This window comes from Kitasatospora sp. NPDC001603 (assembly GCF_040298365.1).
Taxonomy (GTDB): domain Bacteria; phylum Actinomycetota; class Actinomycetes; order Streptomycetales; family Streptomycetaceae; genus Kitasatospora.
On the sequence record NZ_JBEPAA010000001.1, the window covers coordinates 225,893 to 282,666 of the forward strand.

Below are 56,774 nucleotides of genomic sequence, written 5' to 3' on the forward strand. Positions count from 1 at the left end.
GCCGTCCGTCCAGTCGAGCAGCCGCAGGCCGGGGGCGCCGGTGGCCCGTTCGGCGTCGGGCCGCTCCAACGTGGGGACGATCAGGGCGGGCTCGCGGCCGTGGGTGAGGAGCAGCGCGGTCAGCCGTTCGGTGATCGCGGTCGGCTGGTAGCCGCAGAGGTAGACCAGGTCGGGGCCGGGGGCGACGACCAGGCCGCTGAGTCCGGCGGCGGCCGCGTCGGCGGTGGCCCGGGCCATCCGGGCGGTGTAGTCCTCGGTGGTGAACGGTCGTGGCATGAGGGTTCCTCTCTGCGTCTGTCCCGTACCGGAAGTGCTGCGTCTGCCCCGTACCGGAATTCGGCTTCTGTCCCGTGGGGTCTTCCCCGCTGTCCTTCCCGCTGTCTTCCCCGCCGTCCTTCCCGTTCTGTAACCGGTCCCGGACCGGTGGCCGTCCGGGTCGGGCCGGCCGCCGGGCGCGGGGTGTCGCGGGTACCGAACTCCCTCACGTCCGGGTGGACTCGGCGTAGTGCCGGAGGAACAACGCCTCGACGTGGGCCATGTGTTCGATCTCGCCGGGATCGACGCTCTCGTTGGGCGCGTGGATCAGGCAGCGCGGCTCCTCGACGCCCATCAGGATGATCTCCGCGTCCGGGTAGGTGCGGGCGAACACGTTGCAGAGCGGGATCGAGCCGCCCTGGCCGAGGAAGGAGATCGGCTTGCCGTAGACCTCCCGCATGGCACGGTCGAGCGCCTGGTACGCCGGCCCGCCGGTGGAGGCCTGGAACGGCGAACCGACGCTCTCCGGCTCGACCGTGACCTGCGCGCCCCACGGCACGGCGGCCTTCAGGTGCGCGGTCAGCGCGTCCTGGGCGGCCCGCGCGTCGGTGCCGGGCGGCACCCGCAGGCTGACCCGGGCGCGGGCGGCGGCCGGGACGGCGGCCGCCGAGCCGACCACCGGGGGGCAGTCGATGCCGAGCACGGTGACGGCGGGCCTGGCCCAGAGCCGGTCGGCGACGGTGCCGGAACCGGTCAGCCGGACGCCCTCCCGGACCCCGGCGTCGGTGCGGAACTGCTGCTCGTCGTAGCCGACGCCGCGCCAGGTGCCGGTGGAGTCCAGGCCGTCGATCCGGGTGCCGCCTTCGGCGTCGCGCAGCGAGTCGAGGGCGCGGATCAGCGCGGCCAGGGCGTCCGGGGCGGGACCGCCGAACATGCCGGAGTGCACGTCGCCGGCGAGGGTCGAGACGCCGACCACCACGTTGGTGACCCCGCGCAGCGAGGTGGTGGCGGTCGGCACGCCGACCGCCGCGTTCCCGGTGTCGCAGACCAGCAGGGCGTCGGCGTGCAACTCGCCCGCGTGCGGCGGCACGTAGGCCTCCAGCCCGCCGGTGCCCTGCTCCTCGGAGCCCTCGGCGACGAACTTGATGCCGACCGGGAGGTCGTCGCCGAGGGCCCGCAGGGCGGTGAGGTGCATGACGATGTTGCCCTTGCAGTCGGCGGTGCCGCGTCCGTACCAGCGGCCGTCGCGCTCGGTGAGCTCGAACGGCGGGGAGGTCCAGGCGGCGTCGTCGAGCGGCGGCTGGACGTCGTAGTGGCAGTAGAGCAGGACGGTCGGGGCGCCGGGCGGCGGCGGGCGGTGGCCGATCACGGCGTGGCTGCCGTCCGGCGTCTCCTCCAGGTGGACGTCGCGCAGGCCGGCCCGGGTGAAGGCGGCGGCGACCCACTCGGCGGCCTCGCGGCACTTCTCCGGCGGGTACTGGCGGGGGTCGGCGACGGAGGGGATGGCGACCAGCTCGGCCAGGTCGTCCTTGGCCCGGGGCATCAGGGCGGCGATCCGGCGGGCGAGTTCGTCGGTCATGGGTACGGCTCCTGGGCGATCGGTCGGTTCGGTGGGCTGATCGTCAACTGCGCACGGTGTCACGGAGCTTGAGGTCGTCGATCTTCTGCCGGATGTCGGCGAGCTTGTCCGGGCAGTACACCGAGAGCACGATCGACTCCGCGAACACCACCTCGCGGTCGGAGAGCACCGGCCGCTGCCCGGGACCGCCCGCGCCGTTGGACATCCCGTACTTCCACTGCGCCTGGTTCAGCGCGTCGGCCGGGTTCTCGCAGACCGCGCCGCCGTCCTCGCCCAGGGTGTGCACGATCTGGCTCTGGCTGGGGACCGGGTAGCCGGCCGCCGTCAGCGCGGACGAGAGCTGCTTGGCCTTGTCGTTGGCCTCGTTGGTGCTGTGCAGCTGGGAGTACGTCAGCAGACCGGTGATCAGCATGCCGACCAGCAGGACGATCGCGCCCAGGTAGATCCAGCGGTGGCGGGAGGCCATCATGGTGCCGGTCATGCCGCACCTCCGGTGGTGCCGCGCCGCTCCTCGGCCTCCTGCTCGGCCAGTTCGGCCTGGGCGTCGGGGTTGCGCCAGGAGGGCTTGCGCAGCCTCAGGAACAGGTAGGGGATCACCAGGCCGAGCAGCACCAGGCCACCGCCGACGATCGCGACGTACGACCAGACACTGCCGCTGCCGAACTGCGAGGACGGGACGAACCCGATCGCCATCGCGGCCGCCGAGGCGATCAGGCCGGTCACGCAGACCGGGACCAGCGCCGGGGCGCGGTAGCCGCGGGGGTGGTCCGGCTGGGTGCGGCGCAGCCGGATCGCGGCGGCGAACATCAGCAGGTAGACGATCAGGTAGACCTGCGTGGTGATCACCGAGAAGATCCAGTAGGCGCTGGAGACGTTCGGGATCAGGGCGTAGGCGAGGGCGATGACCGTGGTGACCACACCCTGGGTGACCAGCAGGTTCTGCTGGATCCCCTCCTTGTTCAGCCGCTGCAGGAACGGCGGCAGGTAGCCCTCCTGGCGGGAGATCATCAGCAGGCCCTTGGACGGTCCGGCGAGCCAGGTGAGCATGCCGCCGAGGGAGGCGGCGATCAGCGCCACCGCGATCACCGGGGTGAGCCAGCCGATGTGGAAGTACTGGAAGAAGGAGTCGAAGGCCTGCATCACGCCGGCCGTCAGGCTCAGCTGGCTGGACGGCACCACCCAGCTGATCGCCAGCGCGGGCAGGATGAAGATCAGCAGGACCATCCCGGAGGCGGTGAACATCGACCGCGGGAACTCCCGGGCCGGATCGCGGAGCGAGGAGACGTGCACCGCGTTCATCTCCATGCCGGAGTAGCTGAGGAAGTTGTTGACGATCAGCACCAGGCTGGCCAGGCCGGTCCACTGCGGGAAGAGGTGTGCGGCGTTCATCGGGGCGGCCGAGGTGTTGCCCTGGCCGAGGAAGACGAGGCCGAGCACCACGAGCAGCGTGCCGGGGATCAGGGTGCCGATCACCAGGCCCCAGGAGGAGAGGCCGGCCACGGCCTTCGTCCCGCGCGAGGAGACCCAGACGCCGGTCCAGTACAGCACCATGATCACGACGGCGGTGTAGGGCCCGTTGCTGGCCAGCGCCGGGTTGACCACGTACGCGATCGTCGAGGCCACGTACGCGAGCAGCGACGGGTAGTAGAAGATCGTCATCGCGAACTGGCACCAGACGGCGAGGAAGCCCAGCGGCTTCGACAGGCCCTCCGACACCCACCGGTAGACGCCGCCCTCCCAGCCGGAGGCCAGCTCGGCGGAGACCAGCGCGGTCGGCAGCAGGAAGACGATCGCGGGGACGAGGTAGAGGAAGACGCAGGCCAGGCCGTAGACCGCCATGGTCGGCGCGGCCCGGAGGCTGGCCACGGAGCTGGTCGTCATCAGCGCCAGCGTCAGCCAGGACATCCGTGGTGCGCCGGCCATCCGGGTGGCGACCGCGCCGCCGCTCCTGCGGGCGGCGCTCGGGCCGGGGCTGCCCCGGCCGGGCGAGGGTGCCTCCATCGAACTCATGCGTCCTCCTCGGGTGCGGCCACGTCCACCGGGGGTCCGCTCCGGCGGTGGGGTTCGCCCCGGGAGAGCCCCGGGGGCGGGCCGTACCCGGCCAGTTCACCCGGTTGCCGGGGGTGTCGCATGCGGCGTGCGCCCGCTCGGGTGAGCGACTGTCAGGGATGCGCGGCGGAGGTTTGGCCCGCGGGGGTCCCGGTGCCCGGTCCGCCGTCCCGGTCCGCCATCCGGTCGGCCGTCCCGGTCGGCCGTCCGGTCGGCCGCTCCGGTGCCTCCGGCGGTCAGGACCGCCTGGTCCGTCCGCGCGGGCCGTCCGCACGCCGCGCCGCGGTCTCCGGCGGTCCGATGCGCCCGGGGCCCTGCCCGAAGCCCTGCCCGGGGCCTGTCCGGGGCCTGTCCGGGGCCCTGCCCCGGGCGCCCGAACCCGGAGCCGTGCCGTCCGGGCCCTACCCGTCCGGGTACGGAATGGTAAATGCCGGGCGGAGTGTCAGTACCTTGGTTCAGGATGACTGAATGTCGTACGAACTTCAGGCGCTGATCGGTTCGGCGGAGCTGCTCGCGGTGGCCGCCGCGGAGGTCCCGGCCGCCCGTCTCAGTCCGCTGGCCCAGGGGTTGGCCCTGATACCGGCCACCCCCGCCTTCCTGTCCGCGCTCCAGTTCGGCCGCGGTGAGCCCGGGTTCGGCGGTGAGTCCGGTTTCGACTGGTTCCCGGACGGCCTCGAACGCCGGCTCGCCGCGTGGTCCAAGGCCGGTCCGATCGCCTGCGTGGAGGCCGACTACTTCGGTGGCAGCGGCACCCAGCGCGCCGCCGTCTGGGCCGACGGCCGACTCGACCTGGGCCCGCTCGTCAGCGGCGAGTTCGAACCCAGCCCGCCCGAGGGCACCCCGATCTCCCGCGCCCTGCGGCGCATCGGCGCCCGCGTCGTGGACGCCCAGCACCACGACGAGTTCGAGGCGGTCGGCCTGACCGCCCACCGCCGCACCGACGGCTGGGCCGCTCCCGACGGGGCGTGAACCGTTCGGCGTACCCGCGGTGGCTGGGTCAACTGGCTTGCCCCAACGTGTGAATCAGGCATTTCGCCTGATTCGCATCGAGAGGAAGCATCACCCATGCGTGCCACTTGGATGGCCGCCGCGCTGACCGCAGCCATCGCGCTGACCCCGGTCGCCACGGCGTCCGCCACCGCCGCCGGCAACGAAGCCGCGGCCTTCACCCCCGCCAGCTCGCCCCCCGCGATCCTCGCGGACGTCCCGCTGCCGGTCGGCGTGCCGCCGGTCGCGGCCCCGCCGGTCTCCGCCCCGGCTCCGGCGCTCCCCGCCGCACCCGACCTCGCCGCGGCGCCGGCCGCCGTGCCCGACCCGGCCGCCGCGCTCGGGGCGCTGGGCGGCCTCGGCGACGTCCTCAAGCTGGTCAGCGGCCTGCTCTCGGCCGCCACCCCGCCGACCGGCAGCCCCGACCTCGGCGTCCTCCAGCAGTTGCTCGCCACGCTCGACACGGCGACGAAGGGCCTGCTCGCCCAGCTGCCCGCGGCCCCGGTGGCGGCCCCCGTGCCCGTCCCGGCCCCGCTGGACCAGCAGCCGGCGGCGGAGCCCCCGCGCACCACCACCCCCGCGCTCCCGCCGCTGGCCCTGGAGGACCGGCTCGCCTCGCTCGGGACCAAGGCCAAGGCCCTGGTCGACGCCGCCACGGCCGCCAAGCCGGACCCGGCCGCCGTCCAGCAGGCCGTCACGGCTCTGGCCCCCGACACCGTCGCGACCACCACCGGCACGGTCACCCGCCTCACCGGCCCCTGACCCAACGCCCGACACGACGGCCCCCGGACACCACACGGTGTCCGGGGGCCGTCGCCACTGCGCGTCCCGACGGGACTAGCGGTAGTTCACGTACTGGAGCGCGAAGTCGAGGTCCTTGCCCTTGAGCAGGGCCTGGACGGTCTGCAGGTCGTCGCGGCTCTTCGAGGTCACGCGGAGCTCGTCGCCCTGGACCTGGGCCTTGACGCCCTTCGGGCCCTCGTCACGGATGATCTTCGCGACCTTCTTGGCATCGTCCTGGGAGATGCCCTCCTTCACGTCCGCGAAGATCTTGTACTCCTTGCCGGACAGCTGCGGCTCCTTGGCGTCCAGCGCCTTCAGCGACAGGCCACGCTTGATGAACTTGCTCTGCAGCACGTCCAGAATGGCCTTCACCCGCTCCTCGCCGCTGGCCTTCATCTCGATCGTTTCGCCGGAGCGGCTGATCTCGGCGCCGACGTTCTTGAAGTCGAAGCGGGTGGCGATCTCACGCGAGGTCTGGTTGATCGCGTTGTCGACCTCCTGCCACTCGACCTTCGAGACGATGTCGAAACTGGAGTCGGCCATGGGTGTTGGTCTCCTTGATGCTCTGGCTTCACTGACACGGCCCGCCCCACCGGACGCCCGCAGCCCCAGCCTATCCAGCACCACCCCGCCCCCGCCCCCGACAGCCACGCCACATCCGTTGATCATCACGTGACCAACCAGGTGGCGAACCACCCCCCGGCATCAGGTATCGTTTACGGAGTCGAACGGGGCAAGCCCCGCGAGACACCAAATCCTGGCTGGTTGCCCGAGCGGCCAAAGGGAGCAGACTGTAAATCTGCCGCGTAAGCTACGCAGGTTCGAACCCTGCACCAGCCACTGGATTACCAGACCGGCCCTGAACAGCGGAAACGTTGTTCAGGGCCGGTTTTGTCGTACCCGGGGGCGGGTCTCGGGCGCGGGCGTCCCGGTTCGGCGGTGCCGGGGGGTCAGAAGAGCGTGGGGGCCGGAGGGTCGGGGGTGACGCCGGGGAGGGCGTCCTGCCAGGCGGTGGCCCGGGAGAGCGGGAGGGGTCGCATGCTCGCCTCGCAGAGGAGGAGGGAGCGGCGGTCCCTCTTGTGGTCGTGGATGACGCCGTAGCCGGCCCGGCGGGTGGGCATCAGGGCGACCGGTCGGCCGCAGGCGGGGCACTGGACTCGTGGTGCGCGCATGGGTGAAGCCTGCCCGAGGGGGCCGACATCGGCGGGCGGCCGGTGCGGCTCAGGGGGCGGCCAGGAGGAGGGCGGCCGCCGTGGGGGTGTCGGGGGCGGTGCGGGTGGGGGTGGGGTGGGCCGGGGGGAGCGGCGGAGGCGGGGTGGGGGTGATCCAGATGGAGCGGATGCCGCAGGCGTGGGCGCCCAGCAGGTCGGTGGCGGGGTTGTTGCCGACCATCCAGGTGTCCGGGGTGAGGGTGCGGCCGAGGCGGGCGGCGGCCAGGTGGAAGATCTCGGGGTCGGGCTTGCGGGCGCCGGCCTCCTGGGAGACGCAGACGGCGTCGACGGCGGGGAGCAGGCCGGTCCGGGCGAGTTTGGCGCGCTGGACGTCGGTGTAGCCGTTGGTGACGACGCCGATGGTCCAGCCGGCTCCGCGCAGGGCGGTGAGGGCGGCGGGGACGCCCGGGATCGGGTGGGTGCGGGCGGCCTCGTGGGCGACGTGTTCCTCCCAGAGCGCCTCGCCGGACTGCCGGAGGCCGTAGCGGGCGGCGATCCCGGCGAAGCCGGCCGGGGAGCGGTCGGCGCGCACCAGCGTGACGATGGTGGGTGCGGTGTCCAGGGGGAGGCCGTGGGCGGTGCAGAACGCGGTGGCCCAGGCGTCGGTGCCGCCGTCGCGTTCGACCAGGGTGTGGTCGAGGTCGATGAGGAGGAGCGGGCTCGCCTGCGGAGAGTGGTGATCCATGCGCGGAGCGTAGCCCGCCGGAGGGTTCGGCATTATTGCGCATTACTTGCAATTGCTTCCTGGGGGCAGCAGAGTGTTCTCCGAGGGGTGGGGCCGGGCCGTTCAGCCTCCCCGCCGAGAAGTTCCGGACGTGCCCAGGTGCGCCGGGAGTCCTCCGTCCGAGCTGATCGTCTTCCCAACCGGCGCCCGCCGGGACATCGGCCCGCCCACCCCGCACGGGAACCGCCGACGAGACGTCGGCGAGCGGCGCGGCTCCAGCACACCGACGCGGCGGTCTGCCGGCTGTGGCGGTGGATGCAGCGGCCGGGGCGATGCTCCGGGGGTGGCTCGCGAAGGCGGGACTTGAGAGCCTATGTCGTAAATGTCCTATCCGATCGCCATATCTTGACGATGTCTTAACGGCCCCCCTTAACGCCCCCGAAACGCCTCCGTACCGCTCGGAGCACGCTCCCCATAGCGGCTTCCACCTGCGGGAACACCCCGCCCAAAGGGCGCGTCCGGCGCTCGCGGTACTCCGCTCGGGCCCATGGACGGTCCGTTTTCCGCCCTTACGCTCGCCCATGTGTTCAACCTGCCCCAGGCGCTCAAGCGCCTAGTGATCGGCCGAGCCATGCGCAGCGAGGAGCTGGGCGAGACGCTGCTCCCCAAGCGGCTGGCGCTGCCGATCTTCGCTTCCGACCCGCTCTCCTCGGTCGCCTACGCGACCCAGGAGATCCTGCTGGTGCTCACCGTCGGTGGCACCGCCTTCCTGTACCTGACCCCGTGGGTCGCGGCCGGTGTGGTCGCGCTGATGGCGGTCGTGGTGATGTCCTACCGCCAGGTCGTCCACGCCTACCCGAGCGGCGGCGGCTCGTACGAGGTGGTGTCCCGCAACCTCGGCGCCAACTCGGGCCTGGTGGTGGCGGCTTCGCTGCTGGTCGACTACGTGATGACGGTCGCGGTGTCGGTGGCCTCGGGCGTCGACAACATCATCTCGGCGCTGCCCTCGCTGGCCGACCACCGGGTCGAACTGGCGGTCGCCTTCGTCGTGCTGCTCGCGGCGATGAACCTGCGCGGGGTCCGGGAGTCCGGCAAGGCCTTCGCCGCGCCGACGTACCTGTTCATCGGCGGCATGCTGCTGATGGTGGTCACCGGACTGGTCAAGGCGCTCTTCGGGGACACCCCGGTGGCGGCCAGCGCCTCGTACGGGATCCTGCCGGTGGACGGCAAGGACACCCTGGCGGGCCTCGGTCTGCTGATGCTGGGCCTGCGGGCGTTCGCCTCCGGCTGCACGGCACTGACGGGCGTGGAGGCGATCTCCAACGGCGTACCGGCCTTCCGGGCGCCCAAGTCGAGGAACGCCGCCGCCACGATGGCCGTGATGGGCACCACGGCCGTGGTCATGTTCGTCGGCATCACCGCGCTGGCGCTGATGTCCAAGGTCCACATCGCCGACGACGCCTGCACGTTGACCGGCTTCGCGGGGGACTGCCACACCGCGCCGCAGCAGACCGTGGTCGCCCAGCTGGCGGCCGCGATCTTCGGTGGCGACCGGAGCTTCCTCTTCTACTTCATCCAGGCCGTCACCGCGCTGGTGCTGATCCTGGCGGCCAACACCGCCTTCAACGGCTTCCCGCTGCTGGCCTCGATCCTGGCCGAACACCGCTACCTGCCCCGGCAGATGCACACCCGCGGCGACCGCCTCGCCTTCTCCAACGGCATCATCGCCCTCGCGGTGGTGGCCGGCGGGCTGCTCTGGCTGTACGAGGCGGACGTCACCAGCCTGATCCACCTCTACATCCTGGGCGTCTTCACCTCGTTCACGCTCTCCCAGATCGGCATGGTGAAGCACTGGAACCGGGTGCTGCGCACCGAGACCGAGCCGGGCGTGCGCGGCCCGGCCCAGCGCGCCCGGGTGATCAACGCCTTCGGCGCGGTCACCACCGCGCTGGTGCTGGTCATCGTGCTGCTCACCAAGTTCACCCAGGGCGCCTGGCTGGCCGTGGTCGCGGCGGTGGTGCTCTGGGTGATGATGCGGGGCATCCGCCGGCACTACGACCGCGTCGCCGAGGAACTGGCGGTGGACGACCCCGAGGCCGACTCGGTGCGCCCCTCCCAGGTGCACGGGATCGTGCTGGTCTCCAAGCTGCACAAGCCCACCCTGCGGGCGCTCGGCTACGCCGAGGCGTTCCGGCCGGACTCGCTGGAGGCGCTGACCGTGGCGGTGGAGCGGGAGGCCACCGGCGAACTGGAGCGGCAGTGGGGCGAACTGGACGTCCGGGTGCCGCTGAAGGTGCTGGACTCGCCGTACCGGGAGATCACCAAGCCGGTGGTGGCGTACGTGCGCGAGTACCGCCGGACCAGCCCCCGGGACGCGGTGGCCGTCTTCATCCCCGAGTACGTGGTCGGGCGCTGGTGGGAGCACCTGCTGCACAACCAGTCGGCGCTCTGGCTGAAGAGCAGGCTGCTCTTCACCCCGGGCGTGATGGTGATCAGCGTGCCGTGGCAGCTGACCTCCTCCAGCAAGGCGCACCACCCGTCCCGCCGGGCCCCCGGCGCGGTCCGCCGCGGCGAGCCGGCGACGCGGTCGGAGTACGAGCGGCTGCCGGCGCCCGAGAACGCCTGAGGCGCCGCCGAGAGCCCCGGAGCACGCCGGAGCCCCGGAGCACGCCGAGAGCCCGGTCCCGGCCGGAGCCCCGGAGCACGCCGAGAGCCCGGTCCCGGCCGGAGCCCCGATCCCGCGCCGAGAGCCCCGGACCACGCGGTCCGGGGCTCTCGGCGTATCCGCGCGGCCGTCCCGAGGGACGCCCGGCAGCGCGACGGGCGAGGCGTGAAGGGCAGCGCGGGGAGTCACCGTATGGAGCCCGTCAACAATCGAACGGGCGCCGTATGGAGGACGTCAAGAACGGCGGTAGCGGTCCGTAGGCGCGGTTGGCTGGCGAGGCCGGCCCACCGCCGGTGCCGCGTCGACCGCCCGCAGGGGCCGGGCCGCGGCCACCTCCGAACCACTGTGGTGGAGCCCATGTCCGATCTCATCCACGTCGGTGTCACGGTCGCCGTGTTCGCCGTCATCGCCCTGATCGCGCGGGGGGTGGAGAAGCTGTGAGCGCCGAGAACGTCGCAGGTCTCATCGTGGCCGTCGCCCTCGTCGGCTACCTCGTCGTCGCGCTGATCTACCCGGAGAAGTTCTGACATGGGTTCCGTTCTCGCGGGCTGGTCGCAGGTCGTCGCCCTGGTGGGCGCGCTGGCCCTGTGCTACCGGCCCCTGGGCGACTACGTCGCCCGGATCCTGACCACGTCCAAGCACCTCAGAGCCGAACGCGGCCTGTACAAGGTCGTCGGGGTGGACGGCGACGCCGACCAGCGCTGGCCGGTCTACCTGCGCTCGGTGCTGGCCTTCTCGGCCGTCTCGGTGCTCTTCCTCTACGGCCTGATCCGGCTCCAGGGACACCTGCTGCTGAGCCTCGGGGTCCCGCAGATGTCGGGGCACCAGGCGTGGAACACCGCGATCTCCTTCACCGCCAACACCAACTGGCAGTCCTACAGCGGCGAGTCCGCGATGGGGCACCTGGCGCAGATGGCGGGCCTGGCGGTGCAGAACTTCGTCTCCGCCGCCGTCGGCATCGCCGTGGTGGCCGCGCTGATCCGGGGCTTCACCCGCAACCGGACGGACCGGGTGGGCAACTTCTGGGTCGACCTGACCCGGATCACGCTGCGGCTGCTGCTGCCGGTCTCGATCGTCTTCGCGCTGGTCCTGGTGGCGAACGGGGTGGTGCAGAACTTCCACGGGTTCCACGAGGTGACCACCCTGGCGGGCGACCCGCAGGCGGTCCCGGGCGGGGCGGTGGCCTCGCAGGAGGTCATCAAGCTGCTGGGCACCAACGGCGGCGGCTTCTACAACGCCAACTCGGCGCACCCGTTCGAGAACCCCACCGGGTTCACCAACCTGCTGCAGGTCTTCCTGATCCTGCTGATCCCCTTCGCGCTGCCGCGCGCCTTCGGGAAGATGGTGGGCGACCACCGGCAGGGCTACGCGATCGTCGCGGTGATGGGCCTGTTCTGGGTCGCCTCGGTCGCGCTGATCACCCTCTCCGAGGCCCGGCACTCCGGTACCGCGATGCAGGCGGCCGGCGGCGCGATGGAGGGCAAGGAGCAGCGGTTCGGCATCGCGGCGTCCAGCCTGTTCGCGGCCTCGACGACGCTCACCTCGACCGGCGCGGTGAACTCCTTCCACGACTCGTACTCGCCGTTCGGCGGCGGGCTGACGATGTTCAACATGATGCTGGGCGAGATCGCGCCCGGCGGCACCGGTTCGGGCCTGTACGGGATGCTGGTGCTGGCGGTCGTCGCGGTCTTCGTGGCCGGGCTGATGGTCGGCCGCACCCCGGAGTACCTGGGCAAGAAGCTGGGCGGGCGGGAGATGAAGTTCGCCTCGCTCTACATCCTGACCACGCCGACGCTGGTGCTGGTCGGCACCGGGGTGGCGATGGCGCTGCCCGGTGAGCGGGCCGGGATGCTCAACTCCGGTGCGCACGGCTTCTCCGAGGTGCTGTACGCGTTCACCTCGGGCGCGAACAACAACGGTTCGGCGTTCGCCGGGATCACGGTGAACACCGACTGGTACGACACCGCGATCGGACTGGCGATGGTGTTCGGCCGGTTCCTGCCGATGGTCTTCGTCCTGGCGCTGGCCGGCTCGCTCGCGAGCCAGCAGCCCGTCCCCGCCACCCCGGGCACCCTGCCCACCCACAAGCCGCTGTTCGTGGGCCTGCTGTCGGGCGTCGTCCTGATCGTCGTCGGTCTCACCTACTTCCCGGCCCTGGCTCTCGGGCCGATCGCGGAAGGTCTCTCCTGATGTCCTCCACCCTTACCGACAAGCCGGCCGCGCAGCCGCAGGCGCCCGCGGCGGCGCCGCACAGGGTCTCCGGCGGACTGCTGGACCCGAAGCTGATCGTCTCGTCGCTGCCCGACGCGGTGAAGAAGCTCGACCCCCGGGTGATGGTCAGGAACCCGGTGATGTTCGTGGTCGAGGTCGGCTCGGTCGTGACCACGATCGCCGCGATCGCCGACCCGTCCGTCTTCGCCTGGTCGATCACCGTCTGGCTCTGGCTGACCACCGTCTTCGCCAACCTGGCCGAGGCGGTGGCCGAGGGCCGCGGGAAGGCGCAGGCGGACACCCTGCGCAAGACCAAGACGGACACCATGGCCCGCCGGCTCACCGACTGGCCGGCGAGCCGGGCCGAGGAGGAGGTGCCGGGGACGGCGCTGTGCCTGGGCGACCACGTGGTGGTCGAGGCCGGGCAGATCATCCCCGGCGACGGCGACGTCGTCGAGGGGGTCGCCTCGGTGGACGAGTCGGCGATCACGGGCGAGTCCGCGCCGGTGATCCGCGAGTCGGGCGGTGACCGCAGCGCTGTCACCGGCGGCACCAAGGTGCTGTCCGACCGGATCGTGGTGAAGATCGCCTCCGAGCCCGGCAAGTCGTTCATCGACCGGATGATCGCCCTGGTCGAGGGCGCGGCCCGGCAGAAGACGCCGAACGAGATCGCGCTCAACATCCTGCTGGCCTCGCTGACGATCGTCTTCCTGATCGCGGTCGTCACGCTCCAGCCGATGGCCACCTACGCGGGTGCGCCGCAGTCGATGATCGTGCTGGTGGCGCTGATCGTGGCGCTCATCCCGACCACCATCGGCGCGCTGCTCTCGGCGATCGGCATCGCGGGCATGGACCGGCTGGTCCAGCGCAACGTGCTGGCGATGTCCGGCCGGGCCGTCGAGGCCGCCGGCGACGTCAACACCCTGCTGCTCGACAAGACCGGCACCATCACCCTCGGCAACCGCCAGGCCGCCGAGTTCCTCTCCGCCACGGGCGTCTCCACCGAGCGGCTCGCGGACGCCGCCCAGCTGTCGTCCCTCGCGGACGAGACTCCGGAGGGCCGCTCGATCGTCGTCCTCGCCAAGACCGGCTACGGCCTGCGGGCCCGCGCCCAGGGCGAGTTGACGCACGCCACCTGGGTGCCGTTCACCGCGCAGACCCGGATGTCCGGCGTCGACCTGGACGAGGCCGACGGGGTCCACCAGATCCGCAAGGGCGCGGCCGCCGCGGTCACCCACTGGGTCACCGGCCACGGCGGCACGGTCACCGACGAGGTCTCCGCCCTGGTCGACGGCATCGCCGCGGCCGGCGGCACACCGCTGGTGGTGGCGACGCGCACGGCCCCGGCCCCGGCCCGGGTGCTGGGCGTCATCCACCTCAAGGACGTGGTCAAGGAGGGCATGCGGGAGCGGTTCGACGAGCTGCGCCGGATGGGCATCAAGACCATCATGATCACCGGCGACAACCCGCTGACCGCCAGGGCGATCGCGGAGGAGGCGGGCGTGGACGACTTCCTCGCCGAGGCCACCCCCGAGGACAAGATGGCCCTGATCAAGAAGGAGCAGGCGGGCGGCAAGCTGGTCGCGATGACCGGCGACGGCACCAACGACGCCCCCGCCCTCGCCCAGGCCGATGTCGGTGTCGCGATGAACACCGGGACCATGGCGGCCAAGGAGGCCGGCAACATGGTCGACCTGGACTCCAACCCCACCAAGCTGATCGAGATCGTCGAGATCGGCAAGCAGCTCCTGATCACCCGCGGCGCGCTCACCACCTTCTCGATCGCCAACGACGTCGCGAAGTACTTCGCGATCATCCCGGCGATGTTCGCAGCGGTCTACCCGGGCCTGGACAGGCTCAACATCATGGGCCTGCACAGCCCGCAGTCCGCGATCACCTCGGCGATCGTCTTCAACGCCCTGGTCATCGTCGGCCTGATCCCGCTCGCCCTGCGCGGGGTCAAGTACCGCCCGTCGGACGCGAGTTCCCTACTGCGCCGCAACCTCGGGGTCTACGGCTTCGGCGGTCTGGTCGTCCCCTTCGTCGGGATCAAGCTGATCGACCTCGTCGTCCAGTTCGTCCCCGGCCTGAGCTGAGAGAGGAGAACCCAGATGTCCAAGCCCCTGCCCACCACCGTGCGCACGCACCTCACCGCACTGCGGATGCTGCTGGTGATGACGGTGATCCTCGGCCTCGCCTACCCGCTGCTGGTCACCGGCATCGGCCAGGTCGCCTTCGCCGACAAGGCCGACGGCTCGATCGTGAGGGCCGACGGCAAGGAGGTCGGCTCCAGCCTGCTGGGCCAGACCTTCGACCTGCCCAAGCGGAACCCCGGCGACGAGAACGAGGCGGCCCGGCCGGACCCGAAGTGGTTCCAGCCCCGGCCCTCCGCCGGCGGGTACGACCCGAAGAGCTCCGGCGCCTCCAACCTGGGCCCGAACAGCGAGGACCTCGCCAAGGCGATCGAGGACCGCCGCGCCGCGGTCGCCGCGTTCGACGGCGTCGACCCGGCGAAGGTGCCGGTGGACGCGGTCACCGCCTCCGGCTCGGGCCTCGACCCGCACATCTCGGTCGCCTACGCCGAGGAGCAGGCCGCCCGGGTCGCCGGGGCCCGGAACCTGCCGGTGGAGACGGTGGAGAAGCTGATCGACAGGTACACCGAGGGCCGCTCGCTGGGCTTCCTCGGCCAGCCGGGAGTCAACGTCGTCCTCCTCAACACAGCTCTGGCGCAGCAGAAGTGACGGCCAGGCAGGCAGCACCGTGAGACAGGCCGACCCGGGCCGGGGCACCACCCCGCGCCCGGGTCGGCCGCCGTACGCCCCGACCCCCGTACGAAGACGAAAGCACCACGCCCCGCCCCCCGTACGAAGACGAAAGACGCAATTCCCGACCCCCGTACGAAGACGAAAGAGCAGCGCCCATGGCCCGCGACCTCGCCCCCGGCACCGGCCCCCGCCGCGGCCGGCTGAGGGTGTACCTCGGTTCCGCCCCCGGTGTCGGCAAGACCTACCGGATGCTGGACGAGGCCAGGCGCAGACAGGACCGCGGCGCGGAGGTGGTGGTCGGCTACATCGAGTGCCACGGCCGCCGCCACACCGAGGCCATGCTCGACGGCCTGGACGTCGCTCCCCGGGCCCGACGGTCCTACCGGGACGCCGAGTTCGAGGAGATGGACCTCGACGCGCTGCTCGCCCGCCGCCCCGCCCTGGTGCTGGTGGACGAGCTCGCGCACACCAACGTCCCCGGCGGCCGGCACGCCAAGCGCTGGCAGGACGTCGAGGAGCTGCTGGCCGCCGGGATCGACGTCATCACCACCGTCAACGTCCAGCACCTGGAATCGCTGAACGACGTCGTCCAGAAGATCACCGGCATCCCCCAGCGCGAGACCGTCCCGGACGAGGTGGTCCGCCGGGCCGACCAGATCGAACTCGTCGACATGGCCCCCCAGGCGCTGCGCCGCCGGATGGCCCACGGCAACGTCTACCGGGCGGAGAAAGTGGACGCCGCGCTCTCGAACTACTTCCGGGTCGGCAACCTCACCGCCCTGCGCGAGCTCGCCCTGCTCTGGGTGGCCGGGCGGGTCGACGAGGGGCTGCGCGACTACCGGGCCAGCCACCGCATCGACCGCGTCTGGGAGGCCCGCGAGCGGGTGGTGGTCGCCCTCACCGGCGGCCCCGAGGGCGAGACGCTGATCCGCCGCGCCGCCCGGATCGCCGACCGCACGGCGGGCGGCGACCTGCTCGCCGTGCACGTCACCCGCAGCGACGGCCTGGCCGGGGCGTCCTCGGGGGCGCTCGCCCAGCAGCGGCAGCTGGTGGAGGCGCTGGGCGGCGGCTACCACGTGGTGGTCGGCGACGACATCCCCACCGCGCTGCTGGCCTTCGCCCGCGCCCACGACGCCACCCAGCTCGTCCTCGGCACCAGCCGGCGCGGCCGGATCGCCCGGCTCCTCACCGGCCCCGGCATCGGCGAGACCACCGTGGACGCCTCCGAGGACATCGACGTCCACATGGTCACCCACGCGTTCACCGGCCGCGGCCGGCTGCCCCCGCTCGGCCGCCGCCACTCCAGGCGCCGCACCGTCGCCGGCTACGCCGCCGGACTCGTGCTGCCCTGGCTGCTGACGGCCGGCCTCTCGCAGTCCCACGGCACCGTCAACCTGACCACCGACGCGCTGATCTTCCAGCTGGGCGTGGTCGTCGTCGCCCTGCTCGGCGGCGCCACCTCGGCCCTGCTGGCCTCCCTCGTCGCCTCGCTGCTGCTGAACTACTTCTTCATCCCGCCCCTGCACACCCTGACCATCGGCGAGACCAACAACCTCGTCGCCCTGCTGGTGTTCGCCGCCGTCGCGCTCACCGTCTCCACCGTGGTCGACCACGCGGGCCGGCTCACCACCCGGGCCGCCCGGGCCACCGCCGAGGCCGAGACCCTCTCCACCCTGGCCGGCAGCGTGCTGCGCGGCGCCGACGCCCTGCCCGCCCTGCTGGAGAAGTCCCGGACGGCCTTCGGGATGGACTCCGTCGCCCTGCTGGAACGCACCGGCGGCGCGGTGCTGGCCCGCTGCGACGGCGAGGGCGGGCCCGCCGGGCCCGGCGAGACCACCGAGGTCCCGGTCGGCGCCGACGCCCTGCTGGCGCTCACCGGCCGCCGGCTGCCCGCCGCCGACCAGCGCGTCCTCACCGCGTTCGCCGCCCACGTGGCCGCCGCGCTGGAACGCGACCGGCTCGCCGTGGTGGCCGCCGAGGTCGAACCGATCAGGGCCGCCGACCGGATGCGCACCGCCCTGCTCGCCGCCGTCAGCCACGACCTGCGCACCCCGCTGGCCGCCGCGCTGGCCTCGGTCGGCTCGCTGCGCAGCCCCGACGTCGAGTTCTCCGCCGAGGACCGGGCCGAACTCCTGGCCACCGCCGACGAGTCCCTGGTCAAGCTCACCCGGCTGGTGGACAACCTGCTCGACATGAGCCGCCTCCAGGCCGGGGCCCTCACCCTCCACCTCGCCGAGACCCACCTGGACGAGATCCTGCCCCGGGCCCTGGACACCCTCCCCGACCCGTACGCGCCGGTACGGCCGCTCGACCTCACGTTCGACATCGAGGAGGGCGTCCCGGCCGTCCTGGCCGACCCGCCGCTGCTGGAGCGCGTCCTGGCCAACGTCATCGCCAACGCCCTGCGCCACACCGCCCCCGGCACCCCGGTCCTGGTCGCCGCCAGCCACCTCGGCGACCGGGTCGAGGTCAGGGTGATCGACCGCGGCCCCGGCATCGCCGCCGAGGACCGCGACCGCGTCTTCCTGCCCTTCCAGCGCCTCGGCGACACCGACAACACCACCGGCGTCGGCCTCGGCCTCGCCCTCTCCCGCGGCCTCGCCGAGGCCATGGGCGGCGGCCTGGAGGTCGAGGACACCCCCGGGGGCGGCACCACCATGCTGCTCACCCTGCCCGCCGCCCACCCGGGAGGAGTGCCCGCATGAGCGAGATCCTGATCGTCGACGACGAACCGGCGCTGCTGCGCACCCTGCGGATCAACCTGAGCGCCCGCCGGTACGCCGTCCGGACGGCCGCCAGCGGCGGCGAGGCCCTGGACCGCGCCGCCCGGACCTCGCCCGACGCCGTCCTGCTCGACCTGGGCCTGCCCGACCTGGACGGCCTGGACGTCATCCGGGGCCTGCGCAGCCGCAGCGCCGTACCGATCATCGTGCTCTCCGGCCGCACCGGCGCGGCCGACAAGGTGGGCGCCCTGGACGCCGGCGCCGACGACTACCTCACCAAGCCGTTCCTGATGGAGGAACTGCTGGCCCGGCTGCGCGCCGTCCTGCGCCGTCCACCGGGCGGCCCGGCCCCGGCCGCGCGGGTGATCGGCGCCCACACCGTGGACCTCGCCGCCACCACCGTGACCGGCCCGGACGGCCCGGTCCGGCTCACCCCCACCGAGTGGCGGATCCTGGCGCTGCTGCTCGCCGACCCCGGCCGCCTGGTGCCCGGCCGGCGGATCCTGCGCGAGGTCTGGGGCCCGGCGCAGGAGGGGCGCGGCAACTACCTGCGGGTCTACCTGGCGGGGCTGCGCCGCAAGCTGGAACGCGATCCGGCCCGGCCGCGCCACCTGATCACCGAGCCCGGTCTCGGCTACCGGTACGAGCCCTGACGCCGGGACGGCGGCGGCGCCCCGACGGCCGCGCGTCAACGGAGCGTCAAGGGTGGGCCGCCGGGCGACAGGAGGGCGTCAGGACGGGCCGGACGGGGCGGTCGGCGGGCGTAGCGTCGTCGGTGAGCGAGCGGCCCTGCTCCATGTGGGGGATGCCGGGACCGCTCCGCCGCCTCGGCGGCCGACCGGTGGGGGAGGGGCGCGCGATCAACGACGCGCGCCCCTGTCACCCGCTCGGCCCTGCTCAGCTGCCCCGGTCGGGCCTGCTCAGCTGCCCTGGGCGGGTCGCCGCCGGCCCGCCGCTCAGCCCCCGCCCGCGCTCCCCGACTGCCGCGGCAGCGCCAGCGCCACCGTGTCGGCGAACTCCCGCACGGCACTGGTCCGGCTGACGATCCGCCCGCTGTGCACCACCAGCCGGCTGTGCCCGCCCGCGAGCGCCCCCGCCAGGCTGTCCCCGCGCACCGCCAGCAGCTCCGCCGGGAACCCGGCGTCCACCCGGACCGGCGGCAGCCCGAGCGCCGCCCGGGCCTGGTTGGCCACCGCGTCGTACGCCTCCTCCACGTCCAGCACCCCGCTCGCCGCCAGCAGGTAGGCGGCCTCCAGCGGATCGGCCCGGCCCACCGGGTTGGCCGGGTCCCGCAGCGAGCCGCTGCCGGCCGAGAGCGGTACCCGGGCCTGCGCCAGCTCCCGCGGCAGCCCCGGCCGCATCCCGGCGGCCCGGCCCTCCAGACCGCTGCAGCCGCCGTTCTGCGGCAGGCAGACCACCCGGACGCCGCTGCTGGCCAGCACCGCCGGCCCGCCCGGCGCCAGCGCGCCGCACGGGCCGAGCACCACCCGGGGCCGCAGCGGGGCGAGCGCGCTCGCCAGCCGGGCCAGCTGCGCCGCGTCGGCCCCGGTGGTGTGCAGGTCCACCGGGCAGTCCGCCTCCCGGGCGGCCTCCAGCAGCACCTGGACGTACCCGGCCGGGTCAGGGTCCAGCTCCGGACAGCCGCCGGCCGCGGTGGCGCCGAGCTTGAGCGCGTCGCGCAGCTGGGCCCGGCCGTCCGCGCCGGCCAGACCGGTGAGCAGCCGGGGCATCGCGACCGCCTGCAGCTCCGCCAGGCCGCGCAGCGCCTGCCGGGCGGTGAGCACCGCCTCCAGCCGGCGCAGGCCGTGCACGTCGCCGATCCGGACGTGGGTGCGCTGCGCGGTGGCGCCGTAGCCCAGCGAGGTGAGCGCGGCCTCGGTGACCCGGCGGGTCAGGTCGCCGGAGGTCTCCGGCGGCGGTGCGGGCAGCGCGGCCGAGAAGGCGACGTCGTAGTGGGCGTGCGCCTCGGCGGGGGCCGGCAGCAGCAGATAGCCCTTGAGGTCGATCCGGGCCCCGGTGGTCGTGGTGGGGGCACCGGGCAGGGCCGGCAGCGGGCCGAGGCTGCCGGTGGTGCCGACGGCCTGGATCCGGTCGCCGCTGATCCGTACGTCCACCACCCGGCCGTCGGCGAGCCGGGCGTCGGTGAGCAGCAGGACGGGGCCGTGCCCCAGCGGGTTGGCGGCCGGCCCGGACCCGGGGTGGGGCCCGTCGGAGGGTGCGCTGTCCATCGCCCGGTTCCTCCCTCGCGCCGGCCGGTGCGGATCCCCGGCCCGTCCCGATCAATGAGCGACGAGCCTATGGCGCGGGAGCACGGGGTGCGGGGACGCGGGCAATAGTCGTATCGGGTCGGGCCGCGCCCCACCGGGGCCGATCGAACGCCCTGCCTTCGATCGCTCGCCCGTGCACCTCGCCCACCTGCGGTCTTCGCGCCGGGATACGGATTTCACCTCTGGGCGCGGAACGTGTAATCTCTTCCTCGTTCGCCCCTATAGCTCAGTCGGTAGAGCGTCTCCATGGTAAGGAGAAGGTCTGCGGTTCGATTCCGCATGGGGGCTCTGGTGAGAGGGAGTCAGCTTCGGCTGTGCTCCGGATCACTGTGGCGGTGTAGCTCAGTTGGTAGAGCAAGCGGCTCATAATCGCTGTGTCACCGGTTCAAGTCCGGTCACCGCTACCCCGCGTAGTCGGTCGGGAGATCGCACTCCCGGTCGGCTACTCTTGTTGTGTTCTTATTCAATGTCCAAGGAAGGCACTCCCGTGGCTGCCACCGATGTCCGCCCGAAGATCACGCTGGCCTGCGTGGAGTGCAAGGAGCGGAACTACATCACCAAGAAGAACCGGCGTAACGACCCGGACCGTCTTGAGATGAAGAAGCACTGCCCCCGCTGCAACTCGCACACCGCGCACCGCGAGACCCGCTGACCCTGTCGCGTGTCCGCGGGCCTGTGTGATCACAGGTCTACGACTCCGGGCCGTACCCCTCACAGGGTGCGGCCCGGAGTCTTTTCGTCATTCACCGCGCTCTTGAGGAGCTGCCATGGCACTCGACCCCTCCTTCATCGGGCGGACGTACCCGCCCACCGAGCCGTACGAGGTCGGCCGGGAGAAGATCCGCGAGTTCGCCGTCGCCGTGGGCGACGCCAACCCGGCGTACACCGACCCGGAGGCGGCCAAGGCGTTCGGCCACCCGGACGTCATCGCCCCGCCGACCTTCCCGTTCGTGCTCACCTACCGGGCCGCCGGCCAGGTGGTGGAGGACCCGCAGCTGGGCCTGGACTACAGCCGCGTGGTGCACGGTGACCAGAAGTTCGTCTACACCCGCCCGGTGCGGGCCGGTGACCGGCTCTCCGTCGCGGTGACCATCGACAACATCAAGTCGCTCGCGGGCAACGACGTGCTCACGGTGCGCGGCGAGGTGACGGACGCGACCGGCGAGCACGTGGTGACGTCGGTCATGACCCTGGTGGCCCGGGCCGCCGACGAGGCGGGGGAGTAACACCATGGCGATCAGCTACGACGAGGTCGCGGTCGGCACCGAGCTGCCGGCGCGGTCCTTCCCCGTGACGCGCGCCACGCTGGTGCAGTACGCGGGCGCCTCCGGGGACTTCAACCCGATCCACTGGAACGAGAAGTTCGCGCTGGAGGTCGGCCTGCCCGACGTCATCGCGCACGGCATGTTCACCATGGCCGAGGCGGTCCGGGTGGTCACCGACTGGGTCGGCGACCCGGGCGCGGTGGTCGAGTACGGCGTGCGCTTCACCCGGCCGGTGACGGTGCCCAACGACGGCGTCGGCTCCGTGATCGAGGTGACCGGCAAGGTCGCCAAGCTGCTGGACGACCGGAAGGTGCAGGTCGACCTGCTGGCGACCTTCGGCGGCCTGAAGGTGCTGGGCATGTCCCGCGCCGTCGTCCGGCTGGCCTGAGCGCCCGGAGCCCGCGCATCCGGAGCCCGAGCGCCCGGCGGGGAGGGGCGGACCGGCCCCTCCCCGTACGCTGGGGGCGTGCTGGTAGAACTCGACGCCCCCCTCGCCCCGCTGACCACCCTGCGGCTCGGCGGTCCCGCCCGCCGGCTGGTGACCGCGCAGACCGACGAGGACGTGATCGCCACCGTCCGGGAGGCCGACGCGGCCGGCGAGCCGCTGCTGGTCCTCGGCGGCGGCTCCAACCTGGTGATCGGCGACGCCGGCTTCGCCGGGACGGTGCTGCGGATCGCCACCACCGGCTTCGTGCTGGACGGCACCGCCCTGGAGCTCGCGGCCGGCGAGGTGTGGGCCGACGCGGTGACCAGGACCGTGCTGGAGCACGGCCTGGCCGGGATCGAGTTCCTGGCCGGGATCCCCGGCTCGGCCGGTGCCACCCCGGTCCAGAACGTGGGCGCGTACGGCCAGGAGGTCGCCCAGTCGATCACCGAGGTGGTCGCCTACGACCGCCGGAGCGACCGGGTGGTCACCCTCACCAACGCCGAGTGCGGCTTCTCCTACCGGCACAGCCGCTTCAAGGCCGACCCGGACCGCTACGTCGTGCTCCGGGTCCGCTTCGGCCTGGAGGACGCCGGCGGGCTCTCCACCCCGGTCGCCTACGCCGAGACGGCCCGGCACCTGGGCGTGCTGCCGGGCGAGCGGGTCGACCTCACCACCGCCTGGAACGCCGTGCTGACGCTGCGCGCGGGCAAGGGCATGGTGCTCGACGCGGCCGACCACGACACCTGGTCGGCGGGCTCCTTCTTCACCAACCCGGTGCTGACCGCCGAGCAGTACGCCGCCTTCCTGGCGCTGGCGGCCGCGCGCGAGCTCACCGCCCCCGCCTACCCGGCGCCGGACGGCCGGACCAAGACCTCGGCGGCCTGGCTGATCGACAAGGCCGGCTTCGGCAAGGGGTACGGCAGCGGCCCGGCCACCCTCTCCACCAAGCACACCCTGGCCCTGACCAACCGCGGCGCGGCCACCGCCGAGGACCTGCTGGCGCTGGCCCGCGAGATCCGCGACGGCGTCCGGTCGGCGTTCGGCGTGGAGCTGGTCAACGAGCCGGTGATGGTGGGCGTCGAGCTCTAGCCGGCGGCGCGGCCCGGGTGCCGGTCGGCCGGGAAGCCCCGGGCGGCCGCCACCCCCGGGGTGGTGCCGTCCCCGAGCCAGCCGTCGATGTCCGCCAGCAGCTCCTTGCGGACGCTGTCCGGCGCGCGTGAGCCGCGCACCGACTGGCGGGCCAGCTCGGCGAGTTCGGCGTCGGAGAAGCCGAGCACGTCGCGGGCCAGCTCGTACTGGGCGGCCAGCCGGGTGCCGAACAGCAGCGGGTCGTCGGCGCCCAGCGCCAGTGGGACGCCCGCGTCGAACAGCCGCCGCAGCGGGACGTCCTCGGCCCGCTCGTAGACGCCCAGCGAGACGTTGGAGGACGGGCAGACCTCGCAGGTGACCTGCCGGTCGGCCAGCCGCTGCATCAGCCGGGGGTCCTCGGCGGCCCGGACGCCGTGGCCGATCCGGCCGGCGCCCAGGTCGTCCAGGCAGTCCCGGACCGACTCGGGCCCGGCCAGTTCGCCGCCGTGCGGGGCGGCCAGCAGCCCGCCCTTGCGGGCGATGTCGAAGGCCCGGTCGAAGTCCCGGGCGAGGCCGCGCCGTTCGTCGTTGGAGAGGCCGAAGCCGACCACGCCCCGGTCGGTGTAGCGGACGGCCAGCCGGGCCAGGGTCCGGGCGTCCATCGGGGACTTCATCCGGTTGGCCGCGACCAGCACCCGGATCCCGACGCCGGTCGCCCCGGCGGCCTGCTCCACCGCGTCCAGGATCAGTTCGAGGGCGGGGATCAGACCGCCCAGCCGGGGCGCGTACGAGGTCGGGTCGACCTGGATCTCCAGCCAGCGCGAGCCGTCCCGCCGCTCGTCCTCGGCGGTCTCCAGCACCAGGCGGCGGATGTCGGACTCGTCGCGGAGCACCGAGCGGGCGGTGTCGTAGAGGCGCTGGAAGCGGAACCAGCCGCGTTCGTCGGTGGCCCGCAGCCTGGGCGGCTCGGCGGAGCTGAGCGCCTCCGGCAGCCGGACGCCGTGCTTGTCGGCCAGCTCCAGCAGGGTGGCGGGGCGCATCGAGCCGGTGAAGTGCAGGTGCAGGTGGGCCTTGGGGAGGTCCCTGACGTCTCGCGGATTCAGCAGGCGTTCCATTCGCCGATACTGCCGTATCGGGCCCCGATACGGGAACCGCCCCCTTCCCGTCCCCCGAAGGGGTGAAAAGGGGGCGGTCCGCGGTGGAGCGGGACGGTCGGGACCGTCAGGCGGTGGCCTCGGCGAGCAGCTTCTGCATCCGGCCGACGCCCTCGACCAGGTCGGCGTCGCCGAGCGCGTAGGAGAGCCGCAGGTAGCCCGGGGTGCCGAAGGCCTCGCCGGGGACGACCGCGACCTCGACCTCGTCCAGGATCAGCGCGGCCAGCTCGGCGGAGCTCTGCGGACGGGTGCCGCGGATCTCCTTGCCCAGCAGGCCCTTGACCGACGGGTAGACGTAGAACGCGCCCTCGGGCTCGGGGCAGAGGACGCCCTCGATCTCGTTCAGCATCTTCACGATGGTCCTGCGGCGCCGGTCGAAGGCGGTGCGCATCTCGTGCACGGCGGCGAGGTCACCGCTGACGGCGGCGAGCGCGGCGCGCTGCGCGACGTTGGAGACGTTCGAGGTGGCGTGCGACTGCAGGTTGGTCGCGGCCTTGACGACGTCCTTGGGGGCGATCAGCCAGCCCACCCGCCAGCCGGTCATGGCGTAGGTCTTGGCCACGCCGTTGACCACGATGGTCTTGTCCGCGAGCTCGGGCAGCAGGGCCGGCAGCGAGGTGAACTTCGCGTCGCCGTAGACCAGGTGCTCGTAGATCTCGTCGGTCAGCACCCAGAGGCCGTGCTCCAGGGCCCACTCGCCGATGGCCCGGGCCTCGGCCTCGGTGTAGACCGCGCCGGTCGGGTTGGACGGCGAGACGAAGAGCACCACCTTGGTGTTCTCGGTGCGGGCGGCCTCCAGCTGCTCGACCGAGACCTTGTAGCCGGTGGTCTCGTCGGCCACGACCTCCACCGGCACACCGCCGGCCAGCTGCACCGACTCCGGGTAGGTGGTCCAGTACGGGGCCGGGACGATGACCTCGTCGCCCGGGTCGAGGATCGCGGCGAAGGCCTCGTAGATCGCCTGCTTGCCGCCGTTGGTCACCAGCACCTGGGAGGCGTCCACCTGGTAGCCGGAGTCGCGCAGCGTCTTGGCGGCGATCGCGGCCTTCAGCTCCGGCAGGCCGCCGGCCGGGGTGTAGCGGTGGTTCTTCGGGTCGCGGCAGGCCTCGACGGCGGCTTCGACGATGTAGTCCGGGGTGGGGAAGTCCGGCTCGCCGGCGCCGAAGCCGATGACCGGCCGGCCGGCCGCCTTGAGGGCCTTGGCCTTGGCGTCCACGGCGAGGGTCGCGGACTCGGCGATCGCGCCGATCCGGGCGGAGACCCGGCGGTCGGCGGGGCGGACGGAACTGTCGGGCTGCGGGGTGGAAGCGCTCATGCCTGCATGGTCGCAGAACCGGGACGGACCGGGCATGGGGGTTTCACCATATGTACGGGCTCGTCCGGATGGTGGCCCGGAGCGGGGCCGGTCCGTGGTCGTCAGGTGGCCGGTTCGGTGGTCGGACGTGAAAGAAGAGGTTCGACCAAACGCCTCTCGACCACGTACACTCACTCCTCGACGGCCACCGAGAAGCCACGCTTCCACCGCCTGTGCATGCAGCGGCGGGAGATGCGGTAGGTTGGTGGTCGCTACAGGGGCCGAGAGGCACCGTAGGGCAATAGCTCAATTGGTAGAGCACCGGTCTCCAAAACCGGCGGTTGGGGGTTCAAGTCCCTCTTGCCCTGCTGCTTGATCCGTATTCAGCCCGTTCGCTCCACAGAGCGAGCGGGCTTGATGCGGAGAGGGCTCCGAACAGCACCGCTTTAGCCGGCCGCTCGTGCCCTCTCGGGCACGCAGGTGATGCTCGGCAGGACCCGGATTCAGGTGAGGACGAGTGACGGAGACCACGGGCTCCACCGCAACGCCTGAGAGCGGCAACCCCGAGGGTGCCGACGGCGCTGACGAGACCACGCCTGCCGAGGGCGGGGACGAGGGGCAGTCGCGCCGCGACCGCAAGCGGGCAGGCCGCGCGGACAAGAAGTCCGGCAAGCGTGCCAAGAAGGGCGCCTTCGCCCGGCTCGCGCTGTTCTACCGCCAGATCATCGCGGAGCTGCGCAAGGTCGTCTGGCCCTCCCGCAACGAGCTGGTCAACTACACCACCGTGGTGGTCGTGTTCGTCGTGGTCGTGATGGCGTTCGTCGCCGGCCTCGACTACGGCTTCTCGAAGCTCAGCCTCTGGGTCTTCGGCTGACCGAGCGGTCCCACCTTCGAAACAGCTTCCCGACCCGGGCCGATTCTTCGGCCCGGGTCGAGCTGTCGGCGCCGGACGTACGAGGCCGCTACCGTTGACTCGGTACTGTTGAAGTCTCCGAGTCATCTCCTGGCGCCCGCGTGAAGCAGAGCGGCGCCGGAAAGGTCCCGGAGCGCGCCACCTTCACCATCTCCAGGAAAGAAGCAGCCACCGTGTCTGAGTCCCCCCTGTACGACGCCGACGAGACCGTCCGCGAGGCGGATGTCGCCGCCGAGCTGGACGCGGCCGAGCTGGCTGACGAAGCCGAGGCCGCCGAGCAGATCGTGGACGCCGCGGACAGCGACGAGGACGAGGTCGCGGCGGACGACGAGGCCGAGGCCGGCGAGCCCGCCGAGGAGGCCGCGCTGCACGCGGAGTCCGCCGAGGAGCTCGACGCCGAGGACACCGAGGCCGCCGAGGACCAGGACGAGGACGAGGCGGCGGACGAGGCCGGCGCCGAGGCGGAGGCCGAGGAGGAAGCCGCCGAGGAGGCCGTCGAGGTCGACCCGGTCGCCAAGTTCCGCGAGGACCTGCGCTTCATGCCCGGCGAGTGGTACGTGATCCACACCTACGCCGGCTACGAGAACCGGGTGAAGCAGAACCTGGAGCAGCGCGCGGTCTCCCTCAACGTCGAGGAGTACATCTTCCAGGCCGAGGTGCCGCAGGAGGAGGTCGTCCAGATCAAGAACGGCGACCGCAAGACCATCCGCCAGAACAAGCTCCCCGGCTACGTGCTGGTGCGCATGGACCTCACCCCGGAGTCCTGGGGCGTCGTGCGCAACACCCCCGGTGTCACCGGCTTCGTCGGCAACGCCTACGACCCGTACCCGCTGACGCTGGACGAGGTCGTCAAGATGCTCGCCCCCGACGTCGAGCGCCAGGCGGCCAAGGACGCCGGCAAGCCGTCGCCGGTCAAGCCCAGCGAGATCCAGGTCCTGGACTTCGAGGTCGGCGACTCGGTCACCGTCACCGACGGCCCCTTCGCCACCCTCCAGGCGACGATCAACGAGATCAACCCGGACTCGAAGAAGGTCAAGGGCCTGGTCGAGATCTTCGGCCGGGAGACCCCGGTCGAGCTCTCCTTCGACCAGATCCAGAAGAACTAGTACGGCCGCGGGGACTCGGACGAGTCCCCGGCGTCGGGGCGGGGCTTCGGCCCCGCCCCGAAGTCGTTTTGGTCCAGCGGCGCATCCGCGTTAGCCTGGTCCGATGTGTGTGCTGGCGGCTGGGTGTCGCCCCGGTTCCGCACGCACCAGCAATCACCTCTCGGAAGGACCCGGAGAGAAATGCCTCCCAAGAAGAAGAAGGTCACGGGGCTTATCAAGCTCCAGATCAACGCCGGTGCGGCCAACCCGGCGCCGCCGGTCGGCCCCGCGCTGGGTCAGCACGGCGTCAACATCATGGAGTTCTGCAAGGCCTACAACGCCGCGACCGAGTCGCAGCGCGGCATGATCGTGCCGGTGGAGATCACGGTCTACGACGACCGTTCCTTCACCTTCATCACGAAGACGCCGCCGGCCGCGCGCCTCATCCTGAAGGCCGCGGGCGTGGACAAGGGTTCGGCCGAGCCGCACAAGACCAAGGTCGCCAAGCTCACGGCCGCCCAGGTCCGCGAGATCGCCACGGTCAAGCTCCCCGACCTGAACGCCAACGACCTGGACGCCGCGTCCAAGATCATCGCCGGCACCGCCCGGTCGATGGGCATCACGGTCGAGGGCTGATCACCCTTCTCGTCCTTGTGGTAGGGCCTGCGCGGCCCGTCCATACCACGACTCCATTCCCCATTCAGGAGCAGCAGTGAAGCGCAGCAAGGCTCTGAAGGCCGCGGACGCACAGGTCGACCGCGAGCGCCTTTACGCCCCCCTCGAGGCCATCCGCCTCGCCAAGGCGACCAGCACCACCAAGTTCGACGGCACCGTCGAGGTCGCCATGCGTCTGGGCGTCGACCCGCGCAAGGCCGACCAGATGGTCCGCAGCACCGTGATCCTCCCGCACGGCACCGGTAAGACCGCTCGGGTCCTGGTCTTCGCGACCGGCGAGCGTGCCGAGGCCGCGCGTGCTGCGGGCGCCGACATCGTCGGCTCCGACGAGCTCATCGACGAGGTCGCCAAGGGCCGCCTCGACTTCGACGCCGTCGTCGCCACCCCGGACCTCATGGGCAAGGTCGGCCGCCTGGGCCGCGTGCTCGGTCCCCGTGGCCTGATGCCGAACCCGAAGACCGGCACCGTGACCCCGGACGTGGCCAAGGCCGTGAACGAGATCAAGGGCGGCAAGATCGAGTTCCGCGTCGACAAGCACTCGAACCTGCACTTCATCATCGGTAAGGCCTCCTTCACCGACGAGCAGCTGGTCGAGAACTACGCCGCCGCGCTGGACGAGGTGCTCCGCGCCAAGCCGTCCGCCGCCAAGGGTCGCTACATCAAGAAGACCGCGATCAGCACCACGATCGGCCCCGGCATCCTGGTGGACCCGAACCGCACCCGCAACCTCCTGGTCGAGGAGGACCCGGCCTCCGTCTGAGCCCTGAGCTCCGACCGGTAGCCGCGTCCTGGGCGCAGCAGTAGTCCGCACGGCGGGCCCGTACCCCCTCGGGGGTGCGGGCCCGTCGTCGTGTCCGGATCGAGATCCCGGCGGTGGGGAACTCCCGGTCGGCTCGTCGTACGCTCGGCCGGTCCGATCATCTGATCGATGCCCGACCGAAGCCGACCGCCGGAGTGTGCCGTGCCGCCCGCCCTTCGCCCCGCCGCCTGGGGGGCGGCCCTCCTGGTGCTCGCCAGCGGTCTGACGGCGTGCAGCCTGCTGGCGGTCTCGGGGGACCGCACGCCGCTGGGCACACCCGCGACGGTCCGCCCGCCCAAGCAGGTGCTGCTCTCGGCCACCCAGACGCTGGACGACACCGGCGGCGCGCGGGTGCGGACGGTCGAGGAGGGCCCGGCCGGGCGGCGCACCGCCGCCGGCACCGTGGTCTGGGGCCCCCGGGACGCGGCCGAGCTGACCGTCACCGACGAGCGGGGCACCGGCCGGCTGCGCAGCCAGGACGGCACGGTCGACCTCGGGTACGAGGGGGCGGCGCCGCTGCGGGCCGAGCGTGCCGAGGCCGAGTCGCTCGACCCGCGGGCCGCCCCGGGCGCCGGCGGCTACGCGGGCGGCTGGATGACCGGGCTGATATCCAACCCGGGCGACTCGGCGCACACCATGGCACTGGCCGGCCGGCTCACCTCGCTCGGCGGGGAGGAGCTCGCCGGCACCACCGTGGCGCACTACCAGGGGAGCGCGCCGGTGGCCGAGTACTTCGCCGCGGACCAGGGCCTCACCCCCGAGCGGCTCGCGGTCGTCCTCGGCTACTACCGGGAGCGCGGCGTGACCGCCATCGGGTACGACGTCTGGATCGCGCCCGGCGACCGCCTGCTGCGGCTGCGCGCCACCGCCGTGGGCAGCGCCGGAACCGTGGTCACCACGACGGACGTCTCCGAGCTCGGGACGGGCACCGAGAGCCCGGCCCCCGCGGGCTAGGCGGCGCCACCGCACGCGGTGGGGAAGGCGCCCGGTGATCCATTAGAGTCCGCTGGGTATTTTCTGATGATCAGGTCTTTGGGGGGCTCCTTATGCGCGTTCTGCGCCATGCGTGCGTCACGGTCGCGGCGACCGTCCTGGCCGCCGGGCTGGCGGCCTGCGGCAGCGACGGTACGACCGGCACCAAGGCGGCCGGTGACGCCGTCGCCGGCGCCGCGGCGGGACTCGACCCGCGCGCGGCGCTGGCCGCCTCGGCCGTGGTGATGCAGCGGGCCGGCAACGGCTCGCTCGCGCTGACCGCGGAGGCCGGCCCGATGGCCGGTACCGCCGAATGGCAGCAGCGGACCGTCGTCGACGTCGCGGCCAAGACCGAGTCGGGCACCAGGGCGAGGATCATCGGTGACGAGGTCTACCTCGGCGGCGGCCTGCAGACCACGGCCGTGCTGGGCGGGAAGCACTGGGCCAGGATCGAGCCGAAGGACCCGGTCGTCGGCTCGATGTCGGTGATGTTCCTGACCGTCGCGCAACTGACGAACCCGGTCCTCCAGTTGTCGGCGGCGGCCCAGGGCGGCAAGCTCACCAAGGTCGGCGCGGAGGCGGTCGGCGGGGTCCAGACCACCCACTACCGCGCCGTCGAGGAGGTCGCCAAGCTGGCCGACAGCCTGAGCGCGCTCGGCGGCGACCAGCGCGCGGCCGTCCGCCAGACGCTCGACACCGGCGGCAGCACGCTGACCGTGGACTTCTGGATCAACGACAAGCAGGAGCTCGTCCAGCTCCGGGAGTACGGCGACAAGGGCGGCGAGTCCTCGGCCGTCACCGTCACCTACTCGGGCCTCGGCGCCGCGCCCAAGATCGAGGCACCGGCCGCGGGCGACGTCGGCAAGGGGGCCGACTTCGCCAAGCTCTTCCGCAGCTGACCCCACCGGGCGCCGGCGACACCGCCCGGCGGGCCGAGGGGGTCGCCGCGGGTCGGTCCGGTCCCTGGTGGCAAGGTGGCTGGAACAGCACGGCCGGTCCACGGCGGCCGGGGACGGGGCGGCCCGCAGCGGGACCGCCGCAGTGGTGACCGGACGGAAGGAGAGGGGGCATGGCGGTGCGGCAGCGACTGGCGGCCATCACGGCCGCGGTGCTCCTGGCGAGCGGTCTCACCGCGTGCGGCAGCGGCGGGGGCGCCTCGCCGGTGCCGTCCGGCACCCCGTCGCCGAGCACCGTCGCCGCGACCGGGCCGGCCAAGCCCACCGACCGGTCGCCGCACGGCGTCCTGCTCTCCGCCCAGCTCACCATGCAGACCGCCCGCCGGGCCAAGGTCAGCTACCGGCTGGGGGCGGACGCCGGCTCCGGCCCGCTGTTCTGGCAGCCGAAGACCGCGCTCCAGGTCAAACGTTCCACTTCGGCCGAGGCCGAGCAGCTGATCGTCGTGGACACCGTGGCGTACCAGGGCGGTGACGCGGCCACCGCGGCCCGGCAGGCCGGCCGGCACTGGGAGCGGTTCTCCGTGGCGCCGACCGCGGACGGCCACCGGGAGATCCCCTACGCCGGGCTGATCGACCTGCTGAACCCGGTCGAGGCGCTGGCCGCCGCGACCGCCGACGGGATCGAGGCGCAGTACCTCGGCGAGGAGAGGTTCGAGGACTCGGCGGTCGAGCACTTCCGGGTCACCACCGACGCCGAGCGCTACGCGGCCGCCCAGGTCCAGCTGGGCCAGGCCCGCCGGGACGGCCTGCGGGCCGCGCTGGCCCCCGGCGGCTCGGTCTCGCTGACCCTGGACCTGTGGCTGAACGACAAGGACCAGCTGGTCCGGCTGCAGCGCACGGGCACCGGGGCGAGCGGCCGGGCGGACGACGCGGTGCTCTACAGCGACTTCGCCGGCACCCTCTCGGTGCAGGCCCCGGCCGAGGCGGACACCGTGGACGTGGGCACCCGAAGCATCTCCCCGCTGGCCCGCTGAGGGCCCCGGGTGGGCGATTTGCCCCGGACGGCCGAGTCCGGCTAGTGTTACCGAAGCCAAAGACCGCTGGTTGTCGCCGTGCACTCGCAAGGGGCGCGGGGACCGAAGGATCTGCGATTCGTCGCAGGCAGCCCGCGCAGGATTGTTTGGAGCTTGGACTTCCGGGACCCGCGTGCTCGCACGTGGACCCGTCGAGGTCGAACTGAGCCCCGTGCGCCTGCGCACCGGGGCTCATCTGCTTTTCCGCAGGAGCTTTCCTTCCGTCCGGTGGTCCGAGGTTCGAATGGTCGACTTTCGCGGTCGGCCTGACTTCGACATCACGGAAGGAGGCGTAAGCCTATGGCTAGGCCCGACAAGGCTGCCGCCGTCGCCGAGATCACGGAGCAGTTCCGTGCCTCCAGCGCGGCCGTGCTGACCGAGTACCGCGGTCTGACGGTGAAGCAGGTTAAGACCCTGCGTCGCTCGCTGGGTGACAACGCCCAGTACGCCGTGGTGAAGAACACGCTGACCAAGATTGCGGCCAATGAGGCCGGGATCACGGAGCTCGACGACCTGTTCGCCGGTCCGACGGCTGTCGCCTTCGTCACCGGTGACCCGGTGGAGTCGGCGAAGGCTCTGCGTGACTTCGCCAAGGAGAACCCCGCTCTCATCATCAAGGGCGGTGTCCTTGACGGTAAGGCGCTGACCGCCGATGAGATCAAGAAGCTCGCGGACCTCGAGTCCCGCGAGGTGCTGCTCGCCAAGCTGGCCGGCGCGCTGAAGGGCAAGCAGTCCCAGGCTGCCGCGCTCTTCCAGGCCCTGCCGTCGAAGCTCGTCCGCACGGTGGACGCGCTGCGCGACAAGGTCGAGCAGGGCGGTGCCGGTACGCCGGCTCCCGCCGCCGAGGACGAGGCCGCGGAGTAATTCCGCAGGCTCACGCCTCGCTGCGGGCCCGTACGCCCGCCAACCCGTACATACGGCACCACCTGCCGAATTAGTGGAAGGACGCCAATCATGGCGAAGCTGACCCAGGACGAGCTGCTCGCGCAGTTCGAGGAGCTCACCCTCATCGAGCTCGCCGCCTTCGTGAAGGCGTTCGAGGAGAAGTTCGACGTCACCGCTGCCGCTCCGGTCGCCGTTGCCGCCGCCGGTGGCGCTGCCCCGGTCGAGGCTGTTGAGGAGCAGGACGAGTTCGACGTCATCCTCGACGGTGCCGGCGACAAGAAGATCCAGGTCATCAAGGAGGTGCGCACCCTGACCTCCCTCGGCCTGAAGGAGGCCAAGGACCTCGTTGACACCGCTGGTGCCAAGGTCCTGGAGAAGGTTGCCAAGGACGTTGCCGAGAAGGCCAAGGCTGCCCTCGAGGCCGCTGGCGCCAAGGTCACCGTCAAGTGACTCCTCCCCGGCCCTGAGGGCCGGGAGGCAGCCGCACGCCCTCACTGAGGGCGGAGGATGCCACGGGCCGGGCCGATCACCCTCGCGGGTGGTCGGCCCGGCCTTTTTCGCGTTCCCGGGCCCCGGGAGGGTCCGGACCGGGCGCCGGCGCCGGGGGCCGGGCAGAGGCGTCCGGAGCGGGTCGCGGCTGCCCCGCGGCGGCCCCCGCGGCCCGGCGGCACCGGAGTGGCCGAGAGCGCACTCGGCACCGTCGGTGCGGGCGGGTATGGTGATCGCTGTCATCGAGAGTGGCCCCCACCACGGCTTCTGTAACGCCGGGCGGGTCCAGGGCGATGGACGGGTCGAGGTCCGTGCCGGAGGCGGGCCCTTGACGAACCGGGCGCGGCGCGCGATTCTCGTGGCGCGAGTCCGCCCCGGTTGGTTCGCTGGTGGATGCATAACCAGCGGCTCCGGAGGGAAGTGACTCCACGTGAGTCGAGGCGGCCCGGCGGTGTCCGGGCCAGTGCAGTACCCGGTGGGCGTTCGCGTCCGCCGGCTACCGGGAGGAGTCTCCGATTCGGTTTCCGAATCAGAGCTGGACAGCAGTGTGCCGTTTGGCTACACTGTCCCTTTGCGCTGCCTGTTAGCTGCTCCGTGACTCGTCGCCCGGAGTTTGCGTTGCCCTGAAGGGGTCTGGCACCGCCTCCGCAAAACGGCTCTGACCTCGGGTTTCACGACCCGGCAGAGGCCAGTGGCGAGGGAGGTGGGACCAAGCCTTTCCAGGCCCGGCCGGTACGCGCGCAGTGAGCTCCGAGCCCTCGGAAGGACCCCCCTCTTGGCCGCGCCGCGCAACGCCTCGAACAATTCCGCCGCATCCACCGCCCCGCTCCGCGTTTCGTTCGCGAAGATCAAGGAGCCCCTCGAGGTCCCGAACCTCCTGGCCCTGCAGACCGAGAGCTTTGACTGGCTGCTCGGCAACGCGGCCTGGAAGGCCCGGGTCGAGGCGGCCCTGGAGAGTGGTCAGGACGTCCCCACCAAGTCCGGTCTGGAGGAGATCTTCGAAGAGATCTCGCCGATCGAGGACTTCAGTGGGTCGATGTCGCTGACCTTCCGCGACCACCGTTTCGAGCCGCCGAAGAACTCCATTGACGAGTGCAAGGACCGCGACTTCACGTTCGCGGCCCCGCTCTTCGTCACGGCCGAGTTCACCAACAACGAGACCGGTGAGATCAAGTCTCAGACGGTCTTCATGGGCGACTTCCCGCTCATGACCCACAAGGGCACGTTCGTGATCAACGGCACCGAGCGTGTCGTCGTCTCGCAGCTCGTCCGCTCCCCGGGTGTGTACTTCGACTCCACCCTGGACAAGGTGTCCGACAAGGACATCTACTCCTGCAAGGTCATCCCCTCGCGTGGTGCCTGGCTGGAGATGGAGATCGACAAGCGCGACATGGTCGGCGTCCGCATCGACCGCAAGCGCAAGCAGTCCGTCACCGTGCTGCTCAAGGCCCTCGGCTGGACCAACGAGATGATTCTCGAGGAGTTCGGCGAGTACGAGTCGATGCGCGCCACCCTGGAGAAGGACCACACCCAGGGCCAGGACGACGCGCTGCTCGACATCTACCGCAAGCTGCGCCCGGGCGAGCCGCCCACCCGCGAGGCCGCGCAGACGCTTCTGGAGAACCTCTACTTCAACCCGAAGCGCTACGACCTCGCCAAGGTCGGCCGTTACAAGGTCAACCGCAAGCTGGGCAACGCCGAGTCGCTGGACTCCGGCGTGCTCACCGAGCCCGACATCATCGGTGCGATCAAGTACCTGGTGAAGCTGCACGCGGGCGAGACCGAGTGGCGTGACACCGAGGGCCGCGACATCGTGGTCGAGGTCGACGACATCGACCACTTCGGCAACCGTCGTCTGCGCAACGTCGGCGAGCTCATCCAGAACCAGGTCCGTACGGGTCTCGCCCGTATGGAGCGCGTCGTGCGCGAGCGCATGACCACCCAGGACGTCGAGGCGATCACGCCGCAGACCCTGATCAACATCCGGCCGGTCGTCGCCTCCATCAAGGAGTTCTTCGGCACCAGCCAGCTGTCGCAGTTCATGGACCAGACGAACCCGCTGTCGGGCCTGACCCACAAGCGCCGTCTGTCCGCCCTCGGCCCCGGTGGTCTCTCCCGTGAGCGCGCCGGCTTCGAGGTCCGTGACGTGCACCCCTCGCACTACGGGCGCATGTGTCCGATCGAGACCCCGGAAGGCCCGAACATCGGTCTGATCGGGTCGCTGGCCTCGTACGGCCGGGTCAACGCGTTCGGCTTCATCGAGACCCCGTACCGCAAGGTCATCGAGGGTGTCGTCACCGAGCAGGTCGACTACCTCACGGCCGACGAGGAGGACCGCTACGTCATCGCGCAGGCCAACGCCCCGCTGACGGCGGAGCTGACCTTCGCCGAGCCGCGTGTCCTGGTCCGCCGCCGTGGCGGCGAGATCGACTACATCCCGGGCACCGAGATCGACTACATGGACGTCTCGCCGCGCCAGATGGTGTCGGTCGCGACCGCCATGATCCCGTTCCTCGAGCACGACGACGCCAACCGCGCGCTCATGGGCTCGAACATGATGCGCCAGGCGGTGCCGCTGCTGAAGAGCGAGGCTCCGCTGGTCGGCACCGGCATGGAGTACCGCTGCGCCGTCGACGCCGCGGACGTCATCACCGCCGAGAAGGCCGGTGTCGTCCAGGAGGTCTCGGCCGACTACGTCACCGTGGCCAACGACGACGGCACGTACACCACGTACCGCGCCGCCAAGTTCACCCGCTCCAACCAGGGCACCGCCTTCAACCAGAAGGTGCTCGTGGACGAGGGCGCCCGGGTCGAGGTCAACCAGGTGCTGGCCGACGGCCCGTGCACCGACGAGGGCGAGATGGCCCTCGGCAAGAACCTGCTCGTGGCGTTCATGTCGTGGGAGGGTCACAACTACGAGGACGCGATCATCCTGTCGCAGCGCCTCGTGCAGGACGACGTCCTCTCCTCGATCCACATCGAGGAGCACGAGGTCGACGCCCGTGACACCAAGCTCGGCCCCGAGGAGATCACCCGGGACATCCCGAACGTCTCCGAGGAGGTCCTCGCCGACCTCGACGAGCGCGGCATCATCCGGATCGGCGCCGACGTCGTCACCGGTGACATCCTGGTCGGCAAGGTCACGCCCAAGGGCGAGACCGAGCTGACCCCGGAGGAGCGCCTGCTCCGCGCGATCTTCGGTGAGAAGGCCCGCGAGGTCCGCGACACCTCGCTGAAGGTGCCGCACGGTGAGTCCGGCAAGGTCATCGGCGTCCGCGTCTTCGACCGCGAGGAGGGCGACGAGCTGCCCCCGGGCGTCAACCAGCTGGTCCGCGTCTACGTGGCCCAGAAGCGCAAGATCACCAACGGTGACAAGCTCGCCGGCCGTCACGGCAACAAGGGCGTCATCTCGAAGATCCTGCCGGTCGAGGACATGCCGTTCCTGGAGGACGGCACCCCGGTCGACATCATCCTCAACCCGCTGGGTGTCCCGTCCCGAATGAACCCGGGACAGGTCCTGGAGATCCACCTCGGGTGGCTCGCCAAGCAGGGCTGGGACGTCTCCGGCCTCGCCGACGAGTGGGCCCAGCGCCTCCAGGCGATCGGCGCCGACACCGTCCAGGGCGGCACCAACCTCGCCACCCCGGTCTTCGACGGCGCCCGCGAGGACGAGATCACCGGCCTGCTGGACAACACCACCCTCACCCGTGACGGTGAGCGCCTGGTGAACTCCACCGGTAAGGCCCGGCTGTTCGACGGCCGCTCCGGCGAGCCGTTCCCGATGCCGGTCTCGGTCGGCTACATGTACATCCTCAAGCTGCACCACCTGGTCGACGACAAGCTGCACGCCCGTTCGACCGGCCCGTACTCGATGATCACCCAGCAGCCGCTGGGTGGTAAGGCGCAGTTCGGTGGTCAGCGCTTCGGTGAGATGGAGGTGTGGGCCCTTGAGGCGTACGGCGCCGCCTACGCGCTGCAGGAACTCCTCACCATCAAGTCCGACGACGTTCTCGGCCGTGTGAAGGTCTACGAGGCCATCGTCAAGGGCGAGAACATCCCCGAGCCCGGCATTCCCGAGTCCTTCAAGGTGCTCATCAAGGAAATGCAGTCGCTCTGCCTCAACGTGGAGGTGCTGTCCTCGGACGGCCAGTCCATCGAGATGCGGGACTCCGACGAGGACGTGTTCCGCGCCGCCGAGGAGCTCGGCATCGACCTGTCCCGGCGCGAGCCGAGCAGCGTCGAAGAGGTCTGACGGAGGCAGGGCCGGCTCTTCACCACTGGGAGCCGGCCCGCCCCCAGGCCCCCCTCAGACCACATGAACGACTCTCGACTTACGAAAGAGGGCTTGACGACCAGTGCTTGACGTCAACTTCTTCGACGAGCTCCGCATCGGCCTGGCCACCGCCGACGACATCCGCCAGTGGTCGCACGGCGAGGTCAAGAAGCCGGAGACCATCAACTACCGCACCCTGAAGCCCGAAAAGGACGGACTCTTCTGCGAGAAGATCTTCGGTCCGACCCGGGACTGGGAGTGCTACTGCGGTAAGTACAAGCGCGTCCGCTTCAAGGGCATCATCTGTGAGCGCTGCGGCGTCGAGGTGACCCGCGCCAAGGTGCGCCGTGAGCGGATGGGCCACATCGAGCTGGCCGCCCCGGTCACCCACATCTGGTACTTCAAGGGTGTCCCGTCCCGCCTGGGCTACCTGCTCGACCTGGCGCCGAAGGACCTCGAGAAGGTCATCTACTTCGCCGCCTACATGATCACCTGGGTGGACGACGAGCGTCGCCAGCGCGACCTCCCGTCCCTGGAGGCGCACGTCTCGGTCGAGCGCCAGCAGATCGAGAACCGCCGCGACTCCGACCTCGAAGCCCGCGCCAAGAAGGCCGAGACCGACCTGGCCGAGCTGGAGGCCGAGGGCGCCAAGGCCGACGTGCGCCGCAAGGTGCGCGAGGGTGCCGAGCGCGAGATGAAGCAGCTGCGCGACCGCGCGCAGCGCGAGCTCGACCGCCTCGACGAGGTGTGGGCCCGCTTCAAGAACCTCAAGGTCCAGGACCTGGAGGGCGACGAGCTGCTCTACCGCGAGCTGCGCGACCGCTTCGGCACCTACTTCTCCGGCTCGATGGGCGCGGCGGCCCTCAAGGACCGCCTCGAGACCTTCGACCTGGCGGAGGAGTCCGAGCGCCTGCGCGAGATCATCCGCACCGGCAAGGGCCAGAAGAAGACCCGTGCGCTGAAGCGCCTCAAGGTCGTCTCCGCGTTCCTGCAGACCACCAACAAGCCCAACGGCATGGTGCTGGACTGCGTCCCGGTCATCCCGCCGGACCTGCGTCCGATGGTGCAGCTGGACGGTGGCCGCTTCGCGACCTCCGACCTGAACGACCTGTACCGCCGCGTGATCAACCGCAACAACCGCCTGAAGCGCCTTCTCGACCTCGGTGCCCCCGAGATCATCGTGAACAACGAGAAGCGCATGCTCCAGGAGGCCGTCGACGCGCTGTTCGACAACGGCCGTCGTGGTCGCCCGGTCACGGGCCCCGGCAACCGCCCGCTGAAGTCCCTCAGCGACATGCTGAAGGGCAAGCAGGGTCGTTTCCGTCAGAACCTGCTCGGCAAGCGAGTCGACTACTCGGCCCGTTCGGTCATCGTCGTCGGCCCGCAGCTCAAGCTGCACCAGTGCGGTCTGCCCAAGGCCATGGCGCTGGAGCTCTTCAAGCCGTTCGTGATGAAGCGCCTGGTGGACCTGAACCACGCGCAGAACATCAAGTCGGCCAAGCGCATGGTCGAGCGTGCCCGCCCGGTCGTGTGGGACGTGCTCGAAGAGGTCATCGCCGAGCACCCGGTGCTGCTGAACCGCGCACCCACCCTGCACCGCCTCGGCATCCAGGCCTTCGAGCCCCAGCTGGTCGAGGGCAAGGCCATCCAGATCCACCCGCTCGTCTGCACCGCGTTCAACGCGGACTTCGACGGTGACCAGATGGCCGTCCACCTGCCGCTCTCCGCGGAGGCGCAGGCCGAGGCCCGCATCCTGATGCTGTCCTCGAACAACATCCTGAAGCCGGCCGACGGTCGCCCCGTCACCATGCCGACCCAGGACATGGTGCTGGGTCTGTTCTTCCTGACCTCGGACCGCGACAACGTCAAGGGCGCCGGCCGCTCCTTCTCCTCGACCGCCGAGGCCGTCATGGCCTTCGACGCCAAGGAGCTGGACGTCCAGGCCGTCATCGACATCCGCCTGCCGATCGGCACCGTCCCGCCCCGTGGCTGGACCCCGCCGGTCGACGAGGACGGTCAGTCGAACTGGTTCGAGGGCGAGTCCTTCCGCCTGAAGACCACCCTGGGCCGCGCGCTCTTCAACGAGCTGCTGCCCGAGGACTACCCGTTCGTCGACTACGAGGTGGGCAAGAAGCAGCTCTCCGCGATCGTCAACGACCTGGCGGAGCGCTACCCCAAGGTCGTCGTCGCGGCGACCCTGGACAACCTGAAGGCGGCCGGCTTCCACTGGGCCACCCGCTCGGGTGTCACGGTCTCGATCTCCGACGTCGTCGTCCCGCCGAGCAAGCCCCAGATCCTCGAGGGCTACGAGGCGAAGGCGGAGAAGGTCCAGCGTCAGTACGAGCGCGGCCTGATCACCAACGACGAGCGCAAGCAGGAGCTCATCGGCATCTGGACCCAGGCGACCAACGAGGTCGCCGAGGCCATGAACGCGAACTTCCCGAAGACGAACCCCATCTTCATGATGGTCGACTCGGGTGCTCGTGGAAACATGATGCAGATGCGTCAGATCGCCGGTATGCGTGGTCTGGTGTCCAACGCCAAGAACGAGACGATCCCGCGTCCCATCAAGGCGTCGTTCCGTGAGGGCCTCACCGTTCTCGAGTACTTCATCTCGACCCACGGTGCCCGTAAGGGTCTGGCCGACACCGCGCTGCGTACCGCCGACTCCGGCTACCTCACCCGTCGTCTGGTCGACGTCTCCCAGGACGTCATCATCCGCGAGGAGGACTGCGGCACCGAGCGCGGCCTCAAGCTGGCGATCGGCACGGTCGAGAACGGCGTCCTGCGCAAGACGGACGACGTCGAGACCAGCGTCTACGCCCGCATGCTGGCCGAGGACATCACGGTGGACGGCAAGCTCCTCGCCACCGCCAACACCGACCTCGGTGACGTGCTGATCGACGAGCTGATCCGCCACGGCATCAGCGAGGTCAAGACCCGCTCGATCCTGACCTGTGAGTCGGCCGTCGGCACCTGTGCCTTCTGCTACGGCCGCTCGCTGGCCACCGGCAAGCTGGTCGACATCGGTGAGGCGGTCGGCATCATCGCCGCCCAGTCCATCGGTGAGCCCGGTACCCAGCTGACCATGCGTACCTTCCACACCGGTGGTGTGGCCGGTGACGACATCACGCAGGGTCTGCCCCGTGTCGTCGAGCTCTTCGAGGCCCGTACCCCCAAGGGTGTGGCCCCGATCTCGGAGGCGCAGGGCCGGGTCCGCATCGAGGACACCGAGAAGACCCGCAAGCTGGTCGTCACGCCGGACGACGGCACCGACGAGATCGCCTACCCGGTCTCGAAGCGTGTGAAGCTGCTCGTCAGCGAGGGCGAGGCGGTCGAGGTCGGCCAGAAGCTGACCATGGGTGCCACCAACCCGCACGACGTGCTGCGGATCATGGGCCAGCGTGCCGTCCAGATCCACCTGGTCGCCGAGGTCCAGAAGGTCTACAACTCGCAGGGCGTGTCGATCCACGACAAGCACATCGAGATCATCATCCGGCAGATGCTGCGCCGCGTGACGATCATCGAGTCGGGCGACGCCGAGCTGCTCCCGGGCGAGCTCGTCGAGCGCGGCCGCTTCGAGACCGAGAACCGTCGTGTGGTCTCCGAGGGCGGTCACCCCGCCTCCGGCCGTCCGCAGCTGATGGGTATCACCAAGGCCTCGCTGGCCACCGAGTCCTGGCTGTCGGCCGCCTCCTTCCAGGAGACGACCCGGGTCCTCACCGACGCGGCGATCCACGCCAAGTCGGACCCGCTGCTGGGCCTCAAGGAGAACGTCATCCTCGGTAAGCTCATCCCGGCCGGTACGGGTCTGCCCCGCTACCGCAACATCCGGGTCGAGCCGACCGAGGAGGCCAAGGCCGCGATGTACTCGGCCGTCGGCTACGACGACTACGACCTGTCGCCCTTCGGCGCCGGCTCCGGCCAGGCGGTCCCGCTGGACGACTACGACTACGGCCCCTACACCGGCTGAGTCGACGGTCCCTGAACCGCCGGGCGGTCACCCCTCACGGGGGTGGCCGCCCGGCGGCGTTCCCGGGGCCTTCCGGGGGCCGCTCCGCGGGCCGGGCGCGGGCCGGCGAGGACTCGGCGGGGGGCTTCGCACCGGCTCCGCGCGGGGCCGGTGGCGGGGGCGAATATCAAACCGATTAGGTTCCCCGGACGAAGTCGCGTAGAGTCGTGTTTACCGACGCGGGGTGGAGCAGCTCGGTAGCTCGCTGGGCTCATAACCCAGAGGTCGCAGGTTCAAATCCTGTCCCCGCTACACAGTGAAGGGCCCGGAGGCATTCAGCCTCCGGGCCCTTCGGCGTTCCCGGGTCGCCCGCCTCCCTCGCGCGGGGGAGCCGGGGGAACCGCTCGGGAGGGCGAGGCGCCGGCCGGGGGCGGCGGGGGAGGCTGGGCGGCGTCGGAACGACGGACGTGGAGGGGAGCCGGCGATGAAGCGGGTGCTGGGTGCGATGGCGGTCACCGGGGCGGTGCTGGCCGGGGTGTCGGGCTGTCTGCCGGGCGACGAGCGGCGACGGGACGTCGGCTACGGCGTGGACGGGCCGGTGCGGGAGCTGGTGGTCGAGGGGCGCACCGGCGGGGTCACGATCCGCGGCGGCGGGGAGGCGGTGCGGGTCACCGAGCACCAGAACTACCGGGGCGCGGCGCCGACGAGCAGCCACGAGGTCCGGGACGGCACCCTGACGCTGCGCTACGACTGCGACGACTGCGGGGTCGGCTACGAGGTGGACGTGCCGGCCGGCACCCGGGTGCGGGTCGGCACGGAGACCGGCGGGGTGCGGCTGACCGGGCTGGCCGCCGAGGTGGAGGTGAAGGCCGGCACCGGTGGTGTGGAGGCGAGCGGGCTGACCTCGCCGGTGGTGCGGCTGAGCACCGGGACGGGCGGGATCGAGGCCTCCTTCGCGGGGATCCCGACCACCGTGGAGGCCCGGGCGCGGACGGGCGGGGTCCGGGTCCGGGTGCCGGCGGGGCAGGCGTACGCGGTGGACGCGAGCGCCGGGACGGGCGACGTCTCGGTGGAGGTGCCCCGCGCGGCGGGGGCGGCGCGCAGCATCACGGCGCGGGCCGAGACCGGCGGCGTGACGGTCGGCGGTGCCTGACGGGCCGGTGCCCACGGTGCTGCCGGTAGGGCATGATCTTCTCCGCGGGGGCGGGGTCCCCGGGTACGGGGGGTACGTGGACGAGGACCGGTTCGCGCCGGGGCGGGCCTGGCGGGCGCGGTTCGCCGGGGTGAGTCCCTACGTGCTGGACACCCTGCTGGCCGTCGGATCGGCCGGGGTCTCGTTCTGGGCGGTGTACCACGACGACGTCACCCGCCCCTGGTGGGTCTATCTGCTGGCGCTCGGCACCGCGCTTCCGCTGCCCTGGCGGCGGCGGGCCCCGCTCGCCGTGATGGCCGTCAGCGGCGGGGTGTCGGCGGTGCTCTCGGTGGTGGCGCACCCGGTGATGCCGCAGCTGCCGCTGTACGCGGTGATCACCGTGTACACGGTGGCCGAGCGCGCGCCGGACCGGCAGCGCTGGGCGGTGCTGGCCGTGGTGGTGGCGGCCAACGTGGTGGGGACCCACTCGCTCAACGGCATGCTGTTCTCGCTGCTGACCTCGGTCGGTGCCTTCGTCTTCGGCTCGCTGGTGCGCGAACTGCGCCGGCTGGCGCAGGTGGAGGCGGAGCGGGCCCGGGAGGCCGGCCGGCGGGCGGCCAGCGACGCGGCGCGCGCGGTGGCGCAGGAGCGCGGCCGGATCGCCCGGGAGATGCACGACATCCTGGCGCACGCCGTGTCGCTGATGGTGATCCAGGCCGAGGCCGGCCCGCTGGTGGTGCACAAGGACCCGGAGCGGGCGATCAGGACCTTCGACACCATCGCCGACTCCGGCCGGGACGCCATGGTGCAGCTGCGGCGGGTGCTCGGGGTGCTGAAGGAGGACGGCGCGGCTCCGGAGCTGGCGCCGCAGCCGCGGCTGGCCGAGCTCGCGGGCCTGGTCGAGCGCGTCCGCGGGGCGGGACTGCGGGTGGAGCTGGAGCTGGACCCGGAGGGCACGCCGGGCCCGCTGCCCGCGGACGTGGAGGCGGCCGCCTACCGGATCGTGCAGGAGGCGCTGACCAACACGGTCAAGCACGCCGGGGCGGACCGGGCGGCCGTGCGGGTGGTCCGCTCGGGCGGGGTGCTGGAGGTCGTGGTGTCCGACAACGGGCGCGGGGTGCGCCGGCCGGCGGACCGCGCGGCGGACTGGTCCGGCGGTCGCGGGCTGGTCGGCATCCGGGAGCGGGCCGCGGCCTGCGGCGGGCGGGCCGAGGCCGGGCCGGGACCGGAGGGGAACGGCTTCCTGGTGAGTGCCAGGCTGCCGCTGGGCGAGGGCGCGTCGAGGGAGGGGGTGGGCCGGTGAAGCCGATCCGGGTGGTCGTCGCGGACGACCAGGAGCTGGTGCGGGCCGGGTTCGGGATGATCCTGGACGCACAGCCGGACATCGAGGTGGTCGCGGAGGCGCGCGACGGCGCCGAGGCGGTCGAGGCGGTGCGCGAGCACGGCCCGGACGTCCTGCTGCTGGACGTCCGGATGCCGGTGATGGACGGCCTGGAGGCGGCCCGCCGGGTCTGCGCGGACCACCCGGAGACCAAGGTGATCATGCTGACCACCTTCGACATCGACGACTACGTCTTCGACGCGCTCTACGCCGGGGCGAGCGGGTTCCTGCTCAAGGACGTCCGCCGGGACGACCTGGCGCACGGTGTGCGGATGGTGGCCTCGGGCGAGGCGCTGCTGGCGCCGTCGGTGACCCGCCGGCTGATCGGCGAGTTCGCCGCCCGCCGGCCGGGCGGGGCCAGGCCGCCCGCGCAGGGCGTCCGGGCGCCGTCCCGGCTGCTGGAGCAGCTGACCCTGCGGGAGCGGGAGACGCTGCGGCTGCTGGCCCGGGGGCTCTCCAACGCGGAGATCGCCGCCGAGCTGGTGGTCAGCGAGCACACCGTGAAGACGCACGTCAGCAATGTGCTGGGCAAGCTGGGGCTGCGGGACCGGGTGCACGCGGTGGTGTTCGCGTACGAGGCGGGGGCGGTCGTCGCGGGGGAGGGCTGACCGCGGCCCGGCCCGGGGGAGTCCCCCGCGCGGGGGAGCCGGCGGGATCGCCGGGGCGGGTGATCCGCGACGAGGGGCCCGGCGGACAGCATCCGGAGTGTCGGAAACGCACTCGCGGAGCGGAGAACTCCCATGACCGTCACCAGGCTCGACCGCCTCACCCCGGTCGCCGCCGTCGGCGCCCCCGTCCTGATGGCCCTGTACGGCGGTGTCCGGCTGCTGGAGGGCTCACGGGAGCCCGGCCCCGGCTGGACGGTGGGCCACGCCCTGATGCTGGCGGGGCTGCTGCTGTTCGGTCCGCTGCTCGCCGCGCTGCGCGGGCTGCTCGCGCCGCGCCGTCCGGCCGGCCGGATCGCCGCGAACGCGGCCACGGCGGTGGCCTTCGCGGGACTGGCGGCCTCGGTGGTCCAGATCGGGATCGACCTGTACGTGGGGGCGGTCGCCGTGGACAAGGCCGACCAGCACCGGCTGTTCGACGGCATCCAGAGCCGGCCGGGCGTGCTGCCGGCCTTCTACTCGGTCGGTCCGCTGCTGTTCTACGTCGGCCTGCTGGCGCTGCTGGTCGCCGCCTCGGCCGGGGCGACCCGGGCGCTGCGGTGGTGGAGCCCGGTGCTGGTGCTGGTCGGGACGGCGATGACGGCCGCCGACCTGGCGCTGATCCCGCCGGCCGCCGCGCTCTACCTGGCGGCGCTGGCACCGCTGGCGGGGTTCGGCGGGGTGCGTCGCCCGGTCGCGGCCTGAGCGGGCGGGCCGTTCGCACGGGGGTGGGGCGGCCGGCCCGTCGTGCCCGGGGAATTCCGGTGGCGGCGCGCGGCGGCGGGCCCGTAACGTCCCGGGCATGACCGCCAAGCGACCGCTGATCGCCGTTCTCACCGGCGCCGGCGTCTCCACCGACTCCGGCATCCCCGACTACCGCGGCCCGAACGGCCTCTGGCAGCGCGATCCGCGGGCCCAGGAACTCGTCACCATCGGCCCCTACCTGGCCGATCCGGACGTCCGCCGCCGGGCCTGGCTGCTGCGCCGGGACACCGGCGCGCTGGCCGCCGAGCCGAACGCCGGCCACCTCGCGCTGGTCGAGCTGGAGCGCAGCGGCCTGCCGGTGCGGGTGCTCACCCAGAACGTGGACGGCCTGCACCAGCGGGCCGGGCTGCCCGCCCGCAAGGTGCTCGAACTGCACGGCACCGCACGGGAGGTGGAGTGCGTGCGCTGCCACGTCGTCGGCCCGACGGCCGAGGCGCTGGAACGCGTCGCCGCCGGTGAGCCGGACCCGGCCTGCCGGGCGTGCGGCGGGGTGCTCAAGCCCCGCACGGTGATGTTCGGCGAGGCCCTGGACCCGGTGGTGCTCCAGCGGGCCGACGCGGTGGCCCGGGCCTGCGACCTGTTCGTCGCCGTCGGGACCAGCCTCCAGGTGTACCCGGTGGCCGCCCTCCCGCAGATCGCGCTGGAGTCCGGTGCCCGGCTGGTCGTCGTCAACGGCGAGCCCACGCCGTTCGACGAGGCGGCGGACGAGGTGATCCGGGACCCGATCTCCACCGCGCTCCCGGCCCTGGTCCGCCGGCTGGTGGCCGAGCAGGCCTAGTGGACCGGACCGGCCGCCTGCGTACGATGATCACCCCGGCTCCCCCTCACGGCCAGGAGTGATCGACCGATGACGACGACGGCGAAGTTCGACCCCTGGTCGGCGGCGTTCGTGGCCCACCCCTACGACGCGTACAGCGAGCTGCGCGAGCACGCCCCGGTGACGTACTACGAGCCGACCGGCCAGTGGCTGGTGTCCCGCCACGAGGACGTCAGCGCGCTGCTGCGGGACCGGCGGCTGGGGCGGACGTACACCCACCGCTTCACCCACGAGGAGTTCGGCCGGCCCGCGCCCGACCCGGCGCACGAGCCGTTCCACACCCTCAACGACCACGGGCTGCTCGACCTGGAGGCGCCGGACCACACCCGGATCCGGCGGCTGGTCTCCAAGGCCTTCACCCCGCGCATGGTCGAGGGGCTGCGCCCGACCGTCCGGCGGCTCGCCGCGGAGCTCGTGGACGGGCTGCTCGCGGCCGGCGGCGGCGACCTGGTCGCCGCCGTCGCCGAGCCGCTGCCGGTCGCGGTGATCGCCGAGATGCTGGGCGTACCGGAGGGCGACCGGCACCTGCTGCGGCCGTGGTCCGCCGACATCACCGGCATGTTCGAACTCAACCCGACCGAGGAGGCCGCCCGCCGGGCCGTCACCGCGAGCACCGAGTTCTCGGACTACCTGCGCGCCCTGATCCGCGAGCGCCGGACCGAGCCCGGCGGCGACCTGATCAGCGCGCTGATCCAGGCCCAGGAGGGCGCCGACGCGCTCAGCGAGCAGGAGATGGTCTCCACCTGCGTGCTGCTGCTGAACGCCGGCCACGAGGCGACCGTCAACACCACCGGCAACGGCTGGTGGGCGCTGTTCCGCAACCCCGGTGAACTCGCCCGGCTGCGCGGCTCGGTGGACGAGCTGCTCCCCACCGCGGTCGAGGAACTGATGCGCTGGGACACCCCGCTCCAGATGTTCGAACGCTGGGTGCTGGAGGACATCGAGGTCCGCGGCGTCACCGTCCCGCGCGGCTCCGAGGTCGCGCTGCTCTTCGGCTCCGCGAACCGGGACCCGGCCCGGTTCGCCGACCCGGACCGGCTCGACCTCGGCCGTGCCGACAACCCGCACGTCACCTTCGGCGCCGGAATCCACTTCTGTCTCGGCGCCCCGCTCGCCAGACTGGAGCTCACCGAGTCCTACGGCGCACTGCTGCGCCGGGCGCCCGGCCTGCGGCTGGTCCGCGAGCCGCGGTGGCGCCCGGGCTACGTGATCCGGGGGCTGGAGGAACTGCTGGTCGAGATCTGAGGGGGAGCCGTGGACAAGGCGACCGGAACACTGCTGGGCCTGGCGCTCGGCGACGCCCTGGGGCGGATGACCGAATTCCGCACGATCGAGCTGATCGCCGCCCACGACCCCGACTGGCGCCGACTGCCGCTGCCGAAGAAGGCCCTGGTCACCGACGACACCCAGATGACGCTCGCCCTGGGACGCGCCCTGCGCACCGCCCTGGAGGGCGGCCCGCTCGGCCCACCGCGGCTGGAGCGGCCGCTGCGCGAGGAGTTCGTCGACTGGTGGCGCTCGCCCGAGAACAACCGCGCGCCGGGGATGACCTGCCTGCGCTCCTGCCAGCGGCTCAGCGACGGCCGCCGCTGGCAGGAGGCGAGCGACCTCGGCTCCAAGGGCTGCGGCGCCAACATGCGGGTCGCGCCGATCGGCCTGGTCAGGGAGCTGACGCCGCGCCAGCTCTCCGGCGCCGCCCAGCTGCAGTCCGCGCTGACCCACGGCCACCCGACCGCGCTCGCGGCCAGTGACCTCACCGCCTACGCGGTCCGCAGGCTCGCCGACGGCCTGGCGCCGGCCGCCCTGACCGCCGAGCTGCGCGCGTACGCGCGGGCCGCCCGCACCCGGTACGACGAGTGCTGGCTCGGCGACCTCGCGGCGCACGCCCAGGACCCCTCCCCCGAGCACTTCGCCGCCCGCGGCTGGGACGAGTGCCTCGGCGTCCTCGACCGGCTGGACGCGGCGCTCGCCGAGCCCGACGTCGAGGCGGACCCGTGCCTGGCCACCGGCGAGGGCTGGATCGCCGAGGAGGCGCTCGCCACCGGCCTGCTCTGCTTCCTGCTGCTGCCCGACGACCCGGTGGCCGCCGTGCGCCGAGCCGCCTACTCCTCCGGCGACTCCGACTCCCTCGCCTGCCTGACCGGCGCCTTCGCCGGCGCGCACCTGGGCGCGTCGGCCTGGCCGGCGGACTGGGTCGAGCGGATCGAGCACCGGGACGAGCTGCTCGCGCTCGGCGCGCTCTGGGACTGACCCCGGCCCCGGGGGCGAGGGCGCCGGTCGGGCGGGGGAACCGGTCCGGCGGGCGCCGCGTCGAACCGCCATGACGAGTCGCACGCGCAGCACCCGCAGTCGCACCCGCCGCCGCCCGGCGGCCCCGCTCCTCGCCCCGGTCCTCGTCGCCGCGCTCGCCGCACCGCTGCTCACCGGCTGCGGCAGCACCGGCGTCGCGGACCAGGTCGTCCGGGCCCCCGCACCCACCTCCGCCCCGCCGGCCGACCCGGCCCACGTCGCGGCGACCGCCGCCGCCACCAACGCCTTCGGCCTGGACCTGCTGCGCACCCTCACCGCCACGCCCGACGGGGCCGGCCGCAACCTCGTGCTCTCGCCGTCCGGCCTGGCCACCGTGCTCGCCATGGTGCTGCCCGGTGCCCGCGGCGCCACCGCGGACGAGCTCGCCAAGGCCCTGCACACCGGGCTCACCCCGCAGCAGTACGCCCTCGCCACCGGCGCCCTGAACCGGACCGGCCCGCCCACCGACGGCCTGACCCTGCGCCAGGCGGACGACCTCTGGGTCCAGCAGGGCTTCCCGCTCGACCAGGGCTACCTGGCCACCCTCGCCGCCGCCTTCGGCACCGGCGTGCACACCGCCGACTTCCGCAAGGACCCGGAGAGCGCCCGCAGGACCGTCAACGCGACGGTGGAGAAGGCGACCGAGGGCCGGATCAAGGACCTCTTCGCCGAGCGGACGATCAACCAGGACACCCGCCTGGCGCTCACCGACGCGCTCTACCTGAAGGCGAGGTGGGCCACCCCGTTCAAGGCCTCGCAGACCTCCGACCGGCCGTTCCACCGGCCGGACGGCTCGACCCCGTCCGTCGCCACGATGGCCCGGACCGGCACCCTGCGCTACGCCGACGGCTCCGGCGGGATCCTCGGCCAGCCCTGGCAGGCCGTCGAACTGCCCTACGCGGACGGCGGGATGGCGATGGACCTGCTGGTGCCCGCCCAGGGCGGGTTCGAGGCCTTCCGCAAGGGCCTGGACCAGGCCCAGCTCACGATGATCCTCGACTCGCTCACCGAGCGCTCGGTCGACCTCACCCTGCCGCGCTTCCACTTCGAGACCGCCAACGAGCTGACGCCGACCCTGCGGGCGCTCGGGGTCGCCGCGGCCTTCGACGCCGCGGACCTCGGCGGCATCCCCGGACCTGGGACGGACGAGCGGCTGAAGGTCGGCACGGTGGTGCAGAAGGCCACCGTGCAGGTGGACGAGGACGGCACGGTGGCCGCCGCCGGGAGCGGCGTCGGGATCGAGGCGGCGGCCGGGGCGGCCCCCAAGAGGGCCGAGGAACTGCACATCGACCGGCCGTTCCTGTTCCTGATCAGGGACACCACGACCGGCCGCCCGCTCTTCCTCGGCCAGGTCACCGACCCGCAGGCCGGGTGACCGGCGCCGCCGGGGCCGTGCGGCGGCCCGCCCCGGCGGCCCGCCCCGGCGGCCCGCCCGGTCACCAGGCCGGGTAGCGCCCGTCCAGGGCCGGGTGGGTCGGCTCGCGGCTGCCGAACAGCACCAGCAGGTCGTCCGCCACCCGCAGCAGCGTCTCCGTGCCCTCGACCGCCTCGGTCCAGGCCGTCGGCAGGGCCGCCGCGCCGTACGCCGCGCCCACCAGGTTGCCGCAGACCGCGCCGGTGGAGTCGCTGTCCCCGGAGTGGTTCACCGACAGCAGCAGCGCCGTCCGGGCCGGGTCCGGCCCGGACGCGGCCGCCAGCAGGCAGTACACCGCGATCGCCAGGCACTCCTCGGCGATCCAGCCGAGCCCGACCCGCTCCACCGCCTCCGCCGAGGGCTCGGCCTCCTCGGCCACCCGCACCGCCCGGTGCAGCGCCAGGACGGTCTCCTTGGAGCCCGGCCAGTCCCGGGTCTGCTCGACGACCTGCCCGACCGCCGTCCACGGCTCGACCCCGTCCACCAGCCGCTCGACCAGCGACGCGAACGCGCCCGCCGCCAGGTAGCCGGTCGGGTGCCCGTGGGTGAGCTGCGCGCACTGCGCGGCCAGCCCGAAGGACTGCTCGACGCCCAGCCGGGCCAGCCCGAACGGCGCCGAGCGCATCACCGTGCCGCACCCCTTGGAGTGCGCGTTGATCGGCCCCGGCTGCCCGAACGGCGCCGGTGCCCGGAACTCCGGGTGGTACGACACCCCGCTCAGACAGGCGTTGCCCGGCGCCCGCCGCGCGTACAGGAACGGCTGCCGCAGCAGCCAGCCGTCGTACGGGCGGGGGAGCGGGCCCTGGTCCGGGGCGCCCTGCTGCTGCGTCAGCAGCCAGCGCCGGTAGGCGCCGTGGACGGCCTCCGGCACCGATCCGCCGCCGCCCGACCAGCCCCGGACGAAGCCGCGGATCAGCCCCTCGGCGGTGAACAGCGTCATCTGGGTGTCGTCGGTGACCTCGGCGATCCGGCCGCCACCGGGCAGCCCGGTCACCCCGGCCCGGCCGTACTGCTCCCGGATCTGCTGCAGCTGCCGGAACTCCACCGGCCAGCCCAGGGCGTCGCCGACGCCCCCGCCGAGCAGCGCCCCGCGTACCCGGTCGGCATACCCCGACTCCGTCACCGCCACCGTCGCTCCCCCTCGCTCCCGGGGCCCGCCCGGCCGGTCGGGCCGAGGCCGGACCGGCCGGACCGGCCCTGCCGACGTCCGTTCTATCAGGCCCGACCGCTACCGCCGGATCTCCCCGGCCCGGCCGTGCAGGGCGGCCCGGTCGGCCGCCGCCCGGCCCGCCACCCAGCCCTCGCCGTCGCTCACCCGGACCCGCTGCGAGACCAGCTTCGGGAACATCCGCCCGACCTGCTGGTCGACCGCCTCGGTCCGGGCCGCCAGCGCCGGCAGCAGCCGCTCGTCCGGCACCAGCTGCTCCTCGGTGCCGTCCTCGCGCAGGTGCCGCCCGGCCGCCGCGTCGCTGGTGGCCTGCTCGGTCGCGGCGGTCAGCCGCTCACGGATCCGCGCCGCGTACGCGACCAGGAAGGAGTGCCGGAACGCCTTGGTGCGCGAGGCGCCGTCCAGGTGCTGGCGCGAACCGGCCTTGTTCATCGCGTGCGTCGCCTGCACCAGCAGCGAGGTGTAGAGCAGCTCGACGCCGTCCAGGTCGCCGTCGAAGCCGATGATGGTGCAGAAGCCGAACTCCTTCGCCCAGACCACCCGGCACCGGTTCGCCGCCGCCACCGCGTCCAGCAGCATCGTCTTCGGGACCTCGTAGGGGTTGTCCACGCCGATCCGCAGCGCCGCCGGGGCGTCGCGGTCCTCGCCGCCGACCGCCAGCAGCGCGTCGTCGATGCTGTGCTGGGCCATCAGCTGCTGGGCCTTGGCGGTCAGCGCCTCGGCCTCCTCCGGGTACTCGGTGGACTCAGCCTTCGCCAGCAACGCCCGGATCCGGGACAGCATCCGCGGCTCGCCCGGTACCGGGCCCGCGGCCCGCCGCTCCGTCCGGGGGGCCTGCCCGCCCGGCCCGGGAGCCGGGCCGACCGGGGCGATCGGGGGCAGCCGGCCCCAGCTGCGCAACAGCTCCAGCACGTGGGTGGCCAGCGCGAACCGGTCCAGCCGGTGGCGGTCGGCGAAGGCGCCCAGGTACGCCTCGTCGCCCGGCCACCACACCGCGGTCTCCAGCTCGCGCAGCTGCTCCTGCCAGCGCCGGTCGGTGGCGGCCGCCGGGTGGCGGCGGTTCTCGGCGGCGATGAGGTCCACCGCGAGGGCCAGGTGCACCGGCTTCAGCTCCCGCCGCACCACCCTGGCCAGGTCGGCCGGCCGCCAGCCCGCCGACCAGCAGCGCCCGACCGCCGTGTCCGCGTACCCGAGCAGTGCCCGGCTCACCGCCGGCCACTGGGCGGGGGAGGCGGCCAGCAGCGAGGCGCCGGTGTCCAGGGCGAGGTCCAGCCCCTCGTCCGGTGCGGTCAGCACCGCTCGCACCGCCTGCTCCAGTAGCGGTCCGGCGCTCCCGTCCGCCCCGGTCCCGCCCTGCTGCCTGCGCTTGCCCACGGTGTCGCCTGCTCTCGTCGTGCCGGTCCCGCGGTCGGGGCGGCCTCCGCCCATGATGCCGGAGCGCCCGGCCCCGACGACGGGGACCGGGCGCTCGCGGGGTGCCCGACGGGGCGGCCGTCAGCGTTCGACGGCCTTGGCCAGGATCTCCGGGGCGCGCTCCAGCAGGCGGCCGGCGGCCAGCCGGATGCCGAGGAAGGCGACCAGCGCGCCGTACAGCGGGCCGAGCGCCAGCACCGGCCAGGCCGGGCCGTCGGAGAGCAGCGCCCAGCCGAGGTAGCCGGAGACCGGCAGGCTGAGCAGCGCGGCGCCGAACATCGAGCCGAAGCTGTTGAGCATCACCAGCCCGCCCTGGCCGGGGGCGGCGTTGCGCATCGGGTTGTTGTCGGACGGCATGGTGTACGGGGCCAGCACGCTGAGCACCGCGCCGATCGCGATGCCGCAGCCGAGCAGGCCGAGCGCCAGGCCGAAGGCCGGCGCCAGACCGGCCCAGTCACCGGTGACGGCGGCCAGCAGCAGCGCCAGCACCAGGGTGACCGGCACCGCGTAGGAGAGGATCGCGAACGCCCGCCCGCGCAGCTCCTCGCGGGCGTCGGCGGGGGTCAGCAGGGTCGCGGCGACCATCCAGAACGCCGAGCCGTCCATGCCGAACAGGTTGAGCATCTGCAGACCGAGGAACATCCCGGTGGCGGCCACCAGGTAGACGGTCGACCAGCCCTGGACCACCGAGAGCACGCAGATCACCACCGTCATCCCGATGCTGGTGAAGACGGCGGCCTTGGCGCGCGGCTCCCGCCAGGCGTAGCGCAGGTGGCGCTGCATCACCGCGCCGGTCCGGCCGGCGGGCAGGAAGCCCCAGCCGCGCGAGGCCTGCACGCCGCGCGCCACCTCCAGGGTGGAGGCGTCGGCGGTGACCATCAGTTGCTGGAGGCTGGCCCGCCACCAGCGCAGCAGCAGGGCCAGCACGACGGCCGTGGAGGCCAGCTGGAGCAGCGCCAGCCCGTACCGCCCCTCACCGGCGGTGCGTCCGGCGTCCGCCGCGCCGACCGGCGGCACCCAGCGCAGCACCGAGGCGATCGGTGCCAGCGGGCTGAGGTCGAGGCCGTCCTTCCCCGGCTTGCCGAAGACGCTCTGCGAACCGACGTTGGCGACCTGGATCAGCAGCGCGAAGAGCAGACCGCCGAAGATCGCGAAGTCCTTGCCGCGCCGGCTGGAGAGCAGCCGGGCGTTGCCCGCCGCGACCGCGCGGGAGAGCGTCACCAGGGTGAGCACCGTCAGCGGGACGCCGACCACCGCGGCCGCCGCCGAGGCGGCGCCGTCCGCGCCGGACAGCGCCGCGCCGGTGACCAGCACCAGGGCGACCAGCGGGCCGGGCCCGAGCAGCGCGGCCAGCGCCGAGCCGCGCAGCAGCGGGCCGGGGCGCAGCGGCAGCATGGTGAGCCGGGTCGGGTCGGCGCTCTCGTCGCTGGCGAAGAGGAACAGCGGCAGCGCGGCCCAGCTGATGGTGAGGGCGCCGACCAGCATCACGCCCGCGTCGCCGGCGCCGGCGTGCCCGTTCAGCAGGGCCAGCAGGAACGCGATCAGCGAGGCGAACAGCAGGCCGGCCACCGTGCCGACGACGTAGAGCACGGCGCGTCCGCGGCTGCGCCGCAGGCCGTTGCGGAGCAGTCGCAGCTTGAGCGACACCAGGGTGCGGACGACCACGCGCCCGTCGGGCACGGTCGCGCGGGCGGTGCGGACCCCGGTCTCGGCGCGGGTGGAGCTCACCGCTCGCCCCCGAGCCAGCCGAGGGCCTGGCCGTCGTCCTCGCGGACGCCGATCAGGTCCAGGAACGCCTCGTGCAGGCTGCGGTCGCCGCGCACGGTGTCCAGCGGGCCCTGGGCGATCACCCGGCCGGCGTTGACCACGGCGACCCAGTCGCAGAGCTGCTCGACGAGTTCCATGACGTGGCTGGAGAAGATGACGGTGGAGCCGGCCGCGGCGTAGCGCTTGAGCACGCCGCGGATGGTCTGGGCGGAGACCGGGTCGACGCCCTCGAAGGGCTCGTCCAGGAAGAGCACGTCGGGGTTGTGCAGCAGCGCGGCGGCCAGGCCGATCTTCTTGCGCATCCCGGTGGAGTAGTCGGCGACCAGCTTGTCGGCGTCACCGGCGAGGTCCAGGACGGCCAGCAGCTCCTCGGCGCGGCGGTCCACCTCGGCCCCGGGCAGGCCGCGCAGCCGGCCGTTGTACTGCAGCAGTTCGCGGCCGCTGAGCCGTTCGAACATCCGCAGGCCCTCGGGCAGGATGCCGATCCGGGCCTTGGCGGCGACCGGGTCGGCCCAGACGTCGGCGCCGTGCACCAGGACGGTGCCCTGGTCGGGCCGGAGCAGGCCGGTGACCATGGAGAGCGTGGTGGTCTTGCCGGCGCCGTTCGGGCCGACCAGGCCGATGAACGCGCCGGCCGGCAGCTCCAGGCTCAGTCCGGCGACCGCCGCCTGGCTGCCGAAGTGCTTCCAGAGCCCCTGGATGCTGACGGCGGCGGGGACCGGGGACGCGGGGACCGGGGACGGCGGTGCTGACGCCTGCATGGCGGCCTTCTCTGCTGGGAAACGGGTGAATGTCCAGGCCAGCCTGCCATCGCCCGGGGCGGGCTGTCGTCCGGATTGATGATCTTGGCCTGGGCTGGGCCGAACGGGTGAGTGTGAGGCACTCCTCGGGGGCCGCCGAGGCAGGTCGCGGAAAGTGGCAACTACTCAGGCCCCCTGTTCGTCCTGCACTATGAAGGCCAGTGAGCGCGCACGGCGCGCCGGGGTGTCGGAGGTGGCGGATGGCCGTTCAACCGTGGGGCGAGCAGGGCCCCGGGTACGGAGGACGGCCGCCCCAGGTACCGGCCAAGCCGTACGCGCAGCCGCAGCCGTACGCCCAGTCCTACGCGCAGCCGGCGCCGATGCCGCAGTCGGCGATGCGGGCGGCCCACACCGACCGGGACCGCACCGTCGACGTGCTGAAGGCCGCGTACGCCGAGGGCCGGCTCTCCGCCGACGAGTACGGCCAGCGCTTCGACGCGGCCAGCGCCGCGCAGACGTACGGCGAGCTGGCCCGGCTGGTGGCCGATCTGCCCTCCGGTCCGATGGTGACGCCGATGCCGCCGATGACGGCGGTCGGCCAGCCGGTGCCGCAGACCTTCCTGCTGCCGCCCCCGCCGGTGCCGTCCCGCCCGACCAACAGCACGGCCGTGGCGTCGATGGTGCTCGGCCTGATGGGGCTCGGGCTGCCGGCCGTGATCACCGGGCACATCGCCAAGGCCCAGATCCGGGAGCGCAACGAGGAGGGCGACACCATGGCCACGGTCGGCCTGGTCTTCGGCTACCTGGCCAGCGCCGTCTACACCCTGCTGATGCTGGCCCTGATCGCCTGATCGCCTGATCGCCTGAGCGCCTGAGCGCCTGAGCGGCCGATCGCCCTCGCCCGCCCGGCCCCCCGCGGGCGCCCGCCCCGGTGGCGGCGCCCGCCGGGGTGTGGTAGAGCGGCAGAAGAGCGGTTCGTCACCGGGAAGTCGTGCGCGCGACACCCCGGCGCCGCCCGGCCACCGCCGCGACCTGCGGCGTTGCATTTGTTTTGACCGAGCCCGATGCGCTAGGTACGCTCTGACCTTGTGCCTGGGGTGTCCCCGGGTCCTTGTGCGTGCATGCACACCGGCCGCCGCGCCGAGCCGGAGCGCCTCCCAGCGCTCCGCGCGTTGAGCGCCGTCGCTGTACATCAGCTCATGGGATTCCGTGTCGGAATAAGCCCAACACACCCGACCGCGTGGGTCGACCACGGGGTCGTGTGCGATGGAGACACCGCAGGTTAGTTTTACCAAGCCTTGGCACACAGAAAACGGAGAAACGGTGCCTACGATCCAGCAGCTGGTCCGAAAGGGCCGGCAGGACAAGGTCGAGAAGAACAAGACTCCCGCGCTGAAGGGCTCGCCCCAGCGCCGCGGGGTCTGCACGCGTGTGTACACGACCACCCCGAAGAAGCCGAACTCGGCGCTTCGTAAGGTCGCCCGTGTGCGCCTCACCAGCGGGATCGAGGTCACCGCTTACATCCCGGGCGAGGGCCACAACCTGCAGGAGCACTCCATCGTGCTGGTGCGCGGTGGTCGTGTGAAGGACCTTCCTGGTGTCCGCTACAAGATCATCCGCGGTTCGCTCGACACCCAGGGTGTCAAGAACCGCAAGCAGGCTCGCAGCCGCTACGGCGCCAAGAAGGAGAAGTAAGAATGCCTCGTAAGGGCCCCGCCCCGAAGCGCCCGGTCATCATCGACCCGGTTTACGGCTCCCCGGTCGTCACCCAGCTGGTCAACAAGATCCTGCTGCACGGCAAGCGCTCCACCGCCGAGCGGATCGTCTACGGCGCCCTCGAGGGCGTCCGCGAGAAGACCGGCTCC

49 protein-coding genes and 5 tRNA genes (2 of these 54 running past the window's edge) are annotated in these 56,774 nt (G+C 72.5%); 40 read left to right on the forward strand and 14 right to left on the reverse strand.

Features of this window, described 5'->3' with window-relative positions; all coding sequences use genetic code 11:
* From ABT263_RS01035 to gadC, 4 genes are all read right to left on the reverse strand, one after another.
* A protein-coding gene (locus tag ABT263_RS01035) for an aminopeptidase P family protein (protein ID WP_352286293.1) crosses the window boundary here: on the reverse strand, window positions 1-276 show its 5' end (the start). It extends 843 nt beyond the left edge of the window; the window shows 276 of its 1,119 coding nt (coding positions 1-276); the start codon lies at window positions 274-276; its stop codon lies beyond the left edge, outside the window.
* Window positions 277-481: 205 nt separating this feature from the next.
* The gene (locus ABT263_RS01040; protein WP_352286295.1) at window positions 482-1,834 is read right to left on the reverse strand and encodes a dipeptidase; all 1,353 of its coding nucleotides are present in this window, start codon (window positions 1,832-1,834) and stop codon (window positions 482-484) included.
* 43 nt (window positions 1,835-1,877) lie between these two features.
* A complete protein-coding gene (locus ABT263_RS01045) occupies window positions 1,878-2,315 on the reverse strand; it encodes a hypothetical protein (RefSeq protein WP_352286297.1) in 438 nt (145 codons plus the stop codon).
* Window positions 2,312-3,844 carry a glutamate/gamma-aminobutyrate antiporter GadC gene (gene gadC / locus ABT263_RS01050; protein WP_465603316.1) on the reverse strand — a complete coding sequence of 511 codons (1,533 nt, stop codon included), beginning with the start codon at window positions 3,842-3,844 and terminating at the stop codon, window positions 2,312-2,314. The genes ABT263_RS01045 and gadC overlap by 4 nt, the downstream gene beginning before the upstream one ends.
* Before the next feature lie 507 nt (window positions 3,845-4,351).
* On the opposite strand from gadC, the gene ABT263_RS01055 reads away from it, so the two are divergent.
* Together ABT263_RS01055 and ABT263_RS01060 are read left to right on the forward strand one after the other, a co-directional pair.
* Complete coding sequence (locus ABT263_RS01055) at window positions 4,352-4,852, forward strand: hypothetical protein (protein WP_352286299.1); 501 nt, start codon at window positions 4,352-4,354, stop codon at window positions 4,850-4,852.
* A 96-nt stretch (window positions 4,853-4,948) separates the two neighbouring features.
* On the forward strand, window positions 4,949-5,632 hold the full coding sequence (locus ABT263_RS01060) for a hypothetical protein (protein WP_352286301.1): 684 nt from the start codon (window positions 4,949-4,951) through the stop codon (window positions 5,630-5,632).
* 75 nt (window positions 5,633-5,707) lie between these two features.
* Here ABT263_RS01060 and ABT263_RS01065 read toward each other — a convergent pair whose 3' ends face one another.
* A complete protein-coding gene (locus tag ABT263_RS01065; RefSeq protein ID WP_329488198.1) occupies window positions 5,708-6,196 on the reverse strand; it encodes a YajQ family cyclic di-GMP-binding protein in 489 nt (162 codons plus the stop codon).
* 216 nt (window positions 6,197-6,412) lie between these two features.
* Between ABT263_RS01065 and ABT263_RS01070 the strand changes: the two genes are divergently transcribed.
* Window positions 6,413-6,493 (forward strand) — tRNA-Tyr (locus ABT263_RS01070).
* Window positions 6,494-6,603: 110 nt separating this feature from the next.
* Here ABT263_RS01070 and ABT263_RS01075 read toward each other — a convergent pair.
* Both ABT263_RS01075 and ABT263_RS01080 read right to left on the reverse strand, forming a co-directional pair.
* Window positions 6,604-6,825 carry a hypothetical protein gene (locus tag ABT263_RS01075; RefSeq protein WP_329488197.1) on the reverse strand — a complete coding sequence of 74 codons (222 nt, stop codon included), beginning with the start codon at window positions 6,823-6,825 and terminating at the stop codon, window positions 6,604-6,606.
* Between the two features lie 49 nt (window positions 6,826-6,874).
* On the reverse strand, window positions 6,875-7,549 hold the full coding sequence (locus ABT263_RS01080; RefSeq protein WP_352286303.1) for an HAD family hydrolase: 675 nt from the start codon (window positions 7,547-7,549) through the stop codon (window positions 6,875-6,877).
* 526 nt (window positions 7,550-8,075) lie between these two features.
* Here ABT263_RS01080 and ABT263_RS01085 point away from each other — a divergent pair.
* From ABT263_RS01085 to ABT263_RS01115, 7 genes are all read left to right on the forward strand, one after another.
* Entirely contained in the window at window positions 8,076-10,154 is a 2,079-nt protein-coding gene (locus ABT263_RS01085; RefSeq protein WP_352286304.1) for an APC family permease, read from the forward strand.
* Between the two features lie 476 nt (window positions 10,155-10,630).
* On the forward strand, window positions 10,631-10,720 hold the full coding sequence (kdpF, locus tag ABT263_RS01090; protein ID WP_238863773.1) for a K(+)-transporting ATPase subunit F: 90 nt from the start codon (window positions 10,631-10,633) through the stop codon (window positions 10,718-10,720).
* A gap of 1 nt (window position 10,721) precedes the next feature.
* A complete protein-coding gene (gene kdpA / locus ABT263_RS01095; RefSeq protein ID WP_352286306.1) occupies window positions 10,722-12,383 on the forward strand; it encodes a potassium-transporting ATPase subunit KdpA in 1,662 nt (553 codons plus the stop codon).
* A complete protein-coding gene (gene kdpB / locus ABT263_RS01100) occupies window positions 12,383-14,500 on the forward strand; it encodes a potassium-transporting ATPase subunit KdpB (protein ID WP_352286308.1) in 2,118 nt (705 codons plus the stop codon). The genes kdpA and kdpB overlap by 1 nt, the downstream gene beginning before the upstream one ends.
* A gap of 15 nt (window positions 14,501-14,515) precedes the next feature.
* Entirely contained in the window at window positions 14,516-15,145 is a 630-nt protein-coding gene (gene kdpC, locus ABT263_RS01105) for a potassium-transporting ATPase subunit KdpC (protein WP_352286309.1), read from the forward strand.
* 179 nt (window positions 15,146-15,324) lie between these two features.
* A complete protein-coding gene (locus ABT263_RS01110; RefSeq protein ID WP_352286311.1) occupies window positions 15,325-17,874 on the forward strand; it encodes an ATP-binding protein in 2,550 nt (849 codons plus the stop codon).
* Window positions 17,871-18,545, forward strand: a complete 675-nt coding sequence (locus ABT263_RS01115; protein WP_352286313.1) for a response regulator — start codon at window positions 17,871-17,873, stop codon at window positions 18,543-18,545. Before ABT263_RS01110 ends, ABT263_RS01115 begins: the two co-directional genes overlap by 4 nt.
* Window positions 18,546-18,848: 303 nt before the next feature.
* Here ABT263_RS01115 and ABT263_RS01120 read toward each other — a convergent pair whose 3' ends face one another.
* A complete protein-coding gene (locus ABT263_RS01120; RefSeq protein WP_352286314.1) occupies window positions 18,849-20,120 on the reverse strand; it encodes an amidohydrolase family protein in 1,272 nt (423 codons plus the stop codon).
* Between the two features lie 254 nt (window positions 20,121-20,374).
* On the opposite strand from ABT263_RS01120, the gene ABT263_RS01125 reads away from it, so the two are divergent.
* From ABT263_RS01125 to ABT263_RS01150, 6 genes are all read left to right on the forward strand, one after another.
* Window positions 20,375-20,447, forward strand: a tRNA-Thr gene (locus ABT263_RS01125).
* A 43-nt stretch (window positions 20,448-20,490) separates the two neighbouring features.
* A tRNA-Met gene (locus ABT263_RS01130) sits at window positions 20,491-20,563 on the forward strand.
* An 83-nt stretch (window positions 20,564-20,646) separates the two neighbouring features.
* A complete protein-coding gene (gene rpmG, locus ABT263_RS01135) occupies window positions 20,647-20,811 on the forward strand; it encodes a 50S ribosomal protein L33 (RefSeq protein WP_006604855.1) in 165 nt (54 codons plus the stop codon).
* Between the two features lie 115 nt (window positions 20,812-20,926).
* Window positions 20,927-21,385 carry an FAS1-like dehydratase domain-containing protein gene (locus ABT263_RS01140; RefSeq protein ID WP_329488179.1) on the forward strand — a complete coding sequence of 153 codons (459 nt, stop codon included), beginning with the start codon at window positions 20,927-20,929 and terminating at the stop codon, window positions 21,383-21,385.
* 4 nt (window positions 21,386-21,389) lie between these two features.
* Window positions 21,390-21,812: a MaoC family dehydratase gene (locus ABT263_RS01145; RefSeq protein ID WP_329488178.1), complete on the forward strand. Its 423-nt coding sequence runs from the start codon at window positions 21,390-21,392 to the stop codon at window positions 21,810-21,812.
* Window positions 21,813-21,890: 78 nt separating this feature from the next.
* The gene (locus ABT263_RS01150; RefSeq protein WP_352286316.1) at window positions 21,891-22,940 is read left to right on the forward strand and encodes a UDP-N-acetylmuramate dehydrogenase; all 1,050 of its coding nucleotides are present in this window, start codon (window positions 21,891-21,893) and stop codon (window positions 22,938-22,940) included.
* On the opposite strand, the gene ABT263_RS01155 is transcribed toward ABT263_RS01150, so the two are convergent.
* Both ABT263_RS01155 and ABT263_RS01160 read right to left on the reverse strand, forming a co-directional pair.
* On the reverse strand, window positions 22,937-24,034 hold the full coding sequence (locus ABT263_RS01155) for an adenosine deaminase (protein ID WP_352286318.1): 1,098 nt from the start codon (window positions 24,032-24,034) through the stop codon (window positions 22,937-22,939). The genes ABT263_RS01150 and ABT263_RS01155 overlap by 4 nt on opposite strands.
* 106 nt (window positions 24,035-24,140) lie before the next feature.
* Window positions 24,141-25,388, reverse strand: coding sequence for a pyridoxal phosphate-dependent aminotransferase (locus ABT263_RS01160; protein ID WP_352286320.1), 1,248 nt, complete (start codon window positions 25,386-25,388; stop codon window positions 24,141-24,143).
* Window positions 25,389-25,662: 274 nt separating this feature from the next.
* On the opposite strand from ABT263_RS01160, the gene ABT263_RS01165 reads away from it, so the two are divergent.
* From ABT263_RS01165 to ABT263_RS01265, 21 genes are all read left to right on the forward strand, one after another.
* Window positions 25,663-25,735 (forward strand) — tRNA-Trp (locus ABT263_RS01165).
* A gap of 149 nt (window positions 25,736-25,884) precedes the next feature.
* Entirely contained in the window at window positions 25,885-26,241 is a 357-nt protein-coding gene (gene secE / locus ABT263_RS01170; RefSeq protein ID WP_329488174.1) for a preprotein translocase subunit SecE, read from the forward strand.
* Window positions 26,242-26,453: 212 nt separating this feature from the next.
* The gene (gene nusG, locus ABT263_RS01175; RefSeq protein WP_380382360.1) at window positions 26,454-27,386 is read left to right on the forward strand and encodes a transcription termination/antitermination protein NusG; all 933 of its coding nucleotides are present in this window, start codon (window positions 26,454-26,456) and stop codon (window positions 27,384-27,386) included.
* 180 nt (window positions 27,387-27,566) lie between these two features.
* The gene (gene rplK / locus ABT263_RS01180) at window positions 27,567-28,001 is read left to right on the forward strand and encodes a 50S ribosomal protein L11 (RefSeq protein WP_148644356.1); all 435 of its coding nucleotides are present in this window, start codon (window positions 27,567-27,569) and stop codon (window positions 27,999-28,001) included.
* Between the two features lie 76 nt (window positions 28,002-28,077).
* Window positions 28,078-28,800: a 50S ribosomal protein L1 gene (rplA, locus tag ABT263_RS01185; protein WP_329488172.1), complete on the forward strand. Its 723-nt coding sequence runs from the start codon at window positions 28,078-28,080 to the stop codon at window positions 28,798-28,800.
* A gap of 201 nt (window positions 28,801-29,001) precedes the next feature.
* On the forward strand, window positions 29,002-29,793 hold the full coding sequence (locus tag ABT263_RS01190; protein ID WP_352286322.1) for a hypothetical protein: 792 nt from the start codon (window positions 29,002-29,004) through the stop codon (window positions 29,791-29,793).
* Window positions 29,794-29,885: 92 nt separating this feature from the next.
* Window positions 29,886-30,710, forward strand: coding sequence for an SCO4651 family lipoprotein (locus ABT263_RS01195; protein ID WP_352286324.1), 825 nt, complete (start codon window positions 29,886-29,888; stop codon window positions 30,708-30,710).
* Between the two features lie 170 nt (window positions 30,711-30,880).
* Complete coding sequence (locus ABT263_RS01200) at window positions 30,881-31,741, forward strand: SCO4651 family lipoprotein (RefSeq protein ID WP_352286326.1); 861 nt, start codon at window positions 30,881-30,883, stop codon at window positions 31,739-31,741.
* 339 nt (window positions 31,742-32,080) lie between these two features.
* Window positions 32,081-32,644, forward strand: a complete 564-nt coding sequence (rplJ, locus tag ABT263_RS01205; protein ID WP_352286328.1) for a 50S ribosomal protein L10 — start codon at window positions 32,081-32,083, stop codon at window positions 32,642-32,644.
* A 90-nt stretch (window positions 32,645-32,734) separates the two neighbouring features.
* Complete coding sequence (rplL, locus tag ABT263_RS01210; RefSeq protein ID WP_329488166.1) at window positions 32,735-33,115, forward strand: 50S ribosomal protein L7/L12; 381 nt, start codon at window positions 32,735-32,737, stop codon at window positions 33,113-33,115.
* An 814-nt stretch (window positions 33,116-33,929) separates the two neighbouring features.
* Entirely contained in the window at window positions 33,930-37,406 is a 3,477-nt protein-coding gene (gene rpoB / locus ABT263_RS01215) for a DNA-directed RNA polymerase subunit beta (protein ID WP_329488165.1), read from the forward strand.
* A 103-nt stretch (window positions 37,407-37,509) separates the two neighbouring features.
* The gene (locus ABT263_RS01220; protein ID WP_329488164.1) at window positions 37,510-41,400 is read left to right on the forward strand and encodes a DNA-directed RNA polymerase subunit beta'; all 3,891 of its coding nucleotides are present in this window, start codon (window positions 37,510-37,512) and stop codon (window positions 41,398-41,400) included.
* Between the two features lie 217 nt (window positions 41,401-41,617).
* Window positions 41,618-41,691 (forward strand) — tRNA-Met (locus ABT263_RS01225).
* 172 nt (window positions 41,692-41,863) lie between these two features.
* Window positions 41,864-42,532: a DUF4097 family beta strand repeat-containing protein gene (locus tag ABT263_RS01230; RefSeq protein ID WP_352286330.1), complete on the forward strand. Its 669-nt coding sequence runs from the start codon at window positions 41,864-41,866 to the stop codon at window positions 42,530-42,532.
* A 76-nt stretch (window positions 42,533-42,608) separates the two neighbouring features.
* Entirely contained in the window at window positions 42,609-43,814 is a 1,206-nt protein-coding gene (locus ABT263_RS01235) for a sensor histidine kinase (RefSeq protein ID WP_352286332.1), read from the forward strand.
* Window positions 43,811-44,500: a response regulator gene (locus ABT263_RS01240; protein WP_352286334.1), complete on the forward strand. Its 690-nt coding sequence runs from the start codon at window positions 43,811-43,813 to the stop codon at window positions 44,498-44,500. The genes ABT263_RS01235 and ABT263_RS01240 overlap by 4 nt, the downstream gene beginning before the upstream one ends.
* Before the next feature lie 132 nt (window positions 44,501-44,632).
* Entirely contained in the window at window positions 44,633-45,241 is a 609-nt protein-coding gene (locus ABT263_RS01245) for a hypothetical protein (protein WP_352286335.1), read from the forward strand.
* A gap of 97 nt (window positions 45,242-45,338) precedes the next feature.
* Entirely contained in the window at window positions 45,339-46,079 is a 741-nt protein-coding gene (locus ABT263_RS01250; RefSeq protein WP_352286337.1) for an SIR2 family NAD-dependent protein deacylase, read from the forward strand.
* Between the two features lie 69 nt (window positions 46,080-46,148).
* Complete coding sequence (locus ABT263_RS01255) at window positions 46,149-47,363, forward strand: cytochrome P450 (RefSeq protein ID WP_352286339.1); 1,215 nt, start codon at window positions 46,149-46,151, stop codon at window positions 47,361-47,363.
* 66 nt (window positions 47,364-47,429) lie between these two features.
* Window positions 47,430-48,368 (forward strand): ADP-ribosylglycohydrolase family protein, encoded by a 939-nt coding sequence (locus ABT263_RS01260; protein ID WP_502885735.1) that lies wholly within the window; start codon window positions 47,430-47,432, stop codon window positions 48,366-48,368.
* Between the two features lie 70 nt (window positions 48,369-48,438).
* Window positions 48,439-49,782, forward strand: a complete 1,344-nt coding sequence (locus ABT263_RS01265; RefSeq protein WP_352286343.1) for a serpin family protein — start codon at window positions 48,439-48,441, stop codon at window positions 49,780-49,782.
* Window positions 49,783-49,843: 61 nt separating this feature from the next.
* Here ABT263_RS01265 and ABT263_RS01270 read toward each other — a convergent pair whose 3' ends face one another.
* The 4 genes from ABT263_RS01270 to ABT263_RS01285 form a co-directional block, all read right to left on the reverse strand.
* A complete protein-coding gene (locus ABT263_RS01270; RefSeq protein ID WP_352286345.1) occupies window positions 49,844-50,944 on the reverse strand; it encodes an ADP-ribosylglycohydrolase family protein in 1,101 nt (366 codons plus the stop codon).
* 105 nt (window positions 50,945-51,049) lie between these two features.
* Entirely contained in the window at window positions 51,050-52,363 is a 1,314-nt protein-coding gene (locus tag ABT263_RS01275) for a DUF2786 domain-containing protein (RefSeq protein WP_352286347.1), read from the reverse strand.
* Window positions 52,364-52,483: 120 nt separating this feature from the next.
* Window positions 52,484-54,130 (reverse strand): GumC domain-containing protein, encoded by a 1,647-nt coding sequence (locus tag ABT263_RS01280; RefSeq protein WP_352286349.1) that lies wholly within the window; start codon window positions 54,128-54,130, stop codon window positions 52,484-52,486.
* Window positions 54,127-54,930, reverse strand: coding sequence for an ABC transporter ATP-binding protein (locus tag ABT263_RS01285; protein ID WP_329488150.1), 804 nt, complete (start codon window positions 54,928-54,930; stop codon window positions 54,127-54,129). The genes ABT263_RS01280 and ABT263_RS01285 overlap by 4 nt, the downstream gene beginning before the upstream one ends.
* Window positions 54,931-55,169: 239 nt before the next feature.
* On the opposite strand from ABT263_RS01285, the gene ABT263_RS01290 reads away from it, so the two are divergent.
* The 3 genes from ABT263_RS01290 to rpsG form a co-directional block, all read left to right on the forward strand.
* Complete coding sequence (locus tag ABT263_RS01290; RefSeq protein ID WP_352286351.1) at window positions 55,170-55,760, forward strand: DUF1707 and DUF4190 domain-containing protein; 591 nt, start codon at window positions 55,170-55,172, stop codon at window positions 55,758-55,760.
* A gap of 472 nt (window positions 55,761-56,232) precedes the next feature.
* A complete protein-coding gene (rpsL, locus tag ABT263_RS01295) occupies window positions 56,233-56,604 on the forward strand; it encodes a 30S ribosomal protein S12 (protein ID WP_014144289.1) in 372 nt (123 codons plus the stop codon).
* 2 nt (window positions 56,605-56,606) lie between these two features.
* On the forward strand, window positions 56,607-56,774 hold the start of the coding sequence (rpsG, locus tag ABT263_RS01300; RefSeq protein ID WP_148644378.1) for a 30S ribosomal protein S7. It continues 303 nt past the right edge of the window; only the first 168 of its 471 coding nucleotides appear in the window; its start codon is at window positions 56,607-56,609; its stop codon lies off the right edge, out of view.

What these genes read in the sequence shown, in the direction of transcription:
- ABT263_RS01140 (WP_329488179.1), top strand. Translation starts at nt 20,927, where the DNA reads ATGGCACTCGACCCCTCCTTCATCGGGCGGACGTACCCGCCCACCGAG.
- kdpA (WP_352286306.1), top strand. Translation starts at nt 10,722, where the DNA reads ATGGGTTCCGTTCTCGCGGGCTGGTCGCAGGTCGTCGCCCTGGTGGGC.
- rplL (WP_329488166.1), top strand. Translation starts at nt 32,735, where the DNA reads ATGGCGAAGCTGACCCAGGACGAGCTGCTCGCGCAGTTCGAGGAGCTC.
- ABT263_RS01200 (WP_352286326.1), top strand. Translation starts at nt 30,881, where the DNA reads ATGGCGGTGCGGCAGCGACTGGCGGCCATCACGGCCGCGGTGCTCCTG.
- ABT263_RS01245 (WP_352286335.1), top strand. Translation starts at nt 44,633, where the DNA reads ATGACCGTCACCAGGCTCGACCGCCTCACCCCGGTCGCCGCCGTCGGC.
- ABT263_RS01265 (WP_352286343.1), top strand. Translation starts at nt 48,439, where the DNA reads ATGACGAGTCGCACGCGCAGCACCCGCAGTCGCACCCGCCGCCGCCCG.
- ABT263_RS01055 (WP_352286299.1), top strand. Translation starts at nt 4,352, where the DNA reads ATGTCGTACGAACTTCAGGCGCTGATCGGTTCGGCGGAGCTGCTCGCG.
- rplJ (WP_352286328.1), top strand. Translation starts at nt 32,081, where the DNA reads ATGGCTAGGCCCGACAAGGCTGCCGCCGTCGCCGAGATCACGGAGCAG.
- gadC (WP_465603316.1), bottom strand. Translation starts at nt 3,844, where the DNA reads ATGAGTTCGATGGAGGCACCCTCGCCCGGCCGGGGCAGCCCCGGCCCG.
- kdpC (WP_352286309.1), top strand. Translation starts at nt 14,516, where the DNA reads ATGTCCAAGCCCCTGCCCACCACCGTGCGCACGCACCTCACCGCACTG.
- ABT263_RS01115 (WP_352286313.1), top strand. Translation starts at nt 17,871, where the DNA reads ATGAGCGAGATCCTGATCGTCGACGACGAACCGGCGCTGCTGCGCACC.
- ABT263_RS01045 (WP_352286297.1), bottom strand. Translation starts at nt 2,315, where the DNA reads ATGACCGGCACCATGATGGCCTCCCGCCACCGCTGGATCTACCTGGGC.
- ABT263_RS01195 (WP_352286324.1), top strand. Translation starts at nt 29,886, where the DNA reads ATGCGCGTTCTGCGCCATGCGTGCGTCACGGTCGCGGCGACCGTCCTG.
- ABT263_RS01260 (WP_502885735.1), top strand. Translation starts at nt 47,430, where the DNA reads ATGACCGAATTCCGCACGATCGAGCTGATCGCCGCCCACGACCCCGAC.
- ABT263_RS01250 (WP_352286337.1), top strand. Translation starts at nt 45,339, where the DNA reads ATGACCGCCAAGCGACCGCTGATCGCCGTTCTCACCGGCGCCGGCGTC.
- ABT263_RS01155 (WP_352286318.1), bottom strand. Translation starts at nt 24,034, where the DNA reads ATGGAACGCCTGCTGAATCCGCGAGACGTCAGGGACCTCCCCAAGGCC.
- ABT263_RS01085 (WP_352286304.1), top strand. Translation starts at nt 8,076, where the DNA reads ATGGACGGTCCGTTTTCCGCCCTTACGCTCGCCCATGTGTTCAACCTG.
- rplK (WP_148644356.1), top strand. Translation starts at nt 27,567, where the DNA reads ATGCCTCCCAAGAAGAAGAAGGTCACGGGGCTTATCAAGCTCCAGATC.
- ABT263_RS01255 (WP_352286339.1), top strand. Translation starts at nt 46,149, where the DNA reads ATGACGACGACGGCGAAGTTCGACCCCTGGTCGGCGGCGTTCGTGGCC.
- ABT263_RS01230 (WP_352286330.1), top strand. Translation starts at nt 41,864, where the DNA reads ATGAAGCGGGTGCTGGGTGCGATGGCGGTCACCGGGGCGGTGCTGGCC.
- ABT263_RS01040 (WP_352286295.1), bottom strand. Translation starts at nt 1,834, where the DNA reads ATGACCGACGAACTCGCCCGCCGGATCGCCGCCCTGATGCCCCGGGCC.
- ABT263_RS01075 (WP_329488197.1), bottom strand. Translation starts at nt 6,825, where the DNA reads ATGCGCGCACCACGAGTCCAGTGCCCCGCCTGCGGCCGACCGGTCGCC.
- ABT263_RS01110 (WP_352286311.1), top strand. Translation starts at nt 15,325, where the DNA reads ATGGCCCGCGACCTCGCCCCCGGCACCGGCCCCCGCCGCGGCCGGCTG.
- ABT263_RS01065 (WP_329488198.1), bottom strand. Translation starts at nt 6,196, where the DNA reads ATGGCCGACTCCAGTTTCGACATCGTCTCGAAGGTCGAGTGGCAGGAG.
- ABT263_RS01120 (WP_352286314.1), bottom strand. Translation starts at nt 20,120, where the DNA reads ATGGACAGCGCACCCTCCGACGGGCCCCACCCCGGGTCCGGGCCGGCC.
- ABT263_RS01290 (WP_352286351.1), top strand. Translation starts at nt 55,170, where the DNA reads ATGGCCGTTCAACCGTGGGGCGAGCAGGGCCCCGGGTACGGAGGACGG.
- ABT263_RS01080 (WP_352286303.1), bottom strand. Translation starts at nt 7,549, where the DNA reads ATGGATCACCACTCTCCGCAGGCGAGCCCGCTCCTCCTCATCGACCTC.
- ABT263_RS01145 (WP_329488178.1), top strand. Translation starts at nt 21,390, where the DNA reads ATGGCGATCAGCTACGACGAGGTCGCGGTCGGCACCGAGCTGCCGGCG.
- ABT263_RS01285 (WP_329488150.1), bottom strand. Translation starts at nt 54,930, where the DNA reads ATGCAGGCGTCAGCACCGCCGTCCCCGGTCCCCGCGTCCCCGGTCCCC.
- ABT263_RS01060 (WP_352286301.1), top strand. Translation starts at nt 4,949, where the DNA reads ATGCGTGCCACTTGGATGGCCGCCGCGCTGACCGCAGCCATCGCGCTG.
- kdpB (WP_352286308.1), top strand. Translation starts at nt 12,383, where the DNA reads ATGTCCTCCACCCTTACCGACAAGCCGGCCGCGCAGCCGCAGGCGCCC.
- ABT263_RS01160 (WP_352286320.1), bottom strand. Translation starts at nt 25,388, where the DNA reads ATGAGCGCTTCCACCCCGCAGCCCGACAGTTCCGTCCGCCCCGCCGAC.